Here is a 55,731-nt window from a genome sequence, read left to right on the forward strand (position 1 = left end):
TTCCAGATAGAGGATCGACGCTGAGCGGATCAGGTCCAGGTCCAGCGCGGACTCCGGCAGGAACTGCGATGCGCCTAGGAAGGTGTTCATCGTCCGCTGCGCATCGGGGGTCACCAGGATCAAGCAGCGGGCGGTGGGCACATCTCCCTTGGCCGCCGGCGTATCATAGCGGATGCCGAGCGCCCGCACATCATGGGCGAACACTTCGCCCAACTGATCGTCGCACACCTGACCGATGAAGCCGCAGCGCTTGCCCAGCGCCGCCAGCCCAGCGAGCGTGTTGGCCGCTGACCCGCCGCTGACCTCTTTCCCCGCGCCCATATCGGCATAGAGGCTTTCCGCAGTGGCGACGTCGATCAACTGCATGCCGCCCTTGGTCAGCGCATGCTCGGCCAGGAACGCGTCGTCGCTCGGGGCGAGCACATCGACGATGGCGTTGCCGATCGCGACAACATCTAGCGAGGGGGCTGCAGCGGTCACGCGATATCCTTGTCGATTGAGGGGAAAGGTTGGAAAAATCGCGCCGTGTCTATCGACCCGTAGGGCTGCGCGCAACGCCGCTGATTGACGGCATGGGCTAGGCGCGGGATAGCTGGGCTATGGTGATCATCGCCGCTATGCGCGCCTTTCCTGTGATCTTTCATCCCGCGGCCATGCGCCTGCTGGGTAAAAGCTTGGCTCTGACGCTGTTGATTTTCGTCATGGCCGGGCTCGGCCTCTGGACGGCGGTACATGCGGTGCGGGTCTATTTCGGCTGGAGCGGAGGTGGCCTCGCTGAAGCGGCCGCCGCCACAATCGGCGTGATTGCGATGGCCTGGCTGCTGTTTCGCACCATCGCGATGGCGATCATGAACCTGTTCGCCGACGACATCATCGCTGCAGTGGAGCGCAGCAGCTATCCCGCAGCCGCCGCAGAGGCCCGGTCCCTCGGTCTCGGCCCCAGCGTCCGGCTGGCCCTGGCCTCGGCAGCCCGGACGATCGGCTGGAACCTGATCGCCATGCCTGCCTATCTGCTCCTGCTCGTCACCGGCGTGGGCACGATCGGACTGTTCCTGGCCCTCAACGCCTATCTGCTTGGCCGCGACCTTGCCGATATGGTCGAGCCACGCCATGCGGCGTTGCCGCCGATCTCCCGCCTCCATCGATGGCTTATGGGCCTCGTCTCGGCGCTTCTCTTCCTGCTGCCCTTCATCAACCTGCTTGCGCCGATTTGGAGCGCGGCTATGGCGGTGCACATGCTGCACGGGGTTAGAAGCAAGTCGAGATGAACATGGTCCGCCTCACCCTTGGCGCTGCCCTGGCACTGCCGCTGGCGGCTTGCGGTGGCTCGGTCGTACCGCCTGCGCCGATCAGCCGCCCGCCCGCGGGTCCCCCTGCCAGCGCCTTCATGCGATCAGGCCCCCTCATGGGAATGGACGCCCGCCATCTCGTTCAGCAATTCGGCACGCCCCGCCTCGATATTCGTGAGAGCATGATGCGTAAGCTGCAGTTCGCCAATGGTCGTTGCGTGCTGGACGCCTATCTCTACGCCCCCGCCCAAGGAAGAGAGCCGGTCGTCACCCATGTCGATGCCCGCACGCCAGCGGGTATGGATATCGATCCCGCCGCCTGCGCCACCGCTCTTCAGGCGAAATAATATTTCCTAAGCGGACAGCCGCCCGATCGCCCAGGCGGCCGCTTCCGCGACCACCGGATCTTCATCGCTCAGCAATGGCTGCAATTGTTCGAGCAGCCGCTTCTCTCCGCTATTCCCGGCGGCGATGGCCGCGTTGCGCACCATCCGGTTACGCCCGATCCGTTTGATCGGCGAGCCCGAGAAAATCTCTCGAAAACCGGCGTCATCCAGTGCCAGCAAGTCGCCCAGTTCCGGCGCCGCCAGCTCCGCGCGCCCTATAAAAGCCCTGTTGGCCGCCGCCGCATCGGCAAATTTGTTCCACGGGCAGACTGCCAGACAGTCATCGCAGCCATAGATGCGATTGCCGATCCCGCTACGCAGCTCTTCGGGGATCGGGCCCTTATGCTCGATGGTGAGGTAGGAAATACACCGCCGCGCATCCACAACATAGGGGGCAGGGAAAGCGCCGGTAGGACAGGCCACCTGGCAAGCAGTGCAACTGCCGCAATGATCGACTTCCGCCGCGTCCGGCTCCAGCGCGATCTCGCTATAGATCGCGCCCAGGAAGAGCCAGCTACCATGGGTCCGGCTGACAAGGTTGCTGTGCTTGCCTTGCCAGCCCAGTCCAGCCGCCTCCGCAAGCGGCTTTTCCATCACAGGTGCGGTGTCGACGAACACCTTGAGCGCGCTCTGCTGCTGCTCCACCAGCCAGCGGGCCAAGCTTTTCAGTCCCTTCTTGACCACGTCATGATAGTCGCGCCCCTGCGCATAGACGGAAATCCGGCCCCGATCGCCGACCTCCGCCAGCGCCAGCGGGTCGCGGCCGGGCGCATAGCTCATCCCCAGCATGATGACGCTGCGCACATCGGGCCACAGTCCTTGCGGCGAACCGCGCTGCTCGGCCCGCTCCTCCATCCACAGCATCTCGCCATGGCGTCCCGCATCCAGCCACTGCCGCAGCCTTCGGCCAGCTTCGGGCGCAGCATCAGCGCGCGCAATGGCGCACGCGGCAAAGCCCAGCCGCTCCGCCTCCGCCTTCAGGCGCTGTTCCAAGGTTTCGGTTTGCGTTGGCATAGTGTGCGACTATCAGGGTCGGATGATCGGTACTGCTCCGGCTCCTTCTCCGACCTATGCCGTCGAAGGCCATGGTCTTGTCAAGACATTCGGCACATTCCGCGCGGTCGATGGCATCGACCTCGCCGTGCCCGCTGGGTCGATCTACGGCATTTTGGGGCCCAATGGTGCGGGCAAGACGACCTTGTTGCGCACCTTGCTTGGCATTATCGATCCTGACGAGGGCCGCCGCACTCTGCTGGGCGATGATGTCCCGCTGCGCCAGGCGCGCATCATCGGCTATCTTCCCGAAGAACGCGGGCTCTATCCATCAATGAAGGCGGCGGAGGCCATCGCCTTTATGGGCGCATTGCGTGGGCTGCCGCTCAAGGTCGGGCGCGAACGGGCGCGAGCGATGCTGATCGAGCATGGCATGGGCGCATCGGTTGATAAGCCGATCCGCCAGCTGTCCAAGGGCATGGCACAAACCGTGCAGCTTTTTGGTACGATCATCCACGAACCCCGGCTGATCGTGTTGGACGAACCTTTTTCGGGTCTTGACGCCATCAACCAGGGAAAGCTGGAGTTGCTGATCCGCGATCAGGCGCGGCGCGGCGTCACCGTCCTCTTTTCCACCCATGTCATCGCCCATGCCGAACGCCTGTGCGAACGCATCGCCATCGTTGCGGGTGGCCGCATTCATTTCGAAGGATCGGTGAGCGATGCGCGCGACCAGCTGCGTCCCAGGGTCCGCCTGCGCACCCGCGCCAGCGACGGCGGTTGGCGCCGGGCGCTGCCTGCCGAGACGCTGGCGGCGGATGGAGCCTGGCATTTCGACCTGCCGGACGAAGGCATCGAACCGCTGCTGCGCGCGCTGCTGGATGGACATGCCGGTATAGAAAGCTTGTCGATCGAACGACCCGGCCTGCATGATGCGTTCGTATCTATCGCGGGGGCTGCCGCCGCCCGGCAGATGCAGGATGCCGAAGGGGAGGGACCCGCATGAGCGAGGTCCTGCGCGCCGCCCTGGTCATCGCTCGCCGCGATTTTTCCGCGGTGATTTTCTCGAAAACCTTCATTCTCTTCCTGCTGGGGCCGCTATTCCCTGTCGTCATCGGCATGGCGTTCGGCGGTCTGGGGGAAAAGATCACGACCGAAAGCCTGCGCCCGACCATCGGCGTCGCCATGACGGCGGCGGACGGCGGACGCATGGAGCGGGCGCATCGCATCCTTTCGGCCCGTATGGGTGCTGAAAATCTCCCCAAGCTCCAGCGCGCGCCCAAGGGGAACCCACGAACCTTGCTGACCCGCCCCGACGCCCGCTTCATCGCGATCGTGTCCGGCAGCGTCGAGCGGCCGATACTCACCGGCAAGAGCGGTGACCTCGCCGCACTGGAGGGCGATGTCAGCCTGCTTGCCAGCGCCGCGCTGGCGGGCGAGCGGCTTCCTCATGTGCAAGTTCGCAAGCAACTCGTAGCCGCCAGCGCGGGCGCAGAGGCCCAATCGCGCCTGCTGACCGGTAGAGCCGCGCAAGTCCTTGTCTTCCTGCTGACGATGCTGCTGGCGGGGATGGTCCTGTCTAATCTGGTGGAGGAAAAGACCAACAAGGTGATCGAAATCCTGGCCGCGGCCGTGCCGATCGATGCGGTCTTCCTAGGCAAGCTGCTCGCCATGCTGGCGATGAGCTTTGTGGGCATCTGCTTCTGGGGCTCGGGCATAGTCGCTGGCGTCAAGCTGCTCGCTGGCCCTGATATCGCGCCACCGACACCGGCGGTCGGCTGGCCTGTCTTCCTGCTGCTGGGAGCCGTCTATTTCACCATGGCCTATGCCTTGCTGGGCTCGCTGTTCCTGGGCATCGGCGCTCAGGCGGCCACGGTGCGGGAGGTGCAGACCCTCAATATGCCCGTGACAATGGCACAGATGGGCATCTTCTTCTTCGCGACCTATGCGGTCGATCATATGGGCTCCGCGCCGGAGATAGCGGCGATCATATTCCCCTTTTCATCGCCCTTCGCCATGATCGCGCGGGCGGCGCAGGATGCGTCGATCTGGCCGCATCTGCTCGCAATCATATGGCAGGCCTGCTGGGTCGCGGTCATCATCCGCCTGGGCGTATGGCTGTTCCGCCGCCATGTGCTGAAGTCCGGACAGGCCAGCGGCGGCAGGCTGTTCAGGCGGCGCTCAGCCGTGGTAAAGTAAGCCGCCATGATGACCCGGCGGCATCTTCTGAACAGCGCCCTGTACGGCGTCTCCGCAATCGCCTTCTGGCGGCTGGGGGTCGAAGAAGCCGAAGCCGCTTACCCCTTTACCCTGCCTGATGATGAATGGCGCCGCCGTCTTAGCCCGCTGGCTTATCAGGTGCTGCGGAAGCATGCGACTGAACATCCCTTCTCCAGCCCGCTGAACAAGGAACATCGCGCAGGCACATTCAAATGCGCGGGCTGCGAGCGACCTTTGTTCAACGCGAAGACCAAGTTCGACAGCGGCACCGGCTGGCCGAGCTTTTGGGCGCCGCTGCCCGGGGCGACGGGCACGTCCCGCGACTTCGCGCTCGGCTATCCACGAGTGGAAGTGCATTGCGCGCGCTGCGGCGGGCATCTTGGCCATGTTTTCGACGATGGCCCGCCACCTACCGGCAAGCGTTATTGCATGAATGGCGTGGCGCTCAGTTTCTCAGCGGCATGACTCTATAGACGCGCAGGGACTTCGCTCCGGACAGGGCAGGCTTCAGCCATGCCGGTGGCCTTCCGCGCGCCAATGTCCATGCCAGGCTGCCCTCATGTTCCTTCGCATAATGTTCGAATTCATTAAGGCCGGGGCAGGCGACGAGATAATCTGAGCCCTTGCCGCCATTCAATTCGGCCAGGATCGCCCGAGCACGGGCGGGCGGCGCGGTGAAGCCTTCGACCACGGCGGTAATCCCGGCGGCATTGCGATGATGCGCCGTGCCAACCACATTGTGACGGGTGCGGATCAAAATGTCCGGTCCCATGTCCAGCGGAGCGAACAACGTCGATTTCGGCAGCTGGCGGAGGGGCGCTAACGCCGTTTCGGTCCTGCATTCAGCGGCCGGTGTCGGCGCTTTCTCCTCGCTTTTGCTCGTCGCCGATGTGGCAACGATCCAGATCGCGCAGAGGGCCGCGGGCGTAAGTAAAGCGACGGCTGAGGATGCGAACACGCGCACCAGGGCCGCGCGTTGCTGCTGCGCACGCCGGAAAAGCGCCAGCATGAGCCAAGCGGTTCCGGGTAGGGCCAAAACATGCGCCACGGACATCGCCCGCATCACCAATATGGCGACCATGGTTGCGCCTGTCAGAAGTAGCGCCACTACCAGCCAGCGGTCGTGCGCGTCCCGCGCCTCGGCGAACCGAGCGGCCATGATCGAACCTGCCAGTCCCGCGATGGCCGGGATCAGGGTCAGGCCCATCATCGAGCGGGCCTGCTTCCATATCGGCTGTCCTTCCATCACTTGCAGATACCATAGCTTATAGGCGACAGGCCCCAGCGCTTGGAATGGATCACCTGTCAGGCAGGGGCGGCCGGTCAGAACGAACAGCCCGGCAGCGGCGCCTCCACCCAATGCTGCCGCCAGGAAACGTCCTTTGGCCGACACAGGGCTGATGAGGCGGAAGGCCAGCGGCGTTACTGTTGCGAAGGCCAGCAGCGGCCAGATATAGGCCGATGAAAGGGCATCGCATCGAACCTGCACCAGAGGAGCAGTTCCACGGAGCAGCGCCAGCAGGGGCAATGCCGCCATGCCCAACGTTGCCGCATAGGTGATAAACCGATCCGTCTCCCTCTTGTCCAGCCATTGGCGGAGTGCAAATACAACCGCGAACAGCGCCGCATAGGGTAGGCCCTCGCTCGAAATCTGCAGCCACACCGCCATCGCCGCGCCAGCGACCATGCCGCCCCGTGCCCCGCGTAAGTCCATGGCGCCCGCCAGCGCGATCGTCGCCATCAGGATCTGCCATCCATGATGATCGACCCGCAAAGGCCCGAATTGTACGAGAATCGTCGGCGTGGTCAGCAGCAGCAGAGGTGCGAGCATCGCCGCTGCCTCGCCAGCGATCCGGCGGGTCGCCACATGGAGCGCCCAGACGAGGCCGCCCAATAACAGCAGCGGTACGATCGCGCAGGCGAGAACTTCCGCCAAATGCGTGCCCAGAACCGGTCGCAGAAGCAGGATTATAGCCGCGATCGGCATATCGACAATTCTCGACCAGTGCATGGGGCCACCCAGGGGCGGATTTACCCGATGTTGGCTAACGTCCAGAAAAGGCTGGCCGCCGATCCAGTCGCGCACCTGTTGCAGGCGCATGGCGTCATCGGGATCGCGAAAGCCTAGCGCATCGAGTTCGCTGTGCCAAAGCCACAGAAAAACCGCGCAACAGCATATCCACGCCAGCATAAGCCAGCGCGGATGGGGCGCGATCGTGACACCCAAGTCGCGTGTCAGGCCCGACCGGACCCTAGCTAACGGCGAAGACGCCATATTTCCGGATCGCGTAAACCGACAGGAAGCTAACGGGAATGGCGAAGAGCTTGCCGATCGCAGGCGCCAGCCCTGCAGCGCCGAGCGCGCTGATCAACCCCGTGGTAATGCCAAGGCCTACGGCCGCGCTCACCACGAAGCCCAGGCGTTGACCATGCGTCGGCCTTCGGGCCGAAGTGAAGACGAAGCGGATGCTGATCAGCCAATGGAGCAAGAGCCCGCCAACATAGCCGATCGCGCCAGCCGCTGCAGGAGTGATGTTCAGCCGCAGCAGCGCCAGGAACAGCAGCATGTCGCCTGAAAGCGCACACAGGCTCGCCAGCAAATAGCGGATGAATGTAAAGCGGGCGGCAATTGCCGCCGTCAGGCTGCCTAAGTTCACAGACGTCACTGCCACGCCTTCACGCGGCTTTGAGACGGCTGGGCACGAGCCGCAGGCTGCTAAGAGCGGCTTTCTGGCCTGCCGGGCCTTCGCCCTCTTCGCCCGCCTCATGATATTCAGCGTCTTCATTGACGGCCCAGGTATCGAACAGCCGCTGGCCCGCCTCGATGTTGCGCACCGTCAGCATCGCCGTCATCATCGCATGATCCTGATTGTTGTAGCGATGCATGCCGTTGCGGCCGACCAGGTGGAGGCTCGGGTAAAGCTGCTCAAGCTCCGTCCGCATGGCCACCACATTGGCGGCATAATCATCGTCATAGACGGGATATGCCTTTTCCTGACGAACCACCGCGCCGCCGACGACATCCGCCGGGTCGCAAAGACCCAATATCGCCATTTCACGCTTGGCGAGGTCAATCAGTTCATCGTCGCGTGCGGACCAGAGGCCGTCGCCTTCGAAGCAGAAATATTCCAGTCCCACGCAGGCGAGCGAGGGGTCGGGCACCATCTCCGGCGACCAGCTGCGGAAATTCTGAATGCGGCCGACCTGTACCTTCGAATCATGGATGTAGATCCAGTTATCGGGGAAAAGATCGTCCGATTTGATCATCAGCGCCACGGTGAGGAAGTCGCGATATTTAAGCTCCATCGCGTTGCCCAGCGTCGCGGGCAAGGGATGGATGCGTCCGGCCAACTCGCGCATGGGCGCAGAACTGATGACATGCTTCGCCTTCAGCAGCACTTCGCCGTCAGCGCTTTGGGCGGCCATCTGCCAGAGCCCCGCCGCGTCATCGCGGGCAAGCTGCTTCAGGCTATGGGCCATCAGCACCTGATTGCCGCCAGCCACCACCGAATCGCGCGCGGCTTCCCACATCATGCCCGGGCCGAGGCGAGGATAGCGGAAGCTTTCCAGCAGCGTCTTGGTGGCCATGCCGTCATTGGGTCGCTTGTTGAGGCCGAGCGAGCGTATCAACCCGTCCTTCACGGCTCCCCAGAGCGACAGGCCCTTGATCCGCTGGGCGGCCCAGTCGGCGGACATTTCGTCGCAGGGCATGCCCCAGACCTTCTCGGTGTAGGTCTTGAAGAAGATGGAGAACAGCTTGTGCCCGAACGCGTTCACCGTCCAATCTTGAAAGGATCGGACGGTGCGGTTGGGCAGCAGCTTGGCCTTTGCAAAACTCGCCATGCAAAGGGTCGAACGCCAAAGGCCGAGATTCCACAGCGCTTCGAAAGCGCGAAGCGGATAGCTGTAGAATTTCCCTTCATAATAAATGCGGCTCATCCGTGGCCGCTGGATGAAATCGTCCGGCAGAATCTCGTTCCAGAGATCGACAACCTCTTTCGACTTGGAAAAGAAACGATGGCCGCCAATGTCGAAGCGGAACCCGTTCAGTTCCACCGTGCGGCTGATGCCGCCGACATAAATCGGATCCTTTTCAATGACGGTGACCGAATAGCCTTTTTTGGTGAGCAGATAGGCCGCGGTAAGGCCGGCCGGACCTGCGCCAATGATGGCGACATCCAAATTCTGGTCGATACCCGGCATTCAATGCCCCCCGTAGGCTTGCTTCTACCATCGGGAGTGAAGGAAATCATCTAAGGAATGGTTAACGGCGGGGTAAGCATGACGGGGCCGCATGATGACGGCCCCGTTTGCCAGGCGATCAGCTCTGATGCTGCTGAGCAAGGCTTTCGAGGTCGTTGCGCGCGTCGTCGAGCGCGGCGCCATAGCAGGCGCGAAATTCGCGCGTCGGTTGCTGGATGGAGCCGTTCAGCCATCCGCAGACCTGCTTGGCCGCCCGCGTAATCCGCGAGTCGGCAAGGCGTGCGCCATGAGCGCTGGCGAGGTTGAGGTCGGCCACCGGCACCACGACGCTACGCGTTTCCGTGCCAGCGCGGCCATCCACGATTACGTTCATGTCATTGCTGAAAGCCGGCGCTGCGGCGGGAAGGGCTAGGGTCATCGCGGCGGCAAATGCCGCCAACGTCTTTCTGGTCATCCTCATATCTCCTGCGAACTTTTATGAAGGTCTGCCCAACGCCTGACGTGGGTGGAGGGTCGAGAGGAAAATAGGACCCCTGCAAGTGGAAGAAAAGAGGCCAGTCGCTAGAAAGTGGCGGAAAAGCGTGATTTTTGCGGGTGCGAAAGGAAATGCCAGTCTTCGCACCCGCATCATATGCTTAGTGGCGGAAGTGCCGCATGCCCGTGAAGACCATGGCGAGCCCCGCCTCGTCGGCCGCAGCGATGACTTCCTCATCGCGGATCGATCCACCGGGCTGAATCACCGCCGTTGCGCCCGCCTCGACGGCAGCCAGCAGACCGTCGGCAAAGGGGAAGAAGGCGTCGGAAGCGACGGCCGAGCCTATGGTGCGTGGCTGTGCCCAGCCCGCCTTTTCTGCGGCGTCCTTGGCTTTCCAAGCGGCAATGCGCGCAGATTCCAGGCGGTTCATCTGGCCTGCGCCGATGCCAGCGGTGCTGTTGCCCTTGGCATAGACGATTGCATTGGACTTCACATGTTTGGCGACGGTCCAGGCAAATAGGCAGTCGTTAAGCTCCTGTTCCGTAGGCGCGCGCTTGGTGACGACCTTGAGCATGTCGCGGCTGATCCGGCCATTGTCCCGGCTCTGCACCAGCATGCCGCCAGCGATGCTCTTGATCTGCAGGCCGGTGCGGGCCGGATCAGGCAGTTCGCCGGTCAGCAGCAGGCGGAGGTTCTTCTTCTTCGCAAAGATCGCCTTGGCGTCGTCATCAGCGTCAGGGGCGGCCACCACTTCGGTAAAGATACCGCTGATCGCTTCTGCGGTCGGACCATCCAGCGGGCGGTTCACCGCAATGATGCCACCAAAGGCCGACACGCTGTCACAGGCGAGCGCCGCTTCATAGGCTTCGATCAGCGTGTCGCCCGTCGCAACGCCGCACGGATTGGCGTGCTTGACGAGCACTACGGTCGGCGGACCATCGCGGAATTCGCTGACCAGCTCCAGCGCTGCGTCCGCGTCGTTATAATTGTTGTAGCTGAGCTCCTTGCCCTGGATTTGGCTAGCCTGGGCAATGCCGTTGGCTGAAGGCCCGAGCGGAAGATAGAGCGCCGCCGCCTGGTGCGGGTTTTCGCCATAACGCAGGGTCGATCCGAGCTTGCTTGATACAGCCAGCGTTTCGGGGAAATCCACACCCTGATCGGCAAAGGCGAACCAGCTGGCGATCATGGAGTCATAGGCGGCCGTAGCAGCATAAGCTTTAGCCGCCAGCATCCGGCGGAAGTCATAGCTGGTCGCGCCGCCCTTTTCGCCCATCTCTGCGATCAGGCGGGCATAATCCGCCGGGTCGGTGACGATCGCTACGCTTTCATGATTTTTGGCTGCCGATCGGACCATCGACGGACCGCCAATGTCGATATTCTCGATGATCTCCTCGCGCTCGGCGCCCTTGGCGACCGTCGCGGCGAAGGGGTAGAGGTTGACGACGACCAGGTCGATCGCGCCAATTTCATGTTCCTGCATCGACTCGACATGCTCGGGATTGTTGCGCACCGCCAGCAGGCCGCCATGCACTTTTGGGTGCAGCGTCTTGACGCGGCCGTCCATCATCTCGGGGAAGCCGGTGACGTCGGAAATATCCTTTACCTCCAGCCCAGCCTCGCGCAGCGCCTTGGCGGTGCCTCCAGTGGATACCAGTTCGACGCCATGTTTGCCCAGCGCCTGCCCCAGTTCGACAAGGCCGGACTTGTCCGACACGGAAAGAAGGGCGCGCTTGATGGTGACGTCGGTCATGAAGGGTCCTGTGTGCTGCAATGGCTCGCCGCGCCCTCTAATCCTGCTGGGCGGATGCGGCAAGCGATAGGATTTGGCGGGAGGGACTCGTCAACCCATCCGTTTGAAAAGCCACCCGATGGTCGATCCGCCAGGCAGAGCTTCGGCCGTGATCACGAGCTGGCGGCTTTCGTGGGGCCGGCCTTCGCTGTCCACCCACAGGCTTTCCTCGATCGCCAGCTTGCCGGTATTGGCGCGGAACTGCCATATCGCGCCAAGATCGATGCGCAGCAGGGCGCCCATTCCGTCCGCAGTCGCGGTGGGCTCTACCCCGGGGGCGAGGTGGAAGCGGAGCTGCGCGGGGAGTTTCACCGGCCTGCGACGGCGAGCAGCGGGGGTCAACATATCCTCACCGCGGATTTCCTTGCCGTCGCTGCTCACCAGCAGCAAGCGGCGATGAACATAGCCTAGCCGCCGGACATAGCCGTCATGGCTGATCTCGATACGGCTGCCGCTTTCCTGCTCCTGCCGGTGCAGTTCCACCTCGGTCACGCCGCGGCCCAGCGTGCCATCCGGCAAAAGGGCGGTGGAATTGCTGTCGTCGAGCACCAACGTGCTGTGCGCTGCGGTAGTGCGCAGCGCCTGCGCCAGTCCATCGGGCATCCATGCCCCGCTCAGCGCTGCGCCGCCGCAATTGACGATCAGCCGCTGCGGACCGTCGCTAATCTCGATCGCGGTGGTGGAAGCGCATCCCGCGTCCGCCAGTCTCGCAACGGGGGGCGGTGCGGCGTCGATCTGGACGATGGTGGTTCCGGCCACCAGCCGCTGATATCCCCAATCACTCGCTTGGCGAAGCGGACGGGCGCGCACTCGACTCGCGCGGACCACCGCTTCGATGGTGGCGGGATCGATGGCGCCAGCGCCTTGCCAGCTGCCAAGGCCGCCGTCGCCATGGCAAAGGCCGAGCAGCGCCGGAACCATCCGGCCGAGCGCTTCGGTGATGAACGCCGGGGCCTGCTCGCGGCGCACGTCATAGACGGCCCGCACCATCGTGAGCAGCATGATCGCTTCCAACTGATCCAGCGGTGAGCGGGACAGGATGCCGCCATCGCCATGGACGGCGTTTTCAATTGCTCGTTTAAGCCCCGCTTCGCCGAAAATCTTGCGTGCAGCGCCGCCCGGCAGCAGCATCGACGCCGCGACGATGCCGCCCCAGGAGACCAGACGCGGCAGGCCCGGCGGAGCCTTGTCCGCACCCCGGTCCAAGTGCCGGGCGGTGCGCGCGATGCAGTTGAGAACCAGCGAACGATAGACCAGATCGCTCGACGACAGGATCAGTGGCGCATGGGCCGACCAGAAGAGCAGCCGCCAGCCCGCATTGTCGGCGCGCCATGCTGGCTCGCTCGGCGTGTCGGCATGCACCTCCAGCCATTTGCGCAGCACCGCTTCCGCCACCGGCGCGCCTTGCTCGCGGGTTGCGGCCGAGGCGAGATCCCGCAACCAGGCGAAGCTGTGCAAATAGTCGGCGAAAGCGGGGATTAGCGCCAGCCGCTCGAAATCCAGCGCATTGATCGGCTGCTTCAAACCGCGAAACAGGAAATAGCCCGCGCGTATCGCCTGGCCCGCCTTGGGATCGCCAGGGATTTCATCATCCGGAACGGCGAGCAGCTTGAGAGGATATTTGCCCTTGAGCCGCCGTCCGTGAATCGGCGTCTTCCAACTCATCAAATAAAAGCGGTTGGCAATCCGTTGAGCCAGCGACAGCCCCTTGTCATCCGCGACGCGGATGAGCCGCTTGCCCTGTTCGATACCGTCGTCGGCTGGTTCTGATCCTGCCGGATCGGCGGTCGAAGGACTGGGATTGCGCTTTGCGTCGCTCACCCGCCCTTGAGCTTCCGGATATTGTCCGCATAGGCCGCCGGGCCGCCCCGAAAGGTGGCCGTGCCCGCGACCAGTACGTCCGCACCCGCCTCGATCGCGCGCGGCGCGGTGGTGAAGTCGATGCCGCCATCGACCTGCAGACGGATGTCGCGCCCGCTTTTTTCGATCATCTTGCGGATGGCTTCGATCTTGCGGAGCTGGTTTTCGATGAAGCTCTGGCCGCCAAAGCCCGGATTGACGCTCATCACCAGGATCAGATCGACATCGTCGATCAGATAATCGAGCATCTTTGCCGGGGTGCCGGGGTTCAGCACTACGCCCGCTTGCACGCCCAGCGACTTGATATGCTGGATCGAGCGGTGGATGTGTGGCCCCGCTTCCGGATGAACGGTCAGGATATCAGCGCCCGCTTGCGCAAAGGCGTCAAGATACTGGTCCACCGGCGAGATCATCAGATGAACGTCGAACGGCTTCTTGCTGTGGGGACGCAGCGCCTTCACCACACCGGGGCCGATGGTGATATTGGGCACGAAATGGCCGTCCATCACATCGATATGGATCCAGTCGCAGCCCGCCTCGTCGATGGCGCGAACCTCCTCGCCCAAACGGGCGAAGTCGGCGGACAGGATGGAGGGCGAGATAAGGATCGGGCTGGTCATCAACAGTCGGCTCTAGCCGCGCCTAGAGCCCAGGGCAACGCTCCTCTTCAAGCTTATCCACAGGGATTTTCGGCTCAGGCGGCCGCAGCTTCAAGGGAGAACGAAAATGGTCGGATCAAGCCCGCGTGAAGCCGCGGAGCCACGCGGCAAAAACTGCTTCACTCCATGCAGCGCAATTACCTGCGCACCCTTCAGGATCGGCGCGGTGATAAGGCGCATCGTGCAGTCGCCGCCGTCCAGCGGGCGGATTTCAACGTCCAGAGTGAAGCCCCGTCGATGCCGGATGGCATAGGCGCGCAGCCTTTCCATCGCCTCGCGCGAATCCGGTGCGTAGAGGGAGACGGCCAGGTCGCGGGGCACGACCATGTCCCGCTCTATCCCGAACAGATCATAGACGCCGCTGGTCCATGACAGACTATTGTCGCCAAGGTCGCAATGCCACAGGCCAAGGCCCCGCTCCGCCAGCGCTTCGTCGTCACGCGCCGTATGGTCGTCGAGCGTCGCCGATGCCAGATGCTGATGCAGGTCGTGCAGCGGCCAGCTATGGTGCAGGGGAAGGGGCTCGGTCGGGCGCACGCTGGACCTTTCTAGACGGCGCGAGCTTAAGATTATTGCGGGGCGCGGACAAGCCGGGCGATGAAAAAGCCGTCCGTGCCGCCCTCGTCAGCCAGCGTGTCCGGCAATGTGCGTAGCCAGCCTTCCGCACTGGGCTCAATGCCTTGGGGCAGTAGGGCCGTGTCTGCGGGCTTTATCGTGAAGTCGGAATTTTCCTGCAGGAACGCGTGCAGTTGTTCTTCACCCTCGGCCCGTTCCAGCGAACAGGTGGCATAAACCATCGCCCCCCCAGGCTTCAGCCATTGTGCCGCCCGTTTGAGCAGCGCCGCCTGCAACTCGGCAAGCTCATCGATTTGGCGCGGCCCGATCCGGTGCAGTACATCGGGATGACGGCGGTAGATGCCGGTGGCGCTGCACGGTGCATCGAGCAGAATGGCGTCGGCTGGCGCGGCGGGCTCCCATTGCCGCAGGTCGGCTTGCACAATGGCAGCGGAAAGGCCGGTTCGCTTCAGATTGTCGCTAAGCCGTTCCAGTCGTTTCTTCGATTGATCGACGGCCGTCACCTGCCATCCGGCGGCGGCGAGTTGCATTGTCTTGCCCCCCGGCGCTGCGCAGAGGTCGAGCACCGTCCGCTCCTCGCCCATAGCCAGAAGCCGCGCCGGACAGGATGCGGCAAGATCCTGGACCCACCAGGCGCCCTCGGCAAAGCCGGGCAGTTCTGTCACTGATGCGTGACTGGGCAGGCGGACATGGCCCGATGCTAAGCTCCGGCCGCCGAGCTTTTCGGCCCAATCGGCAGTCTCCGCCGGATCGCGCAGGCTGACATCGATTGGCGGACGTACCGAAAAGGCGCGGGCGGCCGCAGCAGGCATGGCCTCCCCCCAGAGCGCCGACCAGCGCGTGACCACCTCGGCGGGCAAGGTCGGCGGCTCGGGCAGGGTGGGGGCGGCGCGTGTGATCGTTCCGAAGACGCCGTGGACCAACTTGCGCGGCCCTCCATCGACCAGCGGCAAAGCGGTGGCGATCGCGGCATGAGGCGCTGTGCCCAACGCCAGCACCTGGATAAGCGCGATGCGCAAAACCATCCGCGCCTTGGCGTCGGAGGGAAGCGGCTGCCGAGTAGCGCCATCGATCAGCGCATCCAGATCGGGCAGGTGGCGCAAGGTTTCCGCAGCGATGGCGTGGACCAGCGCCCGATCGGCAGGCGCCAAACCCTGCGCCGCCCCATGCAGCGCTAGCTCCAGCGGATCGCCCCGCCGCAGCACGGCGTCCAGCAGGCGAAGCGCCGCCCGCCGCGTCGGGAGGCCGGGAATGTCATCGGATCGGGAGGCGAGGTGGCGTGCCATCAGCCGCGCCTAGGACAATCGGGGCGAAAAGTAACTACCGTTCGGCGCCCGTCGCCAACTTCGTCATCCCAGCAAAAGCTGGGATCTCCTGCGGGCAGGATGACCGAGCGACTCAGTCCCGGCGCAGCGGATCAAGCGCGCTCGACCGGCGGCGCATCGGCGTGGCCACAGGGCTGAGCGCCGACGCTCGCGGGGTGGGTGCTGCCGCTCCCGTCCTTCCCGCCATCGCTTCCAGCGCCGCGATGCGTTTTTCCGTTGCGGGATGGGTCGAGAAGAGTTCGCTCCCATGTACTGGCACGATATAGAGCTGGGCAGCGGCCGGATTGCGCTGCGCGACCGGATTGGGGATCATCTCCGCCCCGCCCGAAATCTTGGCCAGTGCTGACGCGAGCGCGCGGGGATTGCCGCTGATCTGCGCACCGGCGGCATCCGCGCCATATTCGCGCGTCCGGCTGATCGCCATTTGGACGATCATCGCGGCAAAGGGCGCAACTATGACGGCCAGCAGCGTCGCGACGATGTTGCGATGGCCGTTTTCCTGGTCGCCGCCGCGGAAGAACAGCCCGAAATTAGCCAGCATGGAAATGGCGCCCGCAATCGTTGCGACCATCGTCATGATCAGCGTGTCGCGATTTTTTACATGGCCAAGTTCATGCGCCATCACGCCCGCGACTTCCTCACGGGTGAGCATGGACAGCAGGCCGGTGGTCGCGGCGACCGCGGCATGATCGGGATCCCGTCCGGTCGCGAAGGCATTGGGATGCGGCTCGTCGATCAGATAGACACGCGGCATGGGAAGGCCCGCGCGCTGCGCAAGATCACGGACCAGGCCATAATATTCGGGCGCGCTCTCGCTATCCACTTCCCGCGCATTGTGCATCGACAGCACGATCTTGTCGGCATTCCAGAAGGTGAAAAGGTTCATCCCCGCCGCCACCAGCAGCGCGATCACCGCGCCGCCGCTGCCGCCCAGCGTATAGCCCAATGCCATGAACAGCGCCGTCAGCGCAGACAACAGCATCACCGTCCTCATACCACTCACTTGTCTTTTACTCCCTCACGGCCCAGATAGCCGGCCGCGCATGAATATGGGATGGCCCGCGCGCCATCGCAAATGAAAGGCTTCGAACATGGGAACATTCAACGGCAAGCGCCCGGCGCACGTGAAGCCGCCTGCGCACCTGTCCAAGAGCCCGCCGTTGCCCCAACCCGACCCCCTCCATAACCCCTCACGGCACGAGGAAGAATTCAGCCCTGTCCGTTACGGGGACTGGGAACGCAAGGGAATCGCTATCGATTTTTGACTGGGTCGGTTTCAACCGCGATCGGTTCATCGCTGATTTGGCACGTCTTCCGCTGGCCTGTGCCCCCGTTGCGGGCGGTGTGACCCGCGCCTCTAGCCTTTACCGCCTTGTTCCGTGCAGGATTCGTCCGGGCAAAAGATCAAAACAGAGCCGGGGGTGGGTCGTGAATCATATAACCGAGATAAAGGTGAGGGCGGTGTCTGATTATGCGCCGGAGGATGCGGCGCTTCTCTGTGCCGTAGGTCGTCTGGTCTGTGCCTGGACGATGCTGGAACAGAGTTTGGAGGCGAAGATCGCCATGATGCGGGAGGCTATGGGTGACGTCCGAACCGTCGGCGCCCGGACCCGCCCGGGCATGGCGAAACTGATGACCGAACTCCGCACGATGGTGGCGATGCGCGACAAGCGCAACGCCAGCGCCCTGTCGGAGATTTCGGATATCGAGCGACACATGCAAAGGATCGATCGCTTCCGATCGCTTATCATTGGCGGCTTTCAGCAGCCTGCGCCCGGCGGCTTCACCTGCCGCGACGCGCGGAACAATCATACGCATGTCTCGCTTGATCATCTCGATGCGGAGATCTCTTCGCTCGAAACGGTGGCGCAGCGCCTGCTGGCCGTCTGACCGGGCGAGGTAATCCTCCCGCTATGCTTGACCTTTAAGGCGCGGAGGGCGAAGCCTGTCCGCGCGTCTAGCGAGAATGGAGTACCATGCCTTACAAGCCGATACGCAAAGCCGTGTTCCCCGTCGCAGGCCTCGGCACGCGCTTTCTGCCTGCAACCAAATCGGTGCCCAAGGAATTGCTGCCCGTCGTCGATCGCCCGTTGATCCAATATGCCGTCGATGAAGCGCGTGAGGCGGGCATCGAGCAGATGATTTTCATCACCGGCCGCGGCAAAGGCGCGATCGAGGACTATTTCGACATGGCCTATGAGGCCGAGGCGACACAGCGCGAACGCGGCAAGGATCTGTCTGCCCTGGACGGCACGCGCCTTGCCCCTGGCAACGCCGTCTTCCTGCGCCAGCAGGAGCCGCTGGGCCTTGGTCACGCCATATGGTGCGCCCGCGATATCGTGGGCGACGAACCCTTCGCTATCCTGCTGCCCGACGAATTCATGAAGGGCGCACTTGGCCGGGGATGTCTCAAGCAGATGGTTGATGCCTATAATCAGGTGGGAGGCAATCTGGTCTGCGCGCTTGAAGTGCCGATGGCCGAAACGCCTAACTATGGCGTGATTGATCCGGGCAAGCGCGATGGGGCGCTGACCGAGATCAAGGGTCTGGTGGAAAAGCCTGCTCCAGGCACCGCTCCATCCAACCTCATCCTGCCGGGCCGCTACATCCTGCAGCCGGAGGTCATGAAGATCCTGGAGACCCAGGAAAAGGGCGCAGGCGGCGAGATTCAGCTGACCGACGCCATGGCGTCGATGATTGGAAAGCAACCTTTTCACGGCGTCACTTTCGACGGCCGCCGCTTCGATTGCGGGTCGAAGGCGGGTTATATCGAGGCGAACTTCGCACTGGCGCTCGAGCGCGAGGACTTGGGCGACCATATCCGCCGCTTCGCAACGGAAGAACTTGCCGCCACTCAGATCGCTGCGGCTGCCTGAAAGCGGCGCAAACCCTTTAGCCTCCGCTCATGCTGAACGAGGTTAAGGATGAGGAAAAAATAAAGCGCCCCGCCAACTGGCTGGGGCGCTTTTGTTTACCGAACGGCCACCCCTCAGAACGGCACTTCATCATCCAGGTCATTGTCGAAGTTCGGCCCGCCTGCGCCACCCCGGCCGCCGCCTGACGGACGGCCACCGCCGCTGCTGCCACCGAAGCCGCCGCCGCTACCGCCGAAATCATCGTAATCGCCGCCGGAACCACCGCCCCAGTCGCTACCGCCACCCTGCGACCGTCCGCCGCCCTGGCCACCACCCGCGCCGTCGAGCATCGTCAAAACGGCGCTCGGCCCCTGCAGCACGACTTCGGTCGTATAACGATCATTGCCTGACTGGTCCTGCCACTTGCGGGTCTGGAGCTTGCCCTCGACATAGACCTTGCTGCCCTTGCGCAGATAGCGCTCGGCGACGCCCGCCAGACCTTCGGAGAAGATCGCGACGCTATGCCATTCGGTGCGCTCCTTGCGCTCCCCCGAATTGCGGTCCTTCCAAGTTTCGGACGTCGCGATGCGGATGTTGCACACCTTGCCGCCATTCTGGAAGCTGCGGACTTCCGGGTCCGCGCCCAGATTGCCCACCAGAATGACCTTGTTGACCGAACCCGCCATATTTCCTCCGATACTTTGGAGGTTCTTATAATCGGCTGGCTTGCGGACGCTACCCTAAACCGATGGCGGTCGCCGTCCAAAAAGTCAGTCCAGCAGCCGCATAGGCCAGCGCGAAGAGGTAGCCGATCATGAAGAGCGGCCATTTCCAACCATTGGTCTCCCGCTTCGTCACCGCAATGGTCGAAATGCACTGCGGCGCAAAAACGAACCAGGCCAGGAAGGCGAGGGCGGTCGGCAGCGGCCAATTATCCTTTAGCCGGTCGCCCAAACTCCGCTCCAGCTTCGCCTCGTCATCGCCTGCGTCGAGCGAATAGACGGTAGCAAGCGCCGATACCGCGACCTCGCGCGCCGCCATGGCGGGGATCAGCGCCAGCGAAATGTCGCGATTGAAACCGATGGGTTCCAGCACGACGTTAAGGCCATTGGCGATGCGTCCGGCGATGGAATAATTCACCTGGCTGACGCCGCTATTCTCGGGCGTCTTGGGAAAGCTCAGCAACACCCATAGGATCACTGTCGATGTGAAGATGATGGTGCCCGCGCGCTTCAGGAAGATGACGGCGCGCTGCCATAGGCCCAGCAGTACGTCCTGCGGGCGGGGCCACTGATATTTCGGCATCTCCATCAGGAAGCCGCCACTTGCTCCCTTGGTGACGGTCATGCGCAGCACCAGCGCCACCAGCATGGCCCCCAGGATCCCCGCGACATAAAGACAAAAGAGGACCAGCCCCTGCAGCCCGATTCCCAACCCAACATTGCGGGCCGGGATGAACGCGCCGATGATGACCGCATAGACCGGCAGCCGCGCCGAACAGGTCATGAGCGGCGCGATCAAAATGGTGGTCAGCCGATCCTTGGGGTCCGCAATGGTGCGGGTCGCCATGATCCCCGGCACAGCGCAGGCGAAGGAGGAAAGCAGCGGGATGAAGGCCCGGCCCGATAGCCCGACCCGCGCCATCAGCCCATCCATCAGGAAGGCGGCGCGAACCATATAACCGGTGGCTTCCAGCATCAGGATGAAGAAGAATAGGATCAGGATTTGCGGCAGGAACACGACGACCGATCCCACGCCGTTGATGACGCCGTCCACTAGGAAGGAGCGCAGCAAGCCATCAGGCAGGGCGTCGCGGACCCCGTTGCTAGCCGCCTCGGCCATCCCCTCGATCATTGCGATCGGCGCTTCGGACCAAGCATAGACCGCCTGGAACATGACGAACAGCAGGCCCAGTAACAGGGCAAGGCCAGCAATGGGATGCAAGGCGACCCGATCGACCGCAGCGGTCAGGCGGCGCGACGGCGTTTCCCGTACCACTGCCGTCTGGGCGATGCGCCGCGCTTCGCTGCGCAGCATGTCGAAGTCGCGTGGCCCGCTGGAAGCCCGCACCAGGTGCGTGCTGTCGTCGAAAAGCGTGTCGAGTTCGGTGCGTAGATGGTCAAGCCCGCGCTTGCGGACGGCAACGGTGGGGATGACAGGCACCCCCAGCTCGCGTGACAGGATGGCGGCGTCCAGTTCCAATCCATCGCGGGTGGCGAGGTCCACCATGTTGAGCGCGATGACCGTAGGCAGGCCAAGCGAGAGCAGTTCAAGCGCGAACCGCAAATGATTGTCGAGGTTCGACGCATCGACCACGACGACCAGCGCGTCGGGCAGCCGTTCGCCCTGCTGCTTGCCAAGCACCACGTCGCGCGTCACCTGCTCGTCCGGGCTGGTGGGATTAAGGCTGTAGGTGCCGGGCAGATCGACCAGCTCGACCGGCCGTCCGTCCGACAGCGATAGGCGGCCCGCCTTCCGTTCCACGGTGACGCCGGGATAGTTGCCCAGCTTCTGTCGCGCGCCGGTCAGCGCATTGAACAGCGCGCTCTTGCCTGCATTGGGATTGCCGACCAGCGCGACCAGCGGCAGCGTGCTCATGTCTCATCGTCCCGGGGGCCGATGCACACGCTGATCGCGGCCGCATGGTTGCGCCGCATCGCTATGGTCATGCGTCCGACCTTGCAGGCGATGGGACCCCGTCCCAGCAGCCCGCCATGGTGCAGCGCTTCGACGCTTGCACCTTGGCAAAGCCCAAATTCGCGCAATCGCTGCCCGTCCGAAGCGGATAGCGCGCTCCAGTCGATCAGATCCACATAGGCGGGCTGGCGCAGCGGCAGTTCGGTCAGGCGCAAGGAAGGAAAACTCGCAGACATTAGCTGCGAGTGACTATCAATATAGATAGGAAAAGGCCAGACTGAATCGCCGTCCGGCCCCGGCAGATCATACCGCCGGGTAGCGCAGCCTGCCGATGAAGCGGGAAAGGCTCAGCCGCTCGCCGCCGCCGACGCCCTTCCACTTGGCTTTGGCGCGTTCGAACCGCATCACGCCTTCGATCCGCCGATCGAGGAAGGCGCGGCTGTCCGCCCAATCTTCGCTTTCGTCATCAACAAAGACCAGCAGGGTCGCGGCATAGACTGCCGCCAGGGTCAGTCTCTTGCTGTAATGATTAAAGTCCGTCGCGCTGTCTCCGCCCGCGCGCCACATCACATCCGCCGCGCGCCAGCCGAGCTTTGCCGCCCGCGCGCTGTTTTGCGGCATGGCCATCACGGCCAGCGCCCGGCGCAAGGCTTCGCGGTCGTGCGCCAGCAGCTTGAGCCGCGCGGTGATCAGCGCCGTGATGCGCTGGCGGATCGACATGGTCGCGATCTTTTCGGGGGGCAGCGCTTCGATCATGCGCGCGTCGATGCTAGCGAACCAGGCGTCGATCATGTCCATGGCGCCCGCCGAGAAGGCGAGTTGCGCGATCTCTCTGTCCACGCTTCCTTCCGCCGCGGCCATCATCACCGCTTCAGCGCGCCAGCCGTCGAACGCAGCATGGCGCGGCAGGATCGGCGCCAGATAGGCGCGGACTTCGTCGAGGGTCGGGTCTTCAGGCAATGGACTCATAGCGCCTATCGTAAGGTCCGGCTGCCTCACGCACAAGCGCCCCGCCTCTCCTCCAAAGATGATGTTGCAACATATCATGAGATATGATGTAACATCATCTTTGGAGCGGTGAGCAAGATCGCGCAGAGGATGGAGGATGCGATGACGTTTATGGCGATGCACCCAATGGGCGGTCAGGGGCAGTCGGGCTACCGGGGAAGTGGCGGATCGCCCGTTGGGATCGGCGCGACGATAGCGGTACATGCTCTGGTCGCAGGGGCCTTCCTCCTGATGCCCAAGGAGGTCATCGCCCCCTATGTGCCGCAAATCTTCATCGGCAACCAGATCCCACTCCACCCGCCGCCGCCGCCCGAACCGCAGCCCCAGCCTCCGGAATCCAAGCTGCCGGTTCGGGTCAAAACCGATCCCGCGCCCGGCAAGACGGACAGTGTGGTGAATGTGCCCGATAGTGGCGCTAAAGACCTGCTCGGTAGCGGCGATACTGGTGAGGGTTCTGGCGGGAATGAGATCATCCTCCCGCCCATCAATCCTCCTTATGAGCCCGTACTGGTCGAACCCAAAATCGATCCCAAGGCGCTCGCGGCCTTCCAGCCGGACTATCCGGGATCGATGATCCGCCAGGGGCTGGAAGGCTCCGTCACGGTCCGCGTCACCATCAACGCCGACGGACGGGTAACGGACATAGCGCGCATATCCGCAACCGATGAAGCCTTTTGGATCGCCACTCAGCGCCACGCCCTGCGTAAATGGCGCTTCCGCCCCGCGACTCGCGATGGCGTTGCGGTCGCCAGCAGCAAGGTGCTGACGGTCCACTTCAAGCTGACCGACAGGTGAGCGCGCTCTCGCCGGATGCAAGCGCCGGCTTTGCATCCGGCTGCGGCATCCCCTATATATCCACGATGGCGATCTTCCCCCGTCCGGTCTCTCCCAAGAGCGCTCTCAGCGACCTGTGGACCTATTTTCGCGAGAATCGGCCACATAAATGGCCGCTGCTCGGCCTGTCGATCGCGATCACCTATGTGATCATCTGGGTCTTCGTGGTCGATGCCAACACCAACACCATGCCGACCCGCAACAAGATCATCTACATACAAAGCTGGGATGCCAGCCGGTCAGACGCGGCTATCATCCTGCAGCAGAAGATCGACCTCGCGAAGAGCGAGGCGGCGCTGCAGAAGCGCCAGAAGCAGATGCAGGGCTGGGCCGACGCCTTCGGCATCGACTGGCGGACCGAAGAAGCTCGCAACAGCGCTCGGCGGAAGGAAGCGCTGAAGGAAATCAACGCGCAGCTCGACTCGCGGCTTGCAAAGGCGGAGGCGGCGGAGAAGGCCGCACCTCAAACCCGTCAGCCTTGACCGAACGCGCTATGGCCGATTCCACTGACGACCGCCGTTTCATGGCAGCGGCCATCGCCCTGTCCGAACGCGGGCGCGGGCTTTCCACGCCCAATCCCAATGTCGGCTGCCTGATTGTCCGCGACGGCGTGGTCGTCGGGCGCGGCTGGACGCAAAAAGGCGGCCGTCCCCATGCGGAGGCGCAGGCGCTTGACCAAGCGCTGGACCAGGCGCGTGGCGCGACGGCCTATGTGACGCTGGAGCCCTGCTTCCACCTTTCCGCACGCGGCCCTCGCTGCGCCGACCTGATGGCGCGGGCAGGGGTGACGCGCGTCGTCATCGCCTTGCGCGATCCCGATCCCCGCACCGATGGACAGGGCGCGGAGCATCTGCGTGCGCGCGGCATCCAGGTTGAAATGGGCCTGATGGCCCAGGAAGCAGCGTCCGCCATGTGTGGCTTCGTGCTGCGCCAGACGCTGGGCCGCCCCGCCGTCACCTTGAAGCTTGGCCTTTCGCTCGACGGCTGCATCGCGCTCAAGAATGGGTCGAGCCGCTGGATCACTGGCGAAGCCGCGCGCGCCCATGCCCATCTCGAACGTGCGCGGCATGACGCCATATTGGTCGGGGGCGGCACGCTTCGCGCCGACAAGCCGCGTCTCGACGTACGGCTCAGAGGGCTGGAAAATCGCTCCCCCCGCCGCCTGTTGTTGAGCCGTGGCGCCGCGCCAAAGGGCTGGGAGGCGATCGAGCACCCGGGGGACATCGCCGCGCTCGCCCATGTCGATCATCTTTTGATAGAGGGCGGAGCCGCTGCCGCAGCCTCCTTCCTCCACGCCGATCTGGTCGATCGGCTGTTGCTCTACCGCGCCCCGATCCTGATCGGTTCAGGGCTTCCCGGTCTCGGCGACATCGGCCTCTCCGATCTCGCGCAGGCCCATGGCCGCTGGCGGCTGACGGACGAGCGCAAGCTGGGCGAGGACCGGCTCGAGGTTTACGAAAGGCAGCGCAGCGCCTAGAGCGCGGCTTATAGGCAGCAGGACCGCACCACCCATGTTCACCGGCATCATCACCGATATTGGCACCATCCGCTCTACCGAGCAGCGCGGCGACCTGCGCCTAGTCATCGCTTCGGCCTATGACATGGACGGCGTCGCGATCGGCGCGTCGATCGCCTGCTCAGGAGCGTGCCTCACTGTAGTGGAAAAGGGGGAGGGCTGGTTCGCCGTCGATCTGTCCGCCGAAACAGTCACGCGCACGGCGCCGGGGCTCTGGGTGCAGGGCGGACGGCTGAACCTCGAACGCGCACTCAAGGTCGGCGACGAGTTGGGCGGCCATATCGTCACCGGCCACGTCGATGGGATCGGCACCCTGGTGTCCGCCACCCCCGAAGGCGATTCAACGCGCCTCGTCATCGACGCCCCCGCCGCTCTGGCCCCGGCGCTCGCGGCCAAGGGGTCGATCACGCTCGATGGCATTTCTTTGACCGTGAATAGCGTGGAGGACCAGCCGGACGGTTCGGTGCATTTCGGTCTCAACATCATCCCGCACACCGCCGCAGCAACCACGCTTGACCAGCTGACACCCGGCCGGACCTTCAATCTGGAGATTGACGTGCTTGCTCGCTATCTCGACCGGATGCAAAGCCTTCGCGGAGCAGTGTGATTCCTGCTTGATAAAATCACATTATAATGTGATACCCTCCTGACAAGGCCCTTGTGCCACAGGAGAGTCGTGTCATGTCATCTGCGCTTATTGATACCGTCCGTACATTGGTCAACGAAGGCGGCATGTCCCGTTCCGGTCTGGCCCGCGCCGCTGGTCTGCACGCCAACAGCCTGCGCAAGCTGGGCGAACCCGATTGGAACCCGACCGCCGACACGTTGGGCAAGCTGGAAAGCTACCTCCTTCGCCGCGAAGGCGGGACCGCGCTCGCCAGTCCGGAAGAGATCATCAACGAAGCGCGCAACGGCCGCATGTTCATCCTGGTTGATGACGAAGACCGTGAGAATGAGGGCGACCTCGTCATCCCTGCGCAAATGGCGACGCCCGACGCGATCAATTTCATGGCGACCCATGGCCGCGGCCTCGTCTGCCTAGCCATGACCAAGAACCGGGTCGAGGAACTGGGCCTCGACCTCATGAGCCGCAACAATGGCACTCGGCACGAAACCGCTTTCACCGTCTCGATCGAAGCGCGTGAAGGCGTCACGACCGGCATCAGCGCCGCCGACCGCGCCCGTACCATCTCCGTCGCGATCGACGGATCGAAGGGCCGGGACGATATCGTCACCCCCGGCCATGTCTTCCCGCTGGTCGCCAAGGATGGCGGCGTGCTGGTGCGCACCGGCCATACCGAAGCGGCGGTCGATGTAGCGCGCCTCGCCGGGCTCAACCCTTCCGGCGTCATCTGCGAAGTGATGAAGGACGACGGCACGATGGCACGCCTCGACGACCTCATCCCCTTTGCGCAGAAGCATAAGATGAAGATCGGTACGATCCGCGATCTCATCGCCTATCGCCGCCGCCACGATCATATGGTCGAACGCCGCGCCGAAACCACGTTCAAGAGTGAGTGGGGCGGCGATTGGAAGGCAATCAGCTTCTACAACAAGGCGACGCATAGCGAGCAGTTGGTGCTGCAAAAGGGCCATGTCGCTCCCGACGAGCCCACCTTGGTCCGCGTCCATCAGCTTTCGCTGCTCGACGACGTTTATGGCGCCACCGGCCCTCGTCGCGGTTTGCTCGCCAAGTCGATGGAAATCATCGCGCAGGAAGGGGCGGGCATCATCGTCGTCCTGACCGGCACCTCGCCGGTGGACTTTGTCAGCCGCATCCTGCGCCATCATGCCGGTCAGCCTGGCAGCGGTATGGATGAGCTTCGCGACTATGGCGTCGGCGCGCAGATCCTCGCCGACCTCGGCGTCCATGACATGATCCTGCTCAGCAACACGCATCACAGCCTGATCGCGCTTGACGGCTATGACCTCGCCGTGGTTGGGCAGCGGTCCGTCGAGCTATAAGAAGGACATCAGCCGTGGCGAAATTCCTGATCGTTGAAGCGCGTTTCTACGACCATCTCAACGACCTTCTGATCGAAGGCGCCGCCGCTGCGCTCGATGCGGAAGGGCATAAATATGAGGTCGTGACCGTGCCCGGCGCGCTTGAGATTCCCGGTGCGGTGGCGCTGGCGGCGGAAACCGGCCGCTATGACGGCTTCGTCGCGATCGGCGTCGTGATCCGGGGCGAGACCTATCATTTCGAAGTGGTCTCGAACGAAAGCGCGCGCGGCCTGATGGCGCTCAGCATGGACGGCATCCCGATCGGCAACGGCATCCTGACCGTGGAAAACGAGGCGCAAGCCCTGACCCGCGCCCGTCCGGACGAAAAGGACAAGGGCGGCGAGGCGGCTAAGGCGGCCCTCGCCATGCTGGCGCTCCGCGAGAAATTCAGCGCCTGAGCTTAAGCTGAAATGAAGAAAGGGCCGCCCCCTAATACAGGCGGCCCTTTCCTCCATTATCAAAATCCGTTGGTCTCGGGCGAAGTCCAGACACCTAGGCGCAACTTCCCGCACCCGCCCGACCCAAGCGGCTGAAGCCCGTCACCCAGCCTTGGCAAGCACTGGATAATCGACATAGCCTTCCGCGCCCTGCGTATAGAGCGTGCCTTCGCTCAACGCATTGAGCGGCGCGCCCGCCGAAAAGCGGTCGGGCAGGTCGGGGTTGGAGATGAAGGGCCGGCCAAAGCTGATCGCCTGGGCTAGGCCGCTGGCCAGATCCTCTTGAGCGCGGGCCACATCATAATCGCTGTTCAGCACCAACGGGCCGCTAAAGTAACGGCGCACGATCGGAGACTGGCGTGGCACGTCGCTGGCGCCACGCGTCCCGTCCTGCCGCAGTTCGCGCATTTCCACGAAAGCGAGGCCGATCGGTTCCAACGCCTGTGCGATGGCGGCAGATAGGCTCGCAGGATCGCTGTCGTCCGTTCCCTGCGACGCGCCGTTCAGCGACAGCCGAACCGCCGTGCGATCCGCACCGATCGCGTCCGCAACCGCCTGTGTGATCTCGCGCAACAAACGTGCGCGATTTTCCGGGCTGCCGCCATAAGCGTCCTGCCGCTGATTGACGCCATCACGCAGGAACTCGTCGATCAGATAGCCATTGGCGGCATGGATCTGCACGCCGTCAAATCCTGCTTCACGGGCGTTGCGCGCGGCCGTGACATAAGTCGCGATCAGGGCCGGGATTTCCTCTGCTTCCAACGCGCGCGGCTGCTCATAGGGCTTGTTGCCTTCATAGCTATGCGCGTGGCCTGGGGCCGTGACGGGGCTGGATGATACAGGCTGCTCACCTGTGACGCTCGAATGCACCAGCCTGCCCATGTGCCAGAGCTGCGCGAAAATGCGGCCGCCCGCGTCATGCACTGCCTGCGTCACCGGCTTCCACGCAGCCACTTGCTCGGCAGACCAGATACCGGCTGCATAGGGCCAGCCAAGCCCCTGCTGCGACACGCCGATGCCTTCGCTGATGATCAGCCCGGCCGATGCACGCTGCCGGTAATAATCTGCCATGATCGGCGTGGGCACATGATCGTGGGTCGCGCGGGCGCGGGTCAGGGGCGCCATGAAGATGCGGTTGCGGGCCGTGACGGCGCCGAGCTGTACGGGATCGAAGAGGCTGGTCATGATTTCCCCTTATCAAAGTTGCAAATTGCAACGCAGTTACCTTGCCGACGCCAGCTAGGGATGGCCGGAGGCTCTTTCAAGGATTTTAGAGCGCAAATTTCAGAAGAATGTATCGACGCAGTGAATCGCCAGGCCCACCAGCCCGCCAACCAATGTTCCATTGATCCGGATATATTGCAGGTCCCGTCCCACTGCGCCCTCTAGCCGGCTGGTCACTGTGCCCGCGTCCCAGCCGCGCACCGTTTCGCTGACCAGTGTCACGATGGAATCGCCGTAGGCCGCCGTCGCGCCTACCGCCGCGCGCCGCACGAAACGGTTGATCAATAGGCGCAGCCGGGCATTTTCCTGCAGCGTCCCGCCCAATTGCTGCAGCGCTTCGCCCAGACGCCCTGCCATTGCCTTCCCCGGATCGCGTATTGCGCGCAGCAGCCCGGACCGGGCCTGCTCCCACAGGCCGTCGATCCAGCGCTGCATTGCGGGATTATCGACGATCTCGTCGCGGATGCGGGAGACGCGCTCCTGCATGCCGGCATCGAATTGTAGGTCCTGCGCCAGCTTCGTCATGCCTTCTTCCGCCTTGAGGCGCAGGCTGTGGCCGGGATCGGCCGCCATTTCCGCCAGCAGTCGCCGCAGGCCATCGATGATCGCATTGGAAAGATTTTCATCCAGCCCAGTCCAGCGCAATATCTTGCCTGCGCGGTCATGAACCATCTGGCGGATCAGATGGTCATTGGCTTCCAGCGTGCGGTCCGCCCAATGTATGATGCCGTCCATCACCGGCGCATGGCGGCCGTCGCGCATCGCCGCTTCGATCGCCTGGCCGATCAGCGGCGACAGGTTCACGCCCCGAAGCCGCTGCGCGATGGCGCCCTTCACCATGCCGCCCAGCCGTTCCTGGTCCAACGCCTCCAGCATGTCCGCGGCCAGCCGTGACGCGCCTTCGCGCAGTCGGCCATCTCCGCCTGAAGGGCTGGCGAGGAAGCGCCCCGTCGCGCCCGCGACGTCCAGCCGTTGCATGCGCCGGGCGACGACGGCAGGGGTCAAGAAATTATCGCGCAGGAACAGCGCCAGCGTGTCGCCGATCCGGTCCTTGTTGCGCGGAATGATCGCCGTGTGCGGGATGGGCAGGCCCAACGGATGGCGAAACAGCGCGGTGACGGCGAACCAATCGGCAAGGCCGCCCACCATCGCCGCCTCGGCGAACGCCTGGACGAAGCCGATGGCGGGATGGACATGGGTTGTCGCCCGCGCGATCAGGAACAGCGCCGCCATGGCGAGCAACATGCCCGTCGCCACCATACGCATATCGCGCGAGGAGCGAACCGGCGCATCGGCGGCGGGAAGGGGAACGGGAAGCAGCTTCATTGTCCGACCAACGGTTACGCCGCCGTTTCGTTCAGACAAGCGCTTCTTTCGCCACGCCGCCTGTCCTCTGCCTTATTCAGCCGGTTGCGCCGCGCCTTCATGGGCCGCGTCATCACCCGGTTTGTAGGTGAGCAGACGGCGGCTGAGGCGCGGGCCCGCCCATTCCTCGATCTCCAGTGCCAAGCTGAACGTCGCGGGCACGATCACCAGCGTCAGCAGGGTGGACAGCAGCAGGCCGCCGATCACGGTGATGCCCATCGGCGCACGCCAGGCGCTGTCGCCGCCCAGTGACAATGCGGTCGGCACCATGCCCGCGACCATGGCGACCGTGGTCATGACGATCGGCTGCGCCCGCTTGTGCCCTGCATCCACGATCGCGTCGAAGCGCGGCACGCCCTTTTGCACTTCCTCCAGCGCGAAATCGATCACCAGGATCGAATTCTTGGCGACGATGCCGAGCAGCATCAACAGGCCAATCAGCACCGGCATGGAAATCGGGTTGCCGGTCAGGTGCAGCGCCAGTGCCCCACCCAGCGGCGCCAGCAGCAGCGAGCCCAGATTAACGAAGGGCGGCATCAGCCGCTTGTAGAGCAGCGTCAGCACCGCCAGCACCAGCATGACGCCGGATATCACCGCGACGACGAAGTTCATCACCATTTCGGCCTGCCATTTGGACTCGCCGGTGTTGATTTTCTGGATGCCTGCGATGCGCCCTTCCTCAACCGCCTTCATCGTCGGCAGGGCGTTGATCTTCTTCATCGCCTGGCTGCTGACGATGCCGGGCGCAAAGTCCGCGTCAACGACGATGCGGCGAATTTGGTTATAGCGGCGGATTTGCGTCGGCCCGGCGCCAAATTCGACGTCGGCGACGACCTTCAGCGGCACGGAGCCTCCGCTGACCGTCGGCACAGGCATATTCTCGATCGTCGCAATGTCGCGCCGGCTGTCTTCGGCAACCGCGACGCGGATCGGGATCTGCCGGTCGGATAGCGAGAATTTGGCGCTGTTCTGATCGATCTCCCCGATCGTCGCCACCCGGATCGTCTGGCTGAGCGCGGCGGTGGTGACGCCGAGATTTGCAGCCAGATCGAAGCGCGGCTTGATGATGATTTCCGGCCGGTTCATGTCGCCCTGCACCCGCGGTGCGCGGACTTCCCGCACTCCGGACATCTCGGAAACCAGCTTGTTGGCCGTCTGCTCCAGCAACTCCGCATTGTCGCTTCCCAGCATGATCGTTACGTCACGGCCAAAACCGCCGCCTGCCTGCGACTGGAAATTGACCCGCGCGTCGGCGATCTGCTGAAACTTCGGCGCTACGTTGCGCTCCCATTCGACCGACGAGGCAGGCCGGTCCTTCCGCAGCGTCAGATAGATGTTAGCGCTGGTTGGTTCGATATCGGCAAAGGCTGCATCGACATAGTCCTTGTCCGCCGCCAATATGTCCGCCACGCGCCGGGCGACCCCCGCCGTCTGCTCCAGCGTGCTGCCCGGCACGGTTTCGATCTTTACCTGGCTGAAGTCCGTGTCCATCGACGGCTGAAAGGCCATCGGCAGTGTCGCAAATGCGACCATGGTTGCGGCGAAGGCTAGCGCCCCTATGCCCACCGTCCAGACGCGGTGGTCACGCAACCAGGCGGCAAAGCGTGGCCGTGCGCCGCGCGCCCGATAGGCGTTCGATGCACGTTCGTCGAGCGACCAATGCAGGACGCGCATATAGACGTCCATCAACCACCCTTCGCCATGGCTTTCCTGCCCATGAGCCTTCAGGAAATAGGCGGCGACCATGGGCGTGATCAGGCGCGCTACGGCCAGGCTCAGCAACACGGCCACGACCACGGTCATGCCGAACTGGATGAAAAACTGCCCCGAAATGCCCGGCATCAGCGCGACCGGTAGGAACACGGCCACGATCGCCATTGTCGTCGCGAGCACGGCGAGGCCGATCTCGTCGGCCGCGTCGATCGCCGCCTGATAGGCGGTTTTGCCCATGCGCATGTGGCGGACGATATTCTCGATCTCCACGATCGCGTCATCAACCAGCACGCCCGCCACTAGGCTCAATGCCAACAGCGAGGTCATGTTGAGCGTGAAGCCCATCATGTCCATGAACCAGAAGGTCGGGATGGCCGACAAGGGAATGGCCAGCGCCGCGATGATCGTCGCGCGCCAGTCCCGCAGGAACAGGAACACGATGACGACCGCCAGCACCGCGCCTTCGATCATCGACGCCATCGCCGAATGATATTGGCTCCTGGTATATTCGACGCTGGTGAAGAGCTGCTTATAGCGGATCTTCGGATTTTCCTTCTTCAACTGCTCCAGCACCTTGAGCGCATTGTCGAAGACGTTGACGTCTGACGAACCCTTCGCCTTCTCCATGCTGAAGCTCGTCACCTGCGTGCCGTTCATCAGCGAAAGCGACCGCTGCTCCGCATACATGTCACGCACGTCTGCAAGGTCGGCCAGCTTCACTGTGCGTCCGCCTGCGATCGCGATCTGAGTTTGGCCCAGGGCATAGGCGTCGCGGGCGTTGCCAAGGACGCGGATGGCCTGCTCCGCCCCGGCAATTTCCGTGCGGCCGCCAGCCGCGTTGAGATTGACCTGCTGCAACTGCTGATTGACCTGCGCAGCGGTGATGCCGTGCGATTGCAGCTTGACGGGGTCCAGTATCACACGGATCTCGCGCGTGACGCCGCCCCCGCGCTTGACCGCAGCCATGCCGGGAACGGCGAGCAGCCGCTTGGCGACCGTATTGTCCACATACCAGGACAATTGCTCCAGCGTCATGTCGGTGGCTTCAGCGCTGAAATAGGCGATCGGCCCGTCAGCATCCCGCCGCGTCACCTGCGGCTCCAAAATGCCTTCGGGCAAGTCGCTGCGGATCTGATCGACGGCATTTTTGACGTCATTGACCCCGCGGTCGATCGGCGTCCCTATCTGGAACTGCACGATCGTCATCGACTGACCTTCGGACACGGTCGAGGTGATTTCATCGACGCCGCTGATGCCGCGCACGGCGGCCTCGATCCGCTGCGTCACCTGGGTTTCCAGTTCGGGCGGCGCGGCGCCTGGCTGCAGCACCAGCACTTGTGCGATGGGAAAGCTGATGTCGGGCTGCTGGTTGATGTCCATGCGGCCGAAGCTGACCGCGCCAGCGATCAGCAGCGCGACGAACAGCACGAGCGGCGACACCGGATTACGGATGGCCCAGGCTGAAATATTGCGAAAACTCATGACGGCTTCCTCGCCGGCGCGGTCTTATCCGGCCTTTTGCAGTTGCGGTCGGACCTTCTGCCCCGGTCGCAGGAAGGCGCCCGCCGACGCCACGATGCGTTCATTGCCATTCAGGCCGCGCGTTACCGCAACGCCCTTCTCCGACACCTGGCCCACCTCGACATCGCGCCGCTCGGTCTCCCCGCGTGCGTTGACGACATAGACATAATGGCCTTTGGCGTCGGTCTGGACAGCCGATTCCGGCAGCATAGGCGCGGTGCCGCTGCCGCTGACGATCGAAGCGGACGCAAAACCGCCCGGGCGGATCGCCGCATTATAGGCTATGGCGATGCGGGCGATGCCTTGCCGGGTTTGCGGATCGACCACTGGCGAGACCTGCCATACCCGTCCGCTGAACTGCGCCTGGCTGCCGATTGGGGTGACCGTTGCGCTGTTTCCCGGTCGCAGCGTGGTGAGGTCGCCCTCGCTCAACTGCGCCAGCAATTCCATTTCGCCGCCCTTCGCCATGCGGAACAGCACGCCGCTGCCCGATCCGACGATCTGGCCCGGCTCGACATCCCGCGTCAGGACCAGACCCGCCGCAGGTGCGCGGATGTCCAACCGACCCGTCCGCGCGCGCTGTTCGGCGAGTTGCGCCACGGCGACGTTCACGCGCGCGTTCGCGGCATCGCGAGTAGCGGTGCGCTGATCAATATCCGCCTGGCTGATGAAGCCACGCTTCACCAGCGCACGCGCTCGGTCGAGTTGGGCCTGAGCCAGCTTCGCATCAGCGCGGTTGACCTCAACCTGCGCCGCCAGCGACCGGATCTGCTCGGCCTGGACCGACCGTTCGATCACCGCCAGCACCTGCCCGGCCCGAACCCAATCGCCCGGCTGCACCAGCACCTGCCGTACTTCACCGCCTTCGCCCACGACACCTACAGGCATTTCCACGCGGGCGGCGAGCGAACCAGTGCCGCTGATCGTGCGCGGGACCACCGACTGACCGGGGACGATGACGGTAACCACCGGGGCCTGCTCCGCGGCGGGCGCTTCCGCGCCCTTGCCGTGCATCGAGACCCACGCTGCAATGGCGACCAGGATGATCGCCACGATCGAGCCGATGACCAGCGCCCGCCGCCGCGCAGGCTGCGGTTCCTCAGCGAAGATGCGCACCGGGGCATCCCCGGCGACCTGAGTTTCGTAGTTCATCCTGCTTCCATCATTCGGCGGCCTGGCCGTTCAAGCGCTGTATTATCTAAATAACGCACCTGGCTCAACCCTCCATACACTTTGCGCATCGGTGGAGCAACGCTGGCGGGTGAGCGTCTCCCTTGCCAAACCGGCGCGGCTATGGCGCTATGACCTAAGTTAAGCGCGGGAGGCTAGGATGGAATTGCTCGGGTGGATCATCGTTGGCCTGTTCGCAGGCGCGATCGCTCGGCTGGTGATGCCCGGCCGCGACCCGGGCGGCTGCGTGCTGACCGTATTGCTAGGGATCGCCGGGGCGTTGCTCGCGGGCTATGTCGGCCGTCTGCTCGGCGTCTATGAGCCAGGGGAGCGCGCAAGCTTCCTGGCGGCGGTGCTGGGATCGATCGGCGTACTCATTATCTATCGCTTGTTCGCCAACCGTCGCTAGGCATACAAAAAGGGCTGCGCCGAAACGCAGCCCTTCATACCCGCCAGCTAAGCTTTCGGGTCGGTTAGCGTACCGATCCGCGACGGACCAGGTTGACGATGGCGAGCAGCACGACCGCGCCCACCAGGGAAACGAGGAAGCTATAGAGCGTCAGGCCTTCGTTGATCGAACCGCCGCTGAAGATCAGGCCGCCGATGAAAGCGCCCACGATACCCACGACGATGTTCAAAAGGATGCCCTGCTGCGCATCGGTGCGCATTAGCATGCTAGCAAGCCAGCCGATGATACCGCCGACAACAAGCCACAAAATGATACCCATTTCACACTCTCCTTGGACCAGCGCCCCCAGCGGGTTGGCTGATCTGTTCAACGGAGAAGTCGGCTTCGCGTTCCGTCGAAAATGTTTCTGGGTTGACAATTGGGGATGAATCGCGGCGCGCTCAAAAAGGAAAGGGCCGCCGGATGCGCATCCGGCGGCCCTTTTCCAATCCCGCCCCGCAATCGCAGGGGGCGGCCAGATGATCAGTATTTCTGCTGCCGTTCGTAGAGCGACTTATAATATTGGATGCGCGTGACGCGCAGGCCATGCATGCCCGACCGATCGACAGCGCGCTGCCAACCTGCAAATTCTTCCAGCGTCAATGAATAGCGCGCGCAGGCTTCATCAACGGTCAGCAGCCCGCCATTGACGGCGGCCACCACCTCGGCCTTGCGGCGCACGACCCAACGGGTCGTATTCACCGGGGGAAGGCTCTCCAGAGTTAGGGGTTCCCCCAGCGGCCCGACGACCTGAGCAGGCCGAATTTTCTGATTTTCTATCATTCTCACCCTCAAAAAGCGGCACTGGCGTTGCCGAATTCAGCAGCAGCAACCGATATGCGCGTCAGCCCTGAAGATCGGCTAAAGCGCCACGGTAAACGCCCCCTTCATCATCCTTGCCCCACTCTTAAATGCTGTGCGATCAACGGGTTGAAGCTGCCCGTTGGACGCGCGGCTTCGATCATGCCGCTTGGACGTGGCGCGAAGATTTCGGCCAGGTCCTGGATCCAGTCGCCCGAACTGTCCTGCCCCCGCAGGACCCCGGCAACGGCCTGCGCGGTCGGACTGGCCGCCTGCGCCGCCGCCGAAGCGGCTCGCAGCATCGGCCAGACCGGCGCGTGCGGCCGGCTGACGGGTCTGGCATTGGCTGGCCGAAGCCCCCCCGCCCGAAGAAAACTGAAATCCATGAGGCGATGGATAGGGAAGAAAGGATAAAGTCCGGTAAACTTGCCCTACCGGAATGATGTTGGCGGGCGTGACAGCGGAATCCCGCTGGAATGCAGGCGCGCGCGCGACTATATGCGCGCCCATGCAGCCCCAGTTTCAGTTGCCCGAGCCGCTTAAGCAGCGGCGAATCGTCGTCGCCATGTCCGGGGGCGTGGATTCAAGCGTCGTCGCCGCGCTTGCCGCGCGAACCGGCGCTGAAACCATCGGCGTGACGCTGCAGCTCTACGATCATGGCGCTGCCGTGGGCCGCACCGGCAGCTGCTGCGCCGGGCAGGATATCCGGGACGCCCGCGCCGTCGCCGACCGCATCGGCATCGCGCACTATGTCTTCGATTATGAAAGCCGGTTTCGGGACTCGGTGATCGCTGATTTTGCCGATGAATATATGGCGGGACGCACCCCCATCCCCTGCGTGAAGTGCAATATGGGCGTGAAGTTCACCGACCTGTTCCAGATTGCGCGCGACCTGGGGGCGGACTGCCTCGCCACCGGCCATTATGTCCGGCGTGTCGAAGGGCCACAGGGCGCCGAACTGCACCGCGCCGCCGATCCCGCGCGGGATCAGAGCTATTTCCTCTTCGCCACCACCCAGGCGCAGCTTGACTATCTGCGGTTCCCCCTGGGCGGCCTGCCCAAGCCGCAGGTGCGCGAAATCGCGGCGGAACTGGGCCTTTCGGTTGCGTTGAAGCCCGATAGCCAGGACATCTGCTTCGTGCCGGACGGCGACTATGCCAAGATCGTGCGCAAGCTGCGTCCCGATTCCGATGAAGGCGGCAATATCGTCCATGTCGATGGCCGGGTGCTGGGCGCGCACAAGGGGCTGATCCACTATACGGTGGGACAGCGCAAGGGGCTGGAGATCGGCGGCCAGGCCGAACCGCTTTATGTGGTGCGCCTTGACGCCGAAGCGCGGCGGGTGATCGTCGGACCCAAGGCGGCCCTGGCGATATCTGCGGCGCAGCTGTCGGACATCAACTGGCTGGGCCGTGATTTCACCGGCCCGCTGAGCGCCAAGGTGCGGTCGATGGCGAAGCCGGTGCCCGCACGGCTTGAGGGCGAACGGCTGATCTTCGACGCGCCCGAATATGGCGTCGCGCCGGGCCAGGCTGCGGTACTCTATGCAGGCGATCGCGTGCTGGGCGGCGGATGGATTGCGGCGACCGAGGCAGCGTTGGCTGACGCGGCCTGATCTGCCGCACTCCGCCCCAACCTTGCCCTTTTTCCCCCTGCGAAGTAAGGCCCGCCGGTCATGACTCGTCCGCTCACACTCGCCATCCCCAAGGGCCGCATTCTCGATGAAGCGCTGCCGATGCTCGCGCGCGTCGGCATAGAGCCGGAGGCGGAATTTCATGACAAGAAGAGCCGGGCGCTGCGCTTCGCCACCAACCGGCCAGACATTTCCATCATCCGCGTGCGCGCTTTCGACGTCGCCACTTTCGTCGCCCACGGCGCGGCGCAGATCGGGATCGTCGGTTCCGACGTAGTCGAGGAATTCGATTATTCGGAGCTTTATGCGCCTGTGGACCTCGACATCGGCCATTGCCGCCTGTCGGTCGCGGAGCCCGTCGATCTCGCCGATGAGGATGAGGCCGCGATGAGCCATGTCCGCGTCGCCACCAAATATCCCTATCTCACCCGCCGCTATTATGAAGCGCGCGGCATTCAGGCCGAGTGCGTAAAGCTCAACGGCGCGATGGAGCTGGCGCCTTCGCTGGGCCTGTCGCGGCGGATCGTCGATCTGGTGTCGTCGGGCGCGACGCTCAAAGCCAACGGGCTCGTCGAAACCCATGTCATCATGCAGGTATCGGCGCGGCTGGTCGTCAATCGCGCCGCCTACAAGATGCGCTCTGCCGACCTCACGCCGCTGGTCGAAGGCTTCCGCAAGGCCGTGGGGGTAAAGGATGCCGCTTAGGCTCGACAGCCGCGACGCGGGTTTCTCCGCCGCCTTCACTTCCCTCGTCGATGCCCGGCGTGAGGCCGACGAAGATGTGTCGCGCGATGTCAGCGCCATCCTGAAGCGGGTGCGCGCGGAGGGCGATGCCGCGATCGCCGACTATACCAGCCGCTTCGACCGGCATGATCTGGCCGCGAGTGGCTGGGCAGTGACCCCGGCCGAATGCCGCGCGGCGCTGCAGGGCATTTCACCGCAACTACGCGACGCCCTCGAACTCGCCGCAGCGCGCATCACCACTTATCATGAAAAGCAGAAGCCGCAGGATAGCGACAGCGTTGATGCGGCCGGGGTCCGCCTCGGCGCGCGCTGGACGCCCGTCGATGCCGCCGGTCTTTATGTGCCGGGCGGCCGCGCCGCTTATCCCAGTTCGCTGCTGATGAACGTCATCCCCGCCAAGGTCGCAGGCGTCTCGCGCATCGCGATGGTGACGCCCACGCCTAATGGCGAGATCAATCCGCTGGTCCTGGCAGCGGCAAGCATTGCCGGGATCGAGGAAATCTGGCGCATCGGCGGAGCGCAGGCGGTGGCGGCGCTTGCCTATGGAACGGATCGGATCAAGCCGGTCGATGTCATTACCGGCCCCGGCAATGCCTGGGTCGCGGAGGCCAAGCGGCAGCTATACGGCGTCGTCGGCATCGACATGGTCGCCGGTCCCTCCGAGATCGTCGTTGTGGCCGATGCGCAAAATGATCCCGACTGGATCGCCGCCGATCTGCTCAGCCAGTCCGAACATGATCCGACCAGCCAGTCGATCCTCTTCACCGACGATGCCGCTTTTGCGGACGCCGTCGCGGCGGCCGTCGAAAAGCGTCTGCCGCTGCTCTCGACGCAGGCGGTGGCGGCGACCAGTTGGGCCGCCAATGGCGCTATCATTCTGGTGCCCGACTTTGCAGAGGCGATGCCGCTGGTGAACCGCCTGGCTGCCGAGCATCTGGAACTCGCCGTGGACGATCCCGACGCCCTGTTCGCGCAGGTGCGCCATGCCGGATCGGTCTTCCTTGGCCGCATGACGCCGGAGGCTGTGGGCGATTATGTCGCAGGGCCGAACCATGTGCTGCCGACCGGCCGCCGGGCGCGCTTTTCCTCCGGGCTTTCGGTGCTCGACTTCATGAAGCGCACCAGTTTTCTCAGCCTGAACCAGAGCAGCATCGACACGATCGGTCCCGCAGCGGTTGCGCTGGCGGAGGCGGAAGGGCTTCCTGCCCACGCCGCTTCGGTCGCGGTGCGGCTTACCTAACCCCCGTTCGGGCTGAGCTTGTCGAAGCCCCGCCCTTCTCAAGAAACACTGCCCTTCGACAAGCTCCGGGCGAACGGCTACATGGAATCCTTATGAACGAACGCGCCAAATCCCGCTCCGCCGCCCGCCTTGCCGCGGTCCAGGCGCTATATCAGCTGGAAATGGAAGGCACGCCGCTCGCCGCCCTGCTGCATGAATTTCACCAGCATCGCCTCGGCGCGACGATCGAAGACGTGACCTACGCCCAAGCCGAGGAAAGCTTTTTCGATGACATCGTGACCGGCGTTGACAAGCGGCGGGACGAAATCGATGGCCTCGTCGCCGCACGCCTGTCGAAAGGCTGGAGCCTCGACCGGCTCGACAAGCCCATGCGGCAAATCCTGCGCGCGGGCGCCTATGAACTGCTGGCCCGCAACGACGTATCGACCGGCACCGTCATCAGCGAATATGTCGATGTCGCGCACGCCTTCTACGACAAGCGGGAGGCAGGCTTCGTAAACGGCCTGCTCGATGGCGTGGCGAAGGATGTGCGGAAATAGGCATTTCCCTCCGCTCGTTTCGAGCGCAGTCGAGAAATGATATGGACGGCCTAGCCGCTTCTCGACTTCGCTCGAAGCGAACGGATGAGGGGCTTGGGCTGCTGAAAGGCGTCAGGTCCTAACCATGTCCGCTGAATCCCGCTTTCTAACCCTGCTCCGCCTACTGGCCAGTGACCCCGCAGCCCAGGGCTTGCAGGACGATGTGGCAATCCTGCAGGTCGGCGGCACCCGTCTGATCCTCACCAGCGATACGATGGTAGAGGGGGTGCATCACCTTCCAACCGATCCGCCCGCCGACATCGGTTGGAAGCTCGCTGCCGTGAACCTGTCCGATCTGGCCGCGAAGGGCGCAAGGCCCATGGGATGCCTGCTCAACTATGCCTTGTCGGGTGACGACAGCTGGGACGCTGCCTTCCTTGAAGGGCTCGGCGAAGCGCTCAGCCGCCACGCCATGCCGTTGCTGGGCGGTGACACCGTGCAGATGCCTGCAGGCAGCGCCCGCAGCTACAGCCTTACCGCCATCGGCGAGGCGAGCGGACCAGTGCCCCTCCGGACGGGCGCTCAGGCGGGGGATCGCCTCTACATCACCGGCCCGGTGGGCGATGCCGGCGTGGGCCTGGACCTGCTGCGCGCCGACGCCCGCGCCTCGGGGCCATTGGTGGATGCCTATCGCCGCCCCAAACCGCGCCTCGCCGAAGGAGCGCTGCTCTCCCCCCATGCTCACGCGATGATGGATGTGTCGGACGGCCTGCTGATCGACGCTTCGCGCATGGCGCAGGCGAGCGGGCTTGCCGTCACCATCGATCATATACCCCTCTCTCCCGCGCTGGAGGCAGTTCGGGGGGCCAGCACCGCCGCGCAGATCGCGGCAGCCCAGGCGGGCGACGATTATGAGCTGCTCTTCGCCTTGCCGCCTACGCTCAAGCCCCCGGTCAGGGCTATTCCCGTAGGGTATTTCTCCGAAGGATCAGGGCTCAGCCTCGTCATCGACGGGGCAGCGATACCGTTGCCCGCCCGTCTCGGCTGGGAACATGGCTGACCGGCGTCGAGCCAAGTCGCTGATTCAGGTCAATTCCGTAACCGCTTGACGCCGCTCGTCCTGGCTGTAGCTTCCCCCCATCCTTTTCTCAGCCCGGTTGGACGCCCATGAAGTGCGTGACCTTGTTGCTGATTGACGCGGTGCCCGATGCCGGATGCGCGAATTCCGGCCGCCCCGTTTCACGCCTTTCGTCTGCCCGTCATTCCCTGCGGAGCGGCCGATGACAGGAAAAACAGGGGGAGAGGAACATTCATGCAGATTGTCTATATCGCCATAGGGTGCGGCCTGCTGGCCGTGCTCTACGGCCTGTTCACCAGTCGTCAGGTGCTGGCGGCCTCCGCCGGCAACGAAACCATGCAGGCGATCGCCGGCGCGATCCAGGAAGGGGCGAAGGCCTATCTCAGCCGGCAATATATGACCATCGGCATGGTCGGCGTGGTCGTCGCTGCGCTCGTCTTCTATTTCCTCGGTGCGACATCGGCGATCGGCTTCCTGATCGGTGCGATTCTGTCGGGGGCGGCGGGGTTCATCGGCATGAACATTTCCGTGCGCGCCAATGTCCGCACAGCCGAAGCCGCGCGCACCACGCTGCAAAGTGGCCTAACCGTCGCCTTCCGCGCTGGCGCCATCACCGGCATGCTGGTGGCGGGCCTTGCCCTGCTCGCGATCAGCGTTTTCTTCTGGTATCTGACAGGCCCGGCCGGCCACGCGCCTGACGATCGTCTGGTGATCGACTCCCTGGTGGCTCTGGCCTTCGGCGCCAGCCTCATCTCCATCTTCGCCCGATTGGGGGGAGGCATCTTTACCAAGGCGGCCGACGTCGGCGCGGACCTGGTGGGCAAGGTCGAGGCAGGCATCCCGGAGGATGATCCACGCAACCCTGCCGTCATCGCCGACAATGTGGGCGACAATGTCGGCGACTGCGCAGGCATGGCCGCTGACCTTTTCGAAACCTATGTCGTGACCGTCGGCGCCACCATGGTGCTGACCGCGCTGCTGGTGAAGGGCGTGGACAACGCCTTCCTGCAGCAGCTCATGTCGCTGCCGCTTATCGTCGGCGGTGTGTGCATCATCACCTCGATCATCGGCACCTATATGGTGCGTCTCGGCGCCAGCCAGTCGATCATGGGCGCGCTTTATAAGGGCTTCTGGACCACCGCGATCCTGTCGATCCCCGCACTGTATTTCGCCGCGCAGTTTACGCTGGGCGATCTCCACGCCCGTTTCGGAACCGATCTGGACGGCAATGGCGGCTATACCGGCATGGCGCTCTTTTGGTCGATGATGGTGGGCCTCGCTGTTACGGGCCTCATCGTCTGGATCACCGAATATTATACCGGCACCAACTATCGCCCCGTGCGCAGCATCGCGCGCGCGTCGGAAACCGGCCACGGCACCAATGTGATTCAGGGCCTGGCCGTCAGCCTGGAAGCCACCGCGCTTCCCACGCTCGTGATCGTCGCAGGCATCATCGTCGCCCATCAACTGGCGGGGCTCATCGGCATCGCCTTCGCCGCCACCGCGATGCTGGCGCTTGCCGGAATGGTCGTGGCGCTCGACGCCTACGGCCCGGTCACCGACAATGCGGGCGGCATCGCGGAAATGTCGCACCTCGACGACAGTGTGCGCGGCAAGACCGATGCGCTCGACGCCGTCGGCAACACGACCAAGGCGGTGACGAAGGGCTACGCCATCGGATCGGCGGGCCTCGCCGCGCTCGTCCTGTTCGGCGCTTACACGGAGGATTTGAAATTCTACAACTCGGCCCTCGGCCTCACCGAGCCGGTCGATTTCAGCCTCTCCAACCCTTATGTCATCGTCGGGCTGCTGCTCGGCGCGCTGCTGCCCTACCTGTTCGGGGCAATGGGCATGACGGCGGTCGGCCGTGCGGCGGGCGACGTTGTGAAGGATGTGCGTGAACAGTTCGCCACCAACAGCGGCATCATGGAAGGGACTTCGCGCCCCGATTATGCCCGCACGGTGGACCTCGTCACCCGCGCCGCGATCAAGGAGATGATCATCCCCAGCCTGCTTCCGGTGCTGGCGCCGATCGTCGTCTATTTCGCCATCTCGGCCGTGGCGGGCACGCCCAACGGCTTCGCGGCGCTGGGCGCACTGCTCCTCGGCGTCATCGTCTCGGGCCTGTTCGTCGCCTTGTCGATGACCTCGGGCGGTGGAGCCTGGGACAATGCGAAGAAGTTCATCGAGGACGGCAATCACGGTGGCAAGGGATCGGAGGCGCACAAGGCGGCCGTGACCGGCGACACCGTGGGCGATCCCTACAAGGATACGGCGGGCCCTGCCGTCAATCCGATGATCAAGATCACCAACATCGTCGCCCTGCTGCTGCTCGCCGCCTTGGCGCATGGCGCCTAAGGCACTGTCCTAAATTTAGGACGGTAGGATGACCCCGCCCCATGATCAGGGCGGGGTCATTCCGTTGTGGTTATGGCAAGAAACCAAACGGACCCGCCGTAACTCTGCTGTTGTCCAGTCTAACATTGTCATCAATCTGACATAAAACAGAAATGAACGAGTCACACATTGGTCATAGTCGGCGCCCCACGCCACCAGGCGAGGGAGAAAGATTCCAATGCGACCGACCTTCAAGCTTTTCTTGTCCACCATGGCCGTGCTGGCCCTTCCGGCAGTCGCGCACGCCAGCGAGGATGAGCAGCTCTGGACCGGCGTCACCGCGACGGTGAAGCTCAGCGACAAATGGCGTTTCTCGCAAGAGGTGATCGGCCGTTTCGGCAATGAGCGCGATGGCCTGTACGAAGTCGAAATGAACTCGCTGATCGGCTACAAGATCAACAAGAAGGTCACGGTCTGGGCGGGTTACACCCATGATCCCAATTATGTGAGCGGCGACTTCACCGTGATGGAGCATCGCAGCCGCCAGCAGGTGACTTTCGACAATATCGTGAAGATCGGCCCCGGCCAGTTGAGCGCCCGCTTGCGGCTGGAGGAACGCTGGCGCGAAGGGGTGGACGGGACTGCGTGGCGGTTGCGGCCCTATGTCAAATATGTCCTGCCCTTCAAGGAAGGCGGCAAGACCGCCCTGGTGCTGAGCCACGAAAGCTTCATCGACCTCAACACCACCAATTTTCAGCGGGTCGAGGGCGAAGAACGGATGCGCAACCTCATCGCCATCACGACGCCGCTGGCGAAGAATGTGAATGCGGAGATCGGCTATCTGCATCAGCATGGCTTCCGCCCGGATGCCGACGACCCAAATGACAATGTGGCGTCCTTCGCGCTCAGCTTCAGCTTCTAACATCGAATTGGCTAACGTCTCCCAGGACTTGGTCCGGGCCCCGCTGCCTCAACGCGACAGAGCGGGAAGAAAAAGGCAGGCCCCCGGCTCAAGGCCGGGGAGACGTTAACTTTATCATCCGGCGGGGCGGGGCGCCCTTCTCCATCCAGCTTGCCCCTCTCACGTCCAAGGGCCTATAGGGCCCCTCCATGACCAGCGAACCTTTCCGCTCGCAGTTGGCCGCCCTCGACAAGCGCGGGCGCCTGCGCCGTCTGGCGCCGCGCGCCGGGCGTGATTTCGCCTCCAACGATTATCTTGGCCTCGCGTCCGACCCGCTGATCGGCCAGGCCGTCGCCGACGCGGTGGCGCGCGGCGTGCCTGTGGGCTCCGGCGGATCGCGCCTGCTGCGCGGCAACGCGCCCGAGCATGAAGGGCTGGAGGCGAAGGCCGCCGCCTTCTTCCGCACCCAGGCTGCGCTGTTCCTCGCCAACGGTTTTGCCGCCAATTGCGCGCTTTTTTCCACGCTGCCACAGCGCGGCGACCTGATCGTCGCCGACGAACTCATCCACGCCAGCGTGCATGACGGTATCCGCCTGTCCAAGGCGGCGACCGTTTTCGCCCGGCATAATGATGTGCAGAGCTTCGCCGATCTCATCACCGCATGGCGGATGGAGGGTGGCAAGGGCCGGATCTGGATTGCCGTAGAAACCCTCTATTCGATGGACGGGGACACCGCACCGCTCTCCGACCTCGCCACGCTCGCCGCCCGCCATGAAGCGATGCTGATCTTGGATGAAGCGCATGGCACCGGCGTCTTCGGCCCGGGGGGACGCGGCCTTTCCGCCGGACTGGACGGCCTTCACAATGTCGTGACGCTGCACACCTGCGGCAAGGCGATGGGGGTGGAAGGCGCCCTGATTTGCGGGCCGCAGATCATCATCGACTATCTCATCAACCGCGCGCGCGCTTTCATCTTCTCGACTGCGCCCTCGCCCTTGATGGCCGTCGCCGTCTCGGCCGCGCTCGACCGGATCGAACAGGCCGACGACCTGCGCGCTCGGCTCAAGACGTTGCGCGTGGATGCGGCGGAATCGATCTGCGCTCCCTTGCGCTTGCCGCAGCCGCGCAGCCAGATCATTCCCGTCCTGCTGGGCGAGGACCGCCGCGCCATGGCCGCCGCCGCCGCGCTGCAAGAGGCCGGGTTCGACATTCGCGGCATCCGCCCGCCCACCGTTCCGCCCGGCACCAGCCGCCTGCGCATCTCGCTCACCCTGAATGTCGGCCGCGCCGATGTCGCCGCGCTCGGGCAACAATTGCAGCGGATGCTGGCATGACCCGCTTCGTCGTCACCGGCACCGACACGGATATCGGCAAGACGGTCTTCGCCGCCGGACTCGCGGGCGCTCTTGGCGCCCATTATTGGAAGCCGGTCCAGGCCGGGATCGATCCGGAAGGCGACAAGGAAGCGGTCTCCCGCCTTGCGAACCTGCCCCCCGACCGGATCTTGTCCGAAGCCTATCGCCTCAGGACGCCCGCCTCGCCGCATCTGGCCGCGCGCCTGGACGGCGTGACGATCAGCCTCGACCAGCTCGCCTTGCCCCCTGTCGATGGCCCGCTGGTGGTGGAGGGCGCGGGCGGCGTGCTGGTCCCGGTCAGCGAGACGCTGCTGATGGCGGACATCTTCGCATATTGGGCCCTTCCGGTCATTCTCTGCGCCCGCACCGCGCTTGGCACGATCAATCACAGCCTGCTCAGCATCGAAGCGCTGCGCAGCCGTGGCGTGCCCTTGGCCGGTATCGCCTTCATCGGGGACGCTCATGCGGAAAATGAACGGATCATCCCGGCGCTCGGCAATATTCCCAGCCTCGGCCGCCTCCCGCGCCTCGATCCGCTGAACGCCCAAAGCCTGAGCCAGGCATTCGCGGCGAATATCCGCTTGCCCTGACCCGCTGTCCCGGCTCAACTCCCTGCAATTGGGTCAAGCAAGGGACGCTTCGATGAAATTTCTCCTCCTCGGCGCCGCAGCCTCGGCGCTGGTCGTCGCCGCTTCGGTGGCGCAGGCCGACCAGGCCCCGGCCGCGAAGCCGACCTATGGCAGCTATGGCTTCGATACGAAGGGCATGGACCTGGCGGTCGCGCCGGGCGACGACTTCTACCTTCACGCCAATGGCGGCTGGGCCGGCGCCACGGCGATCCCGGCCGACAAGTCCAACTATGGCGCATTCAATGTGCTGGACGACCTGTCGCGCGAACGGACAAAGGGCATTTTGGAAGCCGCCAAGTCCGACCCGGCGAGCATGATCGGCATCGCCTATGCGAGCTATCTCGACGCTGCGCCGGTCGAGGCGAAGGGACTAACCCCCATTCAGCCCTGGCTCGCGAAAATCCAGTCGATCAAGGACAAGCGCAGCTATGCCCGCCTCGCAGCCGAAGCGGCCCGCGCGGGCATTCCTGGGCCGTTCGCCTTCTATGTGGGGCAGGATGACAAGGACCCGGACCATTATATCCTGAACTTGCGGCAGGGCGGCCTGGGCCTCCCCGATCGTGACTTTTACCTGCAGCCGGACGAAAAGATGGCGGCGATCCGCACCGCCTATGTCGCGCATCTTGAGCAGATCCTGACGCTGGCAGGTCAGTCGGATGCGAAGCGCCGCGCCGCCGCGCTCACGGCCTTCGAAACCGAAGTGGCGAAGCTGCACTGGACCCAGGTCGATAGCCGGGACGCTGACAAGACCTATAATAGGATGACCTTGGCCGACCTGCAGAAGGCCGCGCCATCCTTCCCCTTCACGGACTATTTCGCCGCCAACCAGTTGCAGCCCGCTGCACTGATCGTCGCCCAGCCAAGCGCCATCACCGGCGAAGCGGCGCTGATCGCCCGGACCCCGCTGGAACTGTTGAAGGATGCGCTATTGCTGCGCAGCCTGCATGCCTACGCCACCTATCTGCCCGACCGGATCGCCGACGCCGACTTCGCTTTCTATGGCACGACCCTGTCCGGTACGCCCCAGCGCGAGGAAAGGTGGAAGCGCGCCGTCGATTTCGTGAAAGAGTCGATGGGTGAGGAGGTCGGCAAGATCTACGTCGCGAAATATTTTCCGCCCGAAACCAAGGCGGCGATGGATCAACTGGTCAAAAATGTCATCGCCGCCATGGGCCGCCGCATCGACGGCCTCAGCTGGATGAGCGACGCGGCCAAGGCTCGCGCCCACAAGAAGCTCGCCGCCTTCACGCCGAAAATCGGCTATCCGGAAAAATGGCGCGACTATAGCGGCCTGATCGTGAAACCCGCCGACCTGTTCGGCAATGCGCTCCGCTCGAAACAATATGAATTCGACTATCAGGTGGGGAAGCTCGGCAAGCCCATCTACCGCTGGGAATGGCAGATGACGCCGATGGAGATCAACGCCTATGCGGACTTCTCCATGGTGGAGATCGTCTTCCCGGCCGCGATCCTTCAGCCGCCCTTCTTCGATCCCCATGCCGATCCGGCCGTCAATTACGGCGGCATCGGCGCTGTCATCGGCCATGAACTCAGCCATCATTTCGACGACCAGGGCGCTAAATATGACGAGACCGGCAAGCTCAATCAGTGGTGGAGCGATGCCGATGTCGTCGCCTTCAAGGGGCTGACCGACAAGCTGGTGAAGCAATATGACGCCTATGAACCCTTTCCCGGCGCGCATGTGAAGGGGGCCTTCACGCTGGGTGAGAATATCGGCGACCTTGCCGGCGTCGCTGTCGCGCTGGACGCCTATCATGCCTCCCTCGGCGGCAAGCCGGCGCCAGTGATCGACGGCACCACCGGCGACCAACGCTTCTTCCTGGGTTGGGCGCAGGTGTGGCGTCGCAACTACCGCGAGCCGAATCTGCACCAGCGGCTGGTCACCGATCCGCATTCGCCGTCCCAATATCGCGCTGATACCGTGCGCAATTTCGACCAATGGTATGCGGCGTTTAAGCCCGCACAGGGCGGCAAACTCTACCTTGCGCCGCAAGAAAGAGTGAAGATCTGGTGATCCATTTCCCCGTCGCAATGATTCGTGGTTGCGGCGGGGTGAGCTATTTTGGGGACGAGCTGTTTTAGTAATGGCCGTTATCCCTCAAATCTCACGCTTCGCCGGATCGCTCTTTAATCTCGCGGCGCTCTTCCACAGCTTTCCTTCATTAATTTGTGAGGAGAAGCATGTTGACGGGTTTTCGTTCTACGATCTTTCTGAAAGCTGGCCTGGCGTCGGCCACCCTGTTTGCCGCAGCGCCGCTTCTGGCGCAGGGCGCGGCTGCTCCGACCACCCCAGCCACACCCGCCGCTCCGGCAACCCCTTCGGCTGGCGCGGCGAAATATAGTGAGGCCGACCTCAAGCAGTTCGCTGCCGCAGCGGTGGAAGTGACCAAGATTCAGTCTGACGCGTCCATTGCCGAGGCGGAAAAGCAGCCCAAGATGCTTGCTGCGCTTCAGGCGTCAGGCATCGCGCCGGAAAAATTCAACGAGATCGGCCAGGCGGCCGCCGCTGACCCCGCGCTTCAGCAGCGTATCCAGGCGGCAGCCCCTGCCGCTTCCGCTACGCCTGCAAATCCCGCGACCCCAGCCGCCCCCGCGAAATAAACGGGCTATCACAGGGGAGGAGCTTGGCCTGACGCGCTTGCTCTTCTAAGCGTCACGGCATGACCTCCCCTGTCTGGCATCCCTTCTTTCAGCACGGCCTTGAAGAAGCCATTCCGCTCGTGTCGCGAGCGGAGGGCGCTTTGCTGCATCTCGCTGACGGCGGAACGCTGATCGACGGCATTTCCAGCTGGTGGGTGACTACCCATGGCCATTGTCATCCGCGCATCGCCGCGGCCATCGCCGCGCAGGCAGGGCAGCTCGACCAGCTTGTCTTCGCGGGCTACACGCACGAGCCTGCGGAACAGGTCGCACGCGGCCTCATCGATTTGGCGCCGCATTCAACGGATTGCGACCCGCTCGCGCATGTCTTCTTTTCGGACAGCGGCTCCACCGCCGTCGAAGTCGCGCTGAAGATGGCGCTCGGATATTGGCACAATCGTGCGCTGGACGGCTTGGCCGATCCCCGTCACCGCATTCTGGTCCTTCAGCACAGCTATCATGGGGACACGATCGGGGCGATGTCCGTGGGTGAGCGCGGCGTATATAATGCCGCTTGGACGCCCTTGCTGTTCGACGTCGGCACCATACCCTTCCCGTATCACGGCCAGGAGAAGGAAACGCTCGACGCCCTTGAGACAGCCTGCGCGCAAAACCCCGCTGCCTTCATCGTCGAACCGCTGATCCTGGGGGCAGGGGGAATGCTGATCTATTCGCCAGCCGTCCTGCAGGAAATGGCGGCGATCTGCGCCCGGCATGACGTCCTCTTCATCGTGGATGAGGTGATGACCGGATGGGGCCGCACCGGAACGCTCTTCTCGTGTGAGCAGGCAGGCGTCGTTCCGGACATCATGGCCGTGGCCAAGGGCATTACCGGCGGCGCAATACCGCTGGCGGCGACGCTGGCGACTTCGCGCATCTTCGACGCACATCGCTCCACCGACCGCTCGCGCCTCTTTTACCATTCCAGCAGCTACACGGCGAACGCAATCGCCTGCGCTGCTGCGGTTGCCAATCTCGCCATCTGGCGGGAGGAAGATGTGCTGGGCCGCATCGCCACCCTATCGAAGGGAATGGCGGAGCGACTCGCCCAGCTCGGCGAGGATCCCGCGTTCACGAATCCGCGTCAGCTTGGCGTCATCGCAGCCATCGACTTGATCGCGGCTGACGCAGGCTATCTGTCGGATCTTGGTCCGCGCCTGCGCGCCTTCTTTCTGGAACAAGGCATCTTGCTGCGGCCCTTGGGCAACACCATCTATCTGATGCCGCCTTATTGCCTTGATGTAGATCAGCTTGATCGCATATTCGCGGCTCTCTCAAAAGCCGGTGATATTTTCGGCGTTCCGGCCTGACTTTCATTTTCCGCATTTAGGCGCTATGGCGGCGCGATTTTTCGACTTCCCAGGATATTATGGCAAAAGAAGAACTGCTTGAAATGCGTGGACAGGTTGTGGAGCTTCTCCCCAACGCCATGTTCCGCGTACGGCTTGAAAATGATCACGAGATCCTCGGCCACACCGCCGGCAAGATGCGCAAGAACCGCATCCGCGTGCTGGTGGGCGACGAAGTGCTGGTCGAACTCACCCCTTACGACCTGACCAAGGGTCGGATCACCTACCGCTTCAAATAAGCCGCTTTTTTTTGATGCGGCTCATCCTTGCTTCGGCTTCTCCCAGACGGTGTGAACTTCTGGGTCAGATCGGCGTGTCTCCCGACGCGGTGGACCCGGCTGACCTCGACGAAACACCACTGAAATCCGAACTTCCTGCTGTCTATGCTGCTCGCGTCGCCGCTGAAAAGGCTGCATTGGTGGCGCAGCGTCACCCCGGCGCGCTGGTCCTCTCCGGGGATACGGTGGTCGCGGCGGGCCGCCGCATCCTGCCAAAGGCCGAAAGCGAAGCCGAAGCGCGCAAGTGCCTCGAACTCCTCTGCGGCCGGCGCCACCGCGTACTGAGCGCGATCACCCTGATTGATGCGGAGGGGAGGGCGCGCCACCGCCTCTCGACCAACATCGTTATCTTCAAACGCCTCGATCGTGTCGAGATCGACGCTTATATCGCGTCGGAAGAATGGCACGGCAAAGCAGGCGGCTACGCTATACAGGGCCGCGCCGCTGGCCTCATCCGCGCCATCCAGGGTAGCCACAGCGCGATCATGGGCCTGCCCCTTTACGAAACCCGCGCGCTGCTGAAGGCAGCGGGCTATCCACTGGACTGACCGACATGGCCGAATGGCTTTATGAAGAAGGCATTGGCGAGGCCCGCGCCGCGCTGATCGAAAAGGGCCGGCTGGTCGAAGCGCAGATTGAACGGGAAACCGACGCCGTGCGCGCTGGTTCGGTCGTTCAGGGTAAGCTTGTCCGCACCGTCATTCCGAAGAAACGCGGCATCGCCCGCCTCATTTCCGGCGAGGAAGTGCTGGTCGAACCCATCCCGCCGAAAATCGCGGAGGGCGCGACGGTCCTCCTCGAAATCCTACGCGAAGCGATCCCTGAGGAAGGCCGCGCCAAGCTTGCCAAGGCCCGCATAGCCCAGCCCGGCTCCAAAGCGCATCCTGCCCCCAGCCTGCTCCAGCGCCTGCGCGCCACCGGCCTGCCGATCGTCCCATGTCCCGCGCATGAGGAAGACCGCTTCGAAGCCCATGGCTGGAGCGAACTGATGGAAGAGGCGATCTCCGGCGAGATCGGCACGGAGGAATCGGCCCTGCGTATTTTCCCGACGCCAGCGATGATCCTGATCGATGTGGACGGCTCGCTGCCGCCCGCCAAGCTTGGCCCCAAGGGCGCGAAGCTGGCCGCGCAGGCGATCCGCCGCATGGGCCTGACCGGCTCGATCGGCATCGACTTGCCGACGATGAACAACAAGGACGAGCGCGCCGTCGCCTCGGCCCAGATCGACAAATATCTCCCGCTCCCGTTTGAACGCACTGCGGTCAACGGCTTCGGCTTCGTCCAGGTCATCCGCCGCCGCGAGCGCATGAACCTCATGGAACTGCTGAGGGCCGATCCCGTGGAAACGGCGGCCCTCGCGCTCCTCCGCCGCGCGGAACGTCATGGCAATGGCGGCCCGGCCACGATCACCGCGGCGTCCGCGGTCATCGAACGCTTGCGCAAGGCCACGGACTGGATCGAACATCTCGCCCGCCGCCGTGGCGGAGCGATCAGCTTGAAGGTGGACACCAACCTCGCCATATTCGGCGGCCATGTTGCCTAAAACCTCCTCCTGCCCGGTCTGCGGCCGGCCTTCGGCGGCTGAAACCCGCCCCTTCTGTGGAAAAGCATGCCGCGATCGCGACCTGCTGCAGTGGCTCGGCGAAGGATATCGCGTTCCCGGCTCGCCTGCCGCCGACGAGATGAAAAAAAGCGACGATTATGGGGTGGACAGCCCCCTGGATTGATGCCTATAGGCACGCCTCTCAACGCTGCCGGTGGTCCTCACCGGCACCCGTGCCCGGGTAGCTCAGTTGGTAGAGCATGCGACTGAAAATCGCAGTGTCGGCGGTTCGACTCCGTCCCCGGGCACCACAAATTTATCGTTCAAATTCAATGACTTAGATCATGCAGTGGGCTGCGAAAATAGTGCCGATATTGCCGCGCCTTGTGACCGCGGCCCACCCCCTACCATGGCGGGTGAGACCATTCTGGTCCGATAGTACGGTGCGCTAAGTCACGGAATTCTCAGTCGCCCTTTTTGCCAGTCTGCGGAAACGATGCTCTGAAAGTGGGAGGTTGCGGCCGGTATGCCAGTGTCAGTCCTGCATAGACCCAAGCCTGGTATCGAGCGGCCGTTTAGATTTCGTCATTCCGCGGTGTAGACAACTCCAATTCAGTACCCGGGCGCGAGGCCGATCGCCATCGATACGTTGGGTCGGAACGACCGGATGACCGATTGACCCTGGTGGAAGAGCTTCATCTTCGCGATTAGAGAGCTGATCGTGATACCCGTCTGAAGCGGGCTCACAGATAGCGCTCGCAGGCGCTGACCGTGATGAACGCCGGTTCGCCAAATGCCTGATACACGTCCGTCAGCAGCCAGCTTCGTTCGGCCATCCTTGTCGCTATCGGGGATTGACAGTGCAGTTAAGTAACGCTCTGCGCCAGTTCGACGTGACTGATCCCATCAGAGCCATTGATCGGGGGCTTTAACACCCCTGCGGCAACCGCGTGTCCTATGCAGCCCTTGTCCATTCGTCGCCTCTCGCCATTGAAGTCGAGGAAAACAGGAATCGACTGCGTGCCGAGGTGCCACGAGATTCGTTTTAGATAGTCGTGGAAATATGCCTGTCTCGCCGTGGTAGGCGCCGGCGTGGTTTTCCCGATGCTGTCTGCGTCGATCGGTGAGGCCGCCTTGACGAAGACGTCCGAATGGCCGCTGAGCGGCTCGTAATCCATAGGCACCGCCATCCACTCGTGCATCATATCAAGCTCCCGCAACTCAGGTGTTTAGCTTGAAACAAAGCAGGCTCTCCGTCTAGATTGAGCAGGAGGCCTAGGGGGGGCACGACCGAATATGTCGCACATGCAAGTGATGGGGGAATCGCCGGGAGGGGGCTATGGATGATGCGGTGGCGAGCTATCTCGCAATCTTCACGCAGCGTGCCAAAGAGGCAGGACTGGACATGAGGCCGCCCGGAAAGAACTGGGCGCCGATGCGGGACATCGTGCCGGGCTCCCACGTCAGCTTGAGCCTTCGCCGTGACGCGATCCAGGTCAATCTGAACAACGAGCGCGATGAGGATCGCCGGCAATTCGAAAGCCTCTACCGTGAGCGTGCCACCATCCAATCAGCCATCGGCGAAAGCCTCTCTTGGGAGCAGAAGGATGGCCGCAAGAAGACGGCCGTCCGCGCGACGCTCAGTCGCGGCTATGGTGACCGCGACTGGGGTGAACAGCATCGCTGGGCGATCGGGATAATGCAGGCGTTCGAGAGGGAGTTCGGCTCCCGCCTCCGGGCCTCACCGGAGACGGAGGGGACTCGTTGAAGGATGAAGAATTCCGCGCATGGATGCAGGCGCATGGCCAGGCTCCAAACACCATCTCGACCCGGATAGCTGACGCCCGAAGGGTCGAGACGAATTACGGCGACCTCGATGAGGCGTTCGAAGCGGATGGCTTCGCGGCGATCCTTGAGGATCTCGCCTATTCCGCCGAAGATAACGCCGCAGGAAAGCCGAACACCTCAAAGATCCAGATCGATGGCGACGCATACAAGAGCCTGGCGTCGTATCGGTCGGCGCTTTCGGTCTATCGCCAGTTCCGCGAGAACGGCGCAGGGCCGAGCGACGGACAGTCACAGGCCGACCGAATTCGCGCGTTCGTGCTGAGGCAGATCGTCGAGCCGGCCCGCCGGGCGGGCGAGCACCGCTTTGCCGTGCGGGCGGGCGACGTTCACAAGCAAATGGGATTGCAGGACGCCATGCCGGCCGTTTGCAGCGCCATCGGCAGCAGGAAGTTCCAGGCCTTGGCAGCTGTTCGATTGGTGCGGCGCGAGGGGCCGGAGAACAGCTCGACCACCGCATTCACCTTCGAGAGGGTTTCCAGCGGGAGCTTCGACGTATCCCGCGCCGAGGCAATGCTGCGCGGGCGCTATGGCAATTCCGACGTCGATAGTCAGAAGATGGTCTCATTCACGCTCGTGGACGGCCGAGCCCTCGCGCTTCAGAAGGACATCTCGAAGGTCCAGCTCTGGCTTGAAGACGACGAATGGGCGGGTCCGCCGCCGGCACAGGAAGTGCAATCATACGCCGCCGACAAGGGCCGTCACTCCAACCTGCCCGGGCGTCTCAGCCATGCTCCGCCCTTCGATATTCGCAGCGCAGGGTTTCCGAAGGCCGTCCTTAGCGTCCGCGCATCAAGCGAGGGCGAACTGTTCAAGGTTCTTGACTGGTACGATAGTGCGGGAAACCGAACTGACCACCTTCAAATTAGAAATGCTGCGAGCACAGGCTCCGCCGGGGGAACGACCGTGGTACGACCGACTAACCTGATTCTTTACGGGCCGCCTGGTACCGGCAAGACCTTCGCGACAGCCGAGGAGGCGGTTAGGCTCTGTGACGGCTCGGTTCCCGCCAGCAGACGGGAGCTCAAGGCCCGCTACGACGCATTGATGGAAGCGGGGCAGATTGGCTTCGTCACCTTCCACCAGTCCTACGCCTATGAAGACTTCGTGGAGGGCCTCCGTCCGGTGACCGGTGATGAGGACGGCGTCGAGAGCCAGGCAGGCGGCTTCAGGCTTGAGCCGCGCAGGGGTGTCTTCCGGGAAATCTCGGCGCTTGCCGAGCAGGCGCGAAAGAGTGCCGGCCGGTCAGGCGGATATGATGTGGGCGATCACCAATTCTTCAAGATGTCTCTAGGGCGGGCCGGTGCCGAGGACCATATCTACGATGCCGCGATCGAGGGCGGCTACATCGTGCTCGGATGGGGCGGTGAGGTTGACTGGTCCGATCCTCGGTACGAGGATTATCAGGCGATCTTCGACAAGTGGAACGAGATCGAGCCCGGCACCAAGGGCAACAGTGGCAATATCTCGCAGGTCTGGAGATTCCGCGACAGCATGCGCGAAGGCGACATTGTCATCGTGTCGGAAGGGAATTCGCACTTTCGGGCCATCGGCGAGATCACCGGACCCTATCGTTATGAACCGACCGGCGAGCGGAATTACAATCATCGCCGGCCGGTGCGTTGGCTTCTGGTCCTTGACGAGGCGCTGCCGATCGACACGATCTACGACGGCACACTGACGAGGCAGTCGTGCTATCTGCTGAAGGAGGCGAAGGTCAAAAAGGAAGCTCTCTCCCGCCTTCTTCCCAGCGACGCTCCGGCTGATCCGTCAGCTCCCGACCAGTTTGTATTAATAATCGACGAGATCAACCGGGCCAACATATCGAAGGTCTTCGGCGAACTGATTACGCTCATCGAGCCCGACAAGCGCCTGGGCGAAAGCAACGAGCTTCGGCTCAAGCTGCCGTATTCCGGCGACACCTTCGGCGTTCCGGCCAATCTTCACATCGTCGGCACGATGAACACGGCAGACCGGTCCATTGCGCTTCTGGACACGGCGCTGAGAAGGCGCTTTCGCTTCAAGGAGCTGATGCCGAACCCTGACCTAGTGCCGGACGATATAGAAGGCATCAACGTGAAACGTCTCCTCCGGATCCTGAATGATCGCATCGAATATCTCTTTGATCGCGAGCACCAGATCGGCCACGCTTACTTCCTCGGCTGTACGACCAAGGATAGCATCGATGAGATCATGCGGGCAAAGGTGATCCCGTTGCTCGCGGAATATTTCTACGAAAACTGGGAGCGGGTCAGACAGGCCTTGGGCGAAATCGAAGACGATGGCGGCTTCATCCTCCGCCGGAAGCTGGC

General features: G+C 63.6%; 57 protein-coding genes and 1 tRNA gene (2 of these 58 cut by a window edge). 34 read left to right on the forward strand and 24 right to left on the reverse strand.

Translation table 11 applies throughout. The features are described from left to right. A protein-coding gene (locus tag ACFO3E_RS07535; protein WP_066525668.1) for an adenosine kinase crosses the window boundary here: on the reverse strand, window positions 1-480 show its 5' end (the start). Its footprint begins 522 nt before the window's first position; the window shows 480 of its 1,002 coding nt (coding positions 1-480); it begins with the start codon at window positions 478-480; its stop codon lies beyond the left edge, outside the window. Window positions 481-599: 119 nt separating this feature from the next. Here ACFO3E_RS07535 and ACFO3E_RS07540 point away from each other — a divergent pair, with 119 nt between their 5' ends. Together ACFO3E_RS07540 and ACFO3E_RS07545 are read left to right on the forward strand one after the other, a co-directional pair. After that, entirely contained in the window at window positions 600-1,268 is a 669-nt protein-coding gene (locus ACFO3E_RS07540) for an EI24 domain-containing protein (RefSeq protein ID WP_066525666.1), read from the forward strand. Beyond that, window positions 1,265-1,636, forward strand: coding sequence for a hypothetical protein (locus ACFO3E_RS07545; RefSeq protein ID WP_066525664.1), 372 nt, complete (start codon window positions 1,265-1,267; stop codon window positions 1,634-1,636). Before ACFO3E_RS07540 ends, ACFO3E_RS07545 begins: the two co-directional genes overlap by 4 nt. A 6-nt stretch (window positions 1,637-1,642) precedes the next feature. On the opposite strand, the gene queG is transcribed toward ACFO3E_RS07545, so the two are convergent. After that, window positions 1,643-2,689, reverse strand: a complete 1,047-nt coding sequence (gene queG / locus ACFO3E_RS07550; protein WP_066525662.1) for a tRNA epoxyqueuosine(34) reductase QueG — start codon at window positions 2,687-2,689, stop codon at window positions 1,643-1,645. A 22-nt stretch (window positions 2,690-2,711) separates the two neighbouring features. Between queG and ACFO3E_RS07555 the strand changes: the two genes are divergently transcribed. The 3 genes from ACFO3E_RS07555 to msrB are packed head-to-tail and all read left to right on the forward strand — an operon-like array spanning window position 2,712 to window position 5,353. Continuing rightward, complete coding sequence (locus ACFO3E_RS07555) at window positions 2,712-3,674, forward strand: ABC transporter ATP-binding protein (protein ID WP_066528873.1); 963 nt, start codon at window positions 2,712-2,714, stop codon at window positions 3,672-3,674. Then, a complete protein-coding gene (locus ACFO3E_RS07560; protein WP_066525661.1) occupies window positions 3,671-4,867 on the forward strand; it encodes an ABC transporter permease in 1,197 nt (398 codons plus the stop codon). The genes ACFO3E_RS07555 and ACFO3E_RS07560 overlap by 4 nt, the downstream gene beginning before the upstream one ends. Before the next feature lie 9 nt (window positions 4,868-4,876). After that, the gene (gene msrB / locus ACFO3E_RS07565) at window positions 4,877-5,353 is read left to right on the forward strand and encodes a peptide-methionine (R)-S-oxide reductase MsrB (protein WP_066528870.1); all 477 of its coding nucleotides are present in this window, start codon (window positions 4,877-4,879) and stop codon (window positions 5,351-5,353) included. Here the strand turns inward: msrB and ACFO3E_RS07570 are convergent. From ACFO3E_RS07570 to htpX, 10 genes are all read right to left on the reverse strand, one after another. After that, window positions 5,334-7,163: a hypothetical protein gene (locus ACFO3E_RS07570; protein WP_380803557.1), complete on the reverse strand. Its 1,830-nt coding sequence runs from the start codon at window positions 7,161-7,163 to the stop codon at window positions 5,334-5,336. The two genes, msrB and ACFO3E_RS07570, sit on opposite strands and share 20 nt — an antisense overlap. Then, complete coding sequence (locus tag ACFO3E_RS07575; RefSeq protein WP_225870507.1) at window positions 7,141-7,554, reverse strand: GtrA family protein; 414 nt, start codon at window positions 7,552-7,554, stop codon at window positions 7,141-7,143. The genes ACFO3E_RS07570 and ACFO3E_RS07575 overlap by 23 nt, the downstream gene beginning before the upstream one ends. A gap of 10 nt (window positions 7,555-7,564) precedes the next feature. Next, window positions 7,565-9,091 (reverse strand): NAD(P)/FAD-dependent oxidoreductase, encoded by a 1,527-nt coding sequence (locus tag ACFO3E_RS07580; protein WP_380803560.1) that lies wholly within the window; start codon window positions 9,089-9,091, stop codon window positions 7,565-7,567. A gap of 118 nt (window positions 9,092-9,209) precedes the next feature. Further along, window positions 9,210-9,545, reverse strand: a complete 336-nt coding sequence (locus ACFO3E_RS07585; protein WP_066525651.1) for a UrcA family protein — start codon at window positions 9,543-9,545, stop codon at window positions 9,210-9,212. Window positions 9,546-9,726: 181 nt separating this feature from the next. Continuing rightward, the gene (gene purH / locus ACFO3E_RS07590; protein ID WP_380803563.1) at window positions 9,727-11,316 is read right to left on the reverse strand and encodes a bifunctional phosphoribosylaminoimidazolecarboxamide formyltransferase/IMP cyclohydrolase; all 1,590 of its coding nucleotides are present in this window, start codon (window positions 11,314-11,316) and stop codon (window positions 9,727-9,729) included. A gap of 90 nt (window positions 11,317-11,406) precedes the next feature. Next, complete coding sequence (locus ACFO3E_RS07595) at window positions 11,407-13,176, reverse strand: heparinase II/III family protein (protein ID WP_066525648.1); 1,770 nt, start codon at window positions 13,174-13,176, stop codon at window positions 11,407-11,409. Beyond that, on the reverse strand, window positions 13,173-13,835 hold the full coding sequence (gene rpe / locus ACFO3E_RS07600) for a ribulose-phosphate 3-epimerase (protein ID WP_066525646.1): 663 nt from the start codon (window positions 13,833-13,835) through the stop codon (window positions 13,173-13,175). The genes ACFO3E_RS07595 and rpe overlap by 4 nt, the downstream gene beginning before the upstream one ends. Window positions 13,836-13,925: 90 nt before the next feature. Continuing rightward, a complete protein-coding gene (locus tag ACFO3E_RS07605) occupies window positions 13,926-14,411 on the reverse strand; it encodes a diguanylate cyclase (RefSeq protein WP_066525644.1) in 486 nt (161 codons plus the stop codon). Between the two features lie 32 nt (window positions 14,412-14,443). Continuing rightward, complete coding sequence (locus tag ACFO3E_RS07610) at window positions 14,444-15,736, reverse strand: RsmB/NOP family class I SAM-dependent RNA methyltransferase (protein WP_380803567.1); 1,293 nt, start codon at window positions 15,734-15,736, stop codon at window positions 14,444-14,446. A gap of 112 nt (window positions 15,737-15,848) precedes the next feature. Continuing rightward, window positions 15,849-16,778, reverse strand: coding sequence for a zinc metalloprotease HtpX (gene htpX / locus ACFO3E_RS07615; protein ID WP_380803570.1), 930 nt, complete (start codon window positions 16,776-16,778; stop codon window positions 15,849-15,851). An 88-nt stretch (window positions 16,779-16,866) separates the two neighbouring features. On the opposite strand from htpX, the gene ACFO3E_RS07620 reads away from it, so the two are divergent. The 3 genes from ACFO3E_RS07620 to ACFO3E_RS07630 all read left to right on the forward strand — a co-directional run bounded on the left by ACFO3E_RS07620 (window position 16,867) and on the right by ACFO3E_RS07630 (window position 18,651). Next, the gene (locus tag ACFO3E_RS07620; protein ID WP_082919566.1) at window positions 16,867-17,040 is read left to right on the forward strand and encodes a DUF1674 domain-containing protein; all 174 of its coding nucleotides are present in this window, start codon (window positions 16,867-16,869) and stop codon (window positions 17,038-17,040) included. A gap of 196 nt (window positions 17,041-17,236) precedes the next feature. Beyond that, entirely contained in the window at window positions 17,237-17,665 is a 429-nt protein-coding gene (locus tag ACFO3E_RS07625) for a hypothetical protein (protein WP_066528867.1), read from the forward strand. Between the two features lie 86 nt (window positions 17,666-17,751). Beyond that, a complete protein-coding gene (locus tag ACFO3E_RS07630) occupies window positions 17,752-18,651 on the forward strand; it encodes a UTP--glucose-1-phosphate uridylyltransferase (protein WP_066525636.1) in 900 nt (299 codons plus the stop codon). A gap of 113 nt (window positions 18,652-18,764) precedes the next feature. Here the strand turns inward: ACFO3E_RS07630 and ssb are convergent, their stop codons facing one another. The 4 genes from ssb to ACFO3E_RS07650 all read right to left on the reverse strand — a co-directional run bounded on the left by ssb (window position 18,765) and on the right by ACFO3E_RS07650 (window position 22,236). Then, on the reverse strand, window positions 18,765-19,316 hold the full coding sequence (ssb, locus tag ACFO3E_RS07635; protein ID WP_066525633.1) for a single-stranded DNA-binding protein: 552 nt from the start codon (window positions 19,314-19,316) through the stop codon (window positions 18,765-18,767). Between the two features lie 49 nt (window positions 19,317-19,365). Continuing rightward, the gene (gene feoB, locus ACFO3E_RS07640) at window positions 19,366-21,228 is read right to left on the reverse strand and encodes a ferrous iron transporter B (RefSeq protein WP_066525627.1); all 1,863 of its coding nucleotides are present in this window, start codon (window positions 21,226-21,228) and stop codon (window positions 19,366-19,368) included. Further along, entirely contained in the window at window positions 21,225-21,482 is a 258-nt protein-coding gene (locus ACFO3E_RS07645) for a FeoA family protein (RefSeq protein ID WP_066528863.1), read from the reverse strand. The genes feoB and ACFO3E_RS07645 overlap by 4 nt, the downstream gene beginning before the upstream one ends. Before the next feature lie 88 nt (window positions 21,483-21,570). Then, window positions 21,571-22,236: a COQ9 family protein gene (locus ACFO3E_RS07650; RefSeq protein WP_066525625.1), complete on the reverse strand. Its 666-nt coding sequence runs from the start codon at window positions 22,234-22,236 to the stop codon at window positions 21,571-21,573. 141 nt (window positions 22,237-22,377) lie between these two features. On the opposite strand from ACFO3E_RS07650, the gene ACFO3E_RS07655 reads away from it, so the two are divergent. From ACFO3E_RS07655 to ribH, 6 genes are all read left to right on the forward strand, one after another. Next, entirely contained in the window at window positions 22,378-23,070 is a 693-nt protein-coding gene (locus ACFO3E_RS07655) for an energy transducer TonB (protein WP_066528860.1), read from the forward strand. 65 nt (window positions 23,071-23,135) lie between these two features. After that, the gene (locus ACFO3E_RS07660) at window positions 23,136-23,591 is read left to right on the forward strand and encodes a hypothetical protein (protein WP_066528858.1); all 456 of its coding nucleotides are present in this window, start codon (window positions 23,136-23,138) and stop codon (window positions 23,589-23,591) included. A gap of 11 nt (window positions 23,592-23,602) precedes the next feature. Then, a complete protein-coding gene (gene ribD, locus ACFO3E_RS07665) occupies window positions 23,603-24,586 on the forward strand; it encodes a bifunctional diaminohydroxyphosphoribosylaminopyrimidine deaminase/5-amino-6-(5-phosphoribosylamino)uracil reductase RibD (protein WP_257784351.1) in 984 nt (327 codons plus the stop codon). Window positions 24,587-24,620: 34 nt separating this feature from the next. Beyond that, window positions 24,621-25,232, forward strand: coding sequence for a riboflavin synthase (locus tag ACFO3E_RS07670; protein ID WP_066525624.1), 612 nt, complete (start codon window positions 24,621-24,623; stop codon window positions 25,230-25,232). 74 nt (window positions 25,233-25,306) lie between these two features. Then, window positions 25,307-26,590 (forward strand): 3,4-dihydroxy-2-butanone-4-phosphate synthase, encoded by a 1,284-nt coding sequence (gene ribB / locus ACFO3E_RS07675; protein ID WP_066525617.1) that lies wholly within the window; start codon window positions 25,307-25,309, stop codon window positions 26,588-26,590. 14 nt (window positions 26,591-26,604) lie between these two features. After that, window positions 26,605-27,027: a 6,7-dimethyl-8-ribityllumazine synthase gene (gene ribH / locus ACFO3E_RS07680; protein ID WP_066525615.1), complete on the forward strand. Its 423-nt coding sequence runs from the start codon at window positions 26,605-26,607 to the stop codon at window positions 27,025-27,027. A 141-nt stretch (window positions 27,028-27,168) separates the two neighbouring features. Here the strand turns inward: ribH and ACFO3E_RS07685 are convergent, their stop codons facing one another. From ACFO3E_RS07685 to ACFO3E_RS07700, 4 genes are all read right to left on the reverse strand, one after another. Next, entirely contained in the window at window positions 27,169-28,251 is a 1,083-nt protein-coding gene (locus tag ACFO3E_RS07685) for an alkene reductase (protein ID WP_380803575.1), read from the reverse strand. A gap of 99 nt (window positions 28,252-28,350) precedes the next feature. Beyond that, complete coding sequence (locus ACFO3E_RS07690; protein WP_066525610.1) at window positions 28,351-29,616, reverse strand: DUF445 domain-containing protein; 1,266 nt, start codon at window positions 29,614-29,616, stop codon at window positions 28,351-28,353. A 72-nt stretch (window positions 29,617-29,688) separates the two neighbouring features. Further along, a complete protein-coding gene (locus tag ACFO3E_RS07695) occupies window positions 29,689-32,850 on the reverse strand; it encodes an efflux RND transporter permease subunit (RefSeq protein WP_066525607.1) in 3,162 nt (1,053 codons plus the stop codon). A gap of 24 nt (window positions 32,851-32,874) precedes the next feature. Continuing rightward, on the reverse strand, window positions 32,875-34,041 hold the full coding sequence (locus ACFO3E_RS07700) for an efflux RND transporter periplasmic adaptor subunit (RefSeq protein ID WP_066525605.1): 1,167 nt from the start codon (window positions 34,039-34,041) through the stop codon (window positions 32,875-32,877). A gap of 178 nt (window positions 34,042-34,219) precedes the next feature. Between ACFO3E_RS07700 and ACFO3E_RS07705 the strand changes: the two genes are divergently transcribed. Further along, window positions 34,220-34,468, forward strand: coding sequence for a GlsB/YeaQ/YmgE family stress response membrane protein (locus ACFO3E_RS07705; RefSeq protein ID WP_066525602.1), 249 nt, complete (start codon window positions 34,220-34,222; stop codon window positions 34,466-34,468). 64 nt (window positions 34,469-34,532) lie between these two features. Here ACFO3E_RS07705 and ACFO3E_RS07710 read toward each other — a convergent pair whose 3' ends face one another. The 3 genes from ACFO3E_RS07710 to ACFO3E_RS07720 form a co-directional block, all read right to left on the reverse strand. Beyond that, window positions 34,533-34,787 carry a GlsB/YeaQ/YmgE family stress response membrane protein gene (locus ACFO3E_RS07710; RefSeq protein ID WP_066525599.1) on the reverse strand — a complete coding sequence of 85 codons (255 nt, stop codon included), beginning with the start codon at window positions 34,785-34,787 and terminating at the stop codon, window positions 34,533-34,535. 203 nt (window positions 34,788-34,990) lie between these two features. Then, window positions 34,991-35,290 (reverse strand): CtrA inhibitor SciP, encoded by a 300-nt coding sequence (gene sciP, locus ACFO3E_RS07715; RefSeq protein ID WP_062112932.1) that lies wholly within the window; start codon window positions 35,288-35,290, stop codon window positions 34,991-34,993. 107 nt (window positions 35,291-35,397) lie between these two features. Further along, window positions 35,398-35,694, reverse strand: a complete 297-nt coding sequence (locus ACFO3E_RS07720; protein ID WP_066525597.1) for a hypothetical protein — start codon at window positions 35,692-35,694, stop codon at window positions 35,398-35,400. Between the two features lie 122 nt (window positions 35,695-35,816). On the opposite strand from ACFO3E_RS07720, the gene mnmA reads away from it, so the two are divergent. From mnmA to ACFO3E_RS07805, 17 genes are all read left to right on the forward strand, one after another. Next, entirely contained in the window at window positions 35,817-36,923 is a 1,107-nt protein-coding gene (gene mnmA / locus ACFO3E_RS07725) for a tRNA 2-thiouridine(34) synthase MnmA (protein ID WP_380803580.1), read from the forward strand. A 60-nt stretch (window positions 36,924-36,983) separates the two neighbouring features. Beyond that, window positions 36,984-37,646, forward strand: coding sequence for an ATP phosphoribosyltransferase (gene hisG / locus ACFO3E_RS07730; protein WP_066525592.1), 663 nt, complete (start codon window positions 36,984-36,986; stop codon window positions 37,644-37,646). Further along, window positions 37,636-38,925: a histidinol dehydrogenase gene (hisD, locus tag ACFO3E_RS07735; RefSeq protein WP_066525589.1), complete on the forward strand. Its 1,290-nt coding sequence runs from the start codon at window positions 37,636-37,638 to the stop codon at window positions 38,923-38,925. The genes hisG and hisD overlap by 11 nt, the downstream gene beginning before the upstream one ends. Window positions 38,926-39,017: 92 nt before the next feature. After that, a complete protein-coding gene (gene nusB, locus ACFO3E_RS07740; RefSeq protein ID WP_066525585.1) occupies window positions 39,018-39,464 on the forward strand; it encodes a transcription antitermination factor NusB in 447 nt (148 codons plus the stop codon). Between the two features lie 124 nt (window positions 39,465-39,588). After that, a complete protein-coding gene (gene thiL, locus ACFO3E_RS07745; RefSeq protein WP_066525582.1) occupies window positions 39,589-40,503 on the forward strand; it encodes a thiamine-phosphate kinase in 915 nt (304 codons plus the stop codon). 252 nt (window positions 40,504-40,755) lie between these two features. Next, window positions 40,756-42,879: a sodium-translocating pyrophosphatase gene (locus ACFO3E_RS07750; RefSeq protein WP_066525579.1), complete on the forward strand. Its 2,124-nt coding sequence runs from the start codon at window positions 40,756-40,758 to the stop codon at window positions 42,877-42,879. 217 nt (window positions 42,880-43,096) lie between these two features. Next, entirely contained in the window at window positions 43,097-43,780 is a 684-nt protein-coding gene (locus tag ACFO3E_RS07755; protein WP_066525577.1) for a DUF2490 domain-containing protein, read from the forward strand. 188 nt (window positions 43,781-43,968) lie between these two features. Continuing rightward, window positions 43,969-45,093 (forward strand): 8-amino-7-oxononanoate synthase, encoded by a 1,125-nt coding sequence (locus tag ACFO3E_RS07760; RefSeq protein WP_066525574.1) that lies wholly within the window; start codon window positions 43,969-43,971, stop codon window positions 45,091-45,093. Next, window positions 45,090-45,704, forward strand: coding sequence for a dethiobiotin synthase (gene bioD, locus ACFO3E_RS07765; protein ID WP_066525573.1), 615 nt, complete (start codon window positions 45,090-45,092; stop codon window positions 45,702-45,704). The genes ACFO3E_RS07760 and bioD overlap by 4 nt, the downstream gene beginning before the upstream one ends. Window positions 45,705-45,756: 52 nt before the next feature. Then, window positions 45,757-47,778, forward strand: a complete 2,022-nt coding sequence (locus tag ACFO3E_RS07770) for a M13 family metallopeptidase (protein WP_066525572.1) — start codon at window positions 45,757-45,759, stop codon at window positions 47,776-47,778. A gap of 170 nt (window positions 47,779-47,948) precedes the next feature. Further along, window positions 47,949-48,365: a DUF4168 domain-containing protein gene (locus ACFO3E_RS07775; protein ID WP_380803600.1), complete on the forward strand. Its 417-nt coding sequence runs from the start codon at window positions 47,949-47,951 to the stop codon at window positions 48,363-48,365. A gap of 59 nt (window positions 48,366-48,424) precedes the next feature. Then, entirely contained in the window at window positions 48,425-49,714 is a 1,290-nt protein-coding gene (locus ACFO3E_RS07780) for an adenosylmethionine--8-amino-7-oxononanoate transaminase (protein ID WP_380803585.1), read from the forward strand. 59 nt (window positions 49,715-49,773) lie between these two features. Continuing rightward, a complete protein-coding gene (infA, locus tag ACFO3E_RS07785) occupies window positions 49,774-49,992 on the forward strand; it encodes a translation initiation factor IF-1 (protein WP_003049127.1) in 219 nt (72 codons plus the stop codon). Between the two features lie 14 nt (window positions 49,993-50,006). Further along, window positions 50,007-50,579: a Maf family protein gene (locus ACFO3E_RS07790; RefSeq protein ID WP_066525565.1), complete on the forward strand. Its 573-nt coding sequence runs from the start codon at window positions 50,007-50,009 to the stop codon at window positions 50,577-50,579. Between the two features lie 5 nt (window positions 50,580-50,584). Further along, window positions 50,585-51,574, forward strand: coding sequence for a ribonuclease (locus tag ACFO3E_RS07795; protein ID WP_066525562.1), 990 nt, complete (start codon window positions 50,585-50,587; stop codon window positions 51,572-51,574). Next, window positions 51,564-51,758: a DNA gyrase inhibitor YacG gene (locus ACFO3E_RS07800; RefSeq protein WP_380803587.1), complete on the forward strand. Its 195-nt coding sequence runs from the start codon at window positions 51,564-51,566 to the stop codon at window positions 51,756-51,758. Before ACFO3E_RS07795 ends, ACFO3E_RS07800 begins: the two co-directional genes overlap by 11 nt. Before the next feature lie 51 nt (window positions 51,759-51,809). Next, window positions 51,810-51,885: transfer RNA gene (locus tag ACFO3E_RS07805), tRNA-Phe, on the forward strand. Between the two features lie 555 nt (window positions 51,886-52,440). On the opposite strand, the gene ACFO3E_RS07810 is transcribed toward ACFO3E_RS07805, so the two are convergent. Further along, window positions 52,441-52,779, reverse strand: coding sequence for a hypothetical protein (locus ACFO3E_RS07810; RefSeq protein ID WP_380803589.1), 339 nt, complete (start codon window positions 52,777-52,779; stop codon window positions 52,441-52,443). A 134-nt stretch (window positions 52,780-52,913) separates the two neighbouring features. Here ACFO3E_RS07810 and ACFO3E_RS07815 point away from each other — a divergent pair, with 134 nt between their 5' ends. Both ACFO3E_RS07815 and ACFO3E_RS07820 read left to right on the forward strand, forming a co-directional pair. Then, window positions 52,914-53,342, forward strand: a complete 429-nt coding sequence (locus ACFO3E_RS07815) for a DUF4268 domain-containing protein (protein WP_380803592.1) — start codon at window positions 52,914-52,916, stop codon at window positions 53,340-53,342. Further along, window positions 53,339-55,731: the 5' portion of an AAA family ATPase gene (locus ACFO3E_RS07820; protein WP_380803593.1), read on the forward strand. The gene runs 100 nt beyond the window's last position; the window shows 2,393 of its 2,493 coding nt (coding positions 1-2,393); its start codon is at window positions 53,339-53,341; its stop codon lies beyond the right edge, outside the window. Before ACFO3E_RS07815 ends, ACFO3E_RS07820 begins: the two co-directional genes overlap by 4 nt.

The sequence above is a fragment of the Sphingobium tyrosinilyticum genome (genome assembly GCF_042654265.1).
Lineage (GTDB): Bacteria > Pseudomonadota > Alphaproteobacteria > Sphingomonadales > Sphingomonadaceae > Sphingobium > Sphingobium tyrosinilyticum.

Coding starts and splice junctions, on each gene's coding strand:
- ACFO3E_RS07720 (WP_066525597.1), bottom strand. CDS start 35,694: ATGGATTTCAGTTTTCTTCGGGCGGGGGGGCTTCGGCCAGCCAATGCC.
- ACFO3E_RS07545 (WP_066525664.1), top strand. CDS start 1,265: ATGAACATGGTCCGCCTCACCCTTGGCGCTGCCCTGGCACTGCCGCTG.
- ACFO3E_RS07670 (WP_066525624.1), top strand. CDS start 24,621: ATGTTCACCGGCATCATCACCGATATTGGCACCATCCGCTCTACCGAG.
- thiL (WP_066525582.1), top strand. CDS start 39,589: ATGTCCGCTGAATCCCGCTTTCTAACCCTGCTCCGCCTACTGGCCAGT.
- ssb (WP_066525633.1), bottom strand. CDS start 19,316: ATGGCGGGTTCGGTCAACAAGGTCATTCTGGTGGGCAATCTGGGCGCG.
- ACFO3E_RS07655 (WP_066528860.1), top strand. CDS start 22,378: ATGACGTTTATGGCGATGCACCCAATGGGCGGTCAGGGGCAGTCGGGC.
- ACFO3E_RS07620 (WP_082919566.1), top strand. CDS start 16,867: ATGGGAACATTCAACGGCAAGCGCCCGGCGCACGTGAAGCCGCCTGCG.
- ACFO3E_RS07570 (WP_380803557.1), bottom strand. CDS start 7,163: ATGGCGTCTTCGCCGTTAGCTAGGGTCCGGTCGGGCCTGACACGCGAC.
- ACFO3E_RS07705 (WP_066525602.1), top strand. CDS start 34,220: ATGGAATTGCTCGGGTGGATCATCGTTGGCCTGTTCGCAGGCGCGATC.
- bioD (WP_066525573.1), top strand. CDS start 45,090: ATGACCCGCTTCGTCGTCACCGGCACCGACACGGATATCGGCAAGACG.
- queG (WP_066525662.1), bottom strand. CDS start 2,689: ATGCCAACGCAAACCGAAACCTTGGAACAGCGCCTGAAGGCGGAGGCG.
- purH (WP_380803563.1), bottom strand. CDS start 11,316: ATGACCGACGTCACCATCAAGCGCGCCCTTCTTTCCGTGTCGGACAAG.
- ACFO3E_RS07650 (WP_066525625.1), bottom strand. CDS start 22,236: ATGAGTCCATTGCCTGAAGACCCGACCCTCGACGAAGTCCGCGCCTAT.
- ACFO3E_RS07690 (WP_066525610.1), bottom strand. CDS start 29,616: ATGAAGCTGCTTCCCGTTCCCCTTCCCGCCGCCGATGCGCCGGTTCGC.
- ACFO3E_RS07700 (WP_066525605.1), bottom strand. CDS start 34,041: ATGAACTACGAAACTCAGGTCGCCGGGGATGCCCCGGTGCGCATCTTC.
- ACFO3E_RS07800 (WP_380803587.1), top strand. CDS start 51,564: ATGTTGCCTAAAACCTCCTCCTGCCCGGTCTGCGGCCGGCCTTCGGCG.
- ACFO3E_RS07760 (WP_066525574.1), top strand. CDS start 43,969: ATGACCAGCGAACCTTTCCGCTCGCAGTTGGCCGCCCTCGACAAGCGC.
- feoB (WP_066525627.1), bottom strand. CDS start 21,228: ATGAGCACGCTGCCGCTGGTCGCGCTGGTCGGCAATCCCAATGCAGGC.
- ACFO3E_RS07695 (WP_066525607.1), bottom strand. CDS start 32,850: ATGAGTTTTCGCAATATTTCAGCCTGGGCCATCCGTAATCCGGTGTCG.
- ACFO3E_RS07710 (WP_066525599.1), bottom strand. CDS start 34,787: ATGGGTATCATTTTGTGGCTTGTTGTCGGCGGTATCATCGGCTGGCTT.
- ACFO3E_RS07790 (WP_066525565.1), top strand. CDS start 50,007: ATGCGGCTCATCCTTGCTTCGGCTTCTCCCAGACGGTGTGAACTTCTG.
- ACFO3E_RS07685 (WP_380803575.1), bottom strand. CDS start 28,251: ATGACCAGCCTCTTCGATCCCGTACAGCTCGGCGCCGTCACGGCCCGC.
- hisG (WP_066525592.1), top strand. CDS start 36,984: ATGACTCGTCCGCTCACACTCGCCATCCCCAAGGGCCGCATTCTCGAT.
- ACFO3E_RS07585 (WP_066525651.1), bottom strand. CDS start 9,545: ATGACCAGAAAGACGTTGGCGGCATTTGCCGCCGCGATGACCCTAGCC.
- ACFO3E_RS07755 (WP_066525577.1), top strand. CDS start 43,097: ATGCGACCGACCTTCAAGCTTTTCTTGTCCACCATGGCCGTGCTGGCC.
- ACFO3E_RS07540 (WP_066525666.1), top strand. CDS start 600: ATGGTGATCATCGCCGCTATGCGCGCCTTTCCTGTGATCTTTCATCCC.
- ACFO3E_RS07555 (WP_066528873.1), top strand. CDS start 2,712: ATGATCGGTACTGCTCCGGCTCCTTCTCCGACCTATGCCGTCGAAGGC.
- nusB (WP_066525585.1), top strand. CDS start 39,018: ATGAACGAACGCGCCAAATCCCGCTCCGCCGCCCGCCTTGCCGCGGTC.
- ACFO3E_RS07750 (WP_066525579.1), top strand. CDS start 40,756: ATGCAGATTGTCTATATCGCCATAGGGTGCGGCCTGCTGGCCGTGCTC.
- ACFO3E_RS07660 (WP_066528858.1), top strand. CDS start 23,136: ATGGCGATCTTCCCCCGTCCGGTCTCTCCCAAGAGCGCTCTCAGCGAC.
- rpe (WP_066525646.1), bottom strand. CDS start 13,835: ATGACCAGCCCGATCCTTATCTCGCCCTCCATCCTGTCCGCCGACTTC.
- ribD (WP_257784351.1), top strand. CDS start 23,603: ATGGCCGATTCCACTGACGACCGCCGTTTCATGGCAGCGGCCATCGCC.
- ACFO3E_RS07810 (WP_380803589.1), bottom strand. CDS start 52,779: ATGATGCACGAGTGGATGGCGGTGCCTATGGATTACGAGCCGCTCAGC.
- sciP (WP_062112932.1), bottom strand. CDS start 35,290: ATGATAGAAAATCAGAAAATTCGGCCTGCTCAGGTCGTCGGGCCGCTG.
- mnmA (WP_380803580.1), top strand. CDS start 35,817: ATGCAGCCCCAGTTTCAGTTGCCCGAGCCGCTTAAGCAGCGGCGAATC.
- hisD (WP_066525589.1), top strand. CDS start 37,636: ATGCCGCTTAGGCTCGACAGCCGCGACGCGGGTTTCTCCGCCGCCTTC.
- ACFO3E_RS07610 (WP_380803567.1), bottom strand. CDS start 15,736: ATGGCACGCCACCTCGCCTCCCGATCCGATGACATTCCCGGCCTCCCG.
- ACFO3E_RS07770 (WP_066525572.1), top strand. CDS start 45,757: ATGAAATTTCTCCTCCTCGGCGCCGCAGCCTCGGCGCTGGTCGTCGCC.
- ACFO3E_RS07560 (WP_066525661.1), top strand. CDS start 3,671: ATGAGCGAGGTCCTGCGCGCCGCCCTGGTCATCGCTCGCCGCGATTTT.
- msrB (WP_066528870.1), top strand. CDS start 4,877: ATGACCCGGCGGCATCTTCTGAACAGCGCCCTGTACGGCGTCTCCGCA.
- infA (WP_003049127.1), top strand. CDS start 49,774: ATGGCAAAAGAAGAACTGCTTGAAATGCGTGGACAGGTTGTGGAGCTT.
- ACFO3E_RS07780 (WP_380803585.1), top strand. CDS start 48,425: ATGACCTCCCCTGTCTGGCATCCCTTCTTTCAGCACGGCCTTGAAGAA.
- ACFO3E_RS07815 (WP_380803592.1), top strand. CDS start 52,914: ATGGATGATGCGGTGGCGAGCTATCTCGCAATCTTCACGCAGCGTGCC.
- ACFO3E_RS07630 (WP_066525636.1), top strand. CDS start 17,752: ATGCCTTACAAGCCGATACGCAAAGCCGTGTTCCCCGTCGCAGGCCTC.
- ACFO3E_RS07580 (WP_380803560.1), bottom strand. CDS start 9,091: ATGCCGGGTATCGACCAGAATTTGGATGTCGCCATCATTGGCGCAGGT.
- ribB (WP_066525617.1), top strand. CDS start 25,307: ATGTCATCTGCGCTTATTGATACCGTCCGTACATTGGTCAACGAAGGC.
- ACFO3E_RS07795 (WP_066525562.1), top strand. CDS start 50,585: ATGGCCGAATGGCTTTATGAAGAAGGCATTGGCGAGGCCCGCGCCGCG.